Below are 57671 nucleotides of genomic sequence, written 5' to 3' on the forward strand. Positions count from 1 at the left end.
ATAACAAAGCATTTAAGAGTGATTCCCAACGCTTGGCATTTTTCATTCCATCGTTGGGTTTAGTGTTTACGGTGGTATGGTTTAGTTTTGTGGTAGCGTTGCTCACACCTTAATGCGGCGTTAGCAGTACAGGAGTAACATGGTTAAGCAAATATGGGAAATAACTCCCCAAGATATACAAGATTATGCAGTATGGCAGTTTGCCTCATGGAAAGATGATAGTCATGATGACACTGTCATTTGTCAAGCTAGCCAAGATGATGCTCTAGACCCCAACTCTAACATCATTGTCAGGGCGAAATTCGTCGATGCGAATGGTAATGAGTTTATTGGTTTCATTCATTACGGATTAGCTGAAGTCGAATATTCTCAACCCAATATGTTCGTAAATGGCAAAACCGTAGGCTTTTGGTTTGGCATTACGAAGCCCAATCATAATGACCTGATAAGACTAAACTTCCCTATAGTGATAACGTCAGAGTCAGTTTTTGGTTTAGAGCAGATTACAGTCACTATCGAAGGTTATAGTTATGTCAATGAAGCATCGGCTACTTGCGTAATGTCCTGCTAACAAATTGTTTAAGAGTGATTCGGCACGCGTGGCATTTTTACCATGCGTCAGGTTTAGTGGTTAAGGTGGTATGCGGAAGCTTCGGTATTGCGTGCCTCACACCTTAACAAGGCGTTATGTGTTTTTAGGACAAAAATGGAAATTTTCGAAATTCAACTAGAAAACTCAATCGGTCCAGTCAAGCTTGGTATGACAGAAACTGAAGTGAGCAATGTTATCGGAGCTCCTGATTACATCTATGGTCATCGCCATCATTTTTTAGATGGTCTCATGGTAGATTTTGATAATGAAGGAAGAGTTGAGTTCATTGAAGCTGCGGCGTCTGAGTTGTTTTCAACGACATTGTTTGGCATTGACGTACATAGGACATTAGCGACTAATGTGCTCGAACGAGTTCAGCTAGAAGGTAATTATGATCATTCTGATCCAGAGTTAGGCTATAGCTACGTGTTTAAAGAGCTTCAGTTATCTTTCTGGCGTCCAACTCTTCCTGACCTAGAAGAAGGTGAAGGGTTGTACTTTCAATCGGTTGCAATTGCTTCCGAGGGTTACTTTGAGTAAACACATAACAAAGCATTTAAGAGTGATTCGCAACGCTTGGCAGTTTCGCTTCGCTCAAGTATAGCCAAGCGCCGCTCACACCTTAATGCGGCGTTATGTGCTTGGAGGTCGAATGATAAAAATTGGGCATACAGGAAAAATTGTTCAAGGCGATGATTTAGGTCGTGAAGTCCTAGTTATCGATGATTCTGAGAGTACAGGTGGCTATATCATTTCTGTATCTGAATCCTTTAGCCAGAAGTCCAATAATTGCTACGATAATTGGGTGGAGGATTATCAGGCTTTGAACGGCTACTTTGAAGAGTCTGGTTGGGAAGTTGATTGGTCTTGAATAAAAACTACAAGCTCCAGTTAATTTAATTCTAGATTACACACTTAGGTTTGAGGTCGTTGAAAGTACGCACATAACAAAGCGTTTAAGACGGATTCCCAACGCTTGGCATTTTTGGTTTGATTCAGCTTTAGTGTTTACGGCACAATGGTTTAGGTCGGGTGGTAGCGTTGCTCACCACTTAACGCGGCGTTATGCGCCTTTCGGAGAAATTTCGTGTTTGAGAATGAATCAGCATTTGAATCTTATTTGCGTGATCTGATAAAGAAGAGAATATGCTCAAATCATAAAGATTTAGAGCTTTTCGATAACAAGAAAGCTGTTGATATTCTTATCTGTCGTAATGGCGAGAAGCCTTCGCTATACTTTATAGAGGTAAAGTACCATAAAAAGTCGCATGGGCGCTTAGGCTTTGGGAGTTCAAGTGGCGGTGGCTTTCAGCCCGAAATAGTTGCGAAAGCTCCAGATTACTTGGAGTCAAACTTAAGGTGGATAATCGCTGGGGAAGGGCATGAAGGCACTGGAATTATATTTGTTCCATCGAGTGTAATAAGAAATTACGTTTCTGGTGGAAATGTTGGTCAAAAGTTTAATAATATTCAACAGAAAATATTCAAAGAAGTCGACGGGTTCAGTGAGGATGCATTGGTAATTGAACTTGAAAGTTGGTTAACTAGCTAGCACATAACAAAGCGTTTAAGACGGATTCCCAACGCTCGGCATTTTCGGTTTGATTCAGCTTTAGTGTTTACGGCACAATGTTTTGGGTGTGGCGGTCTGCGTTGCTCACCACTTAACGCGGCGTTATATTCAATGAGGTAGTATGAAGATTTACGTTAACGAAAGTGTGTTCGATTGGGACGTAAAAAAGTGCACAATTGAACCTCAAGGGAGTGAGTGGGAAAAGAGCTACATATATGTAAATCACGCTCAGTCTTTGTTAGCTATTGCCGATAATGGTAACTTTTATATTGATATTATATCCAACTTAAAACGCTCAATAGATCATCGTCTAAAGTTGCTATCTAAGTGTTACAATATTAAACACATATCAAAGCTATTTGGTGTCAAAGGTTCATTTGATACATTGTCAAAGTTGTCACTTGTCCGCAGGTTGATGGTGAACAAACTTATTGAATTAAGGAACAATATAGAGCATCAGTTCAGTGAGGCTCCGTCACATGATCGATGTGAAGAATATATCGAGTTCACGTGGTATTTCTTACGCTCTACGGATAGTTGGGCTAAAGAGGTACACAGTGATATCTATTTTGAACACCCTAATATTTCTCATTACTTCATTGAACTTGATTTTAATATCGAGAATGGATGGAATATTGAGTTTTCGGCTTGGCTTCCGAAAGAAATGTATTCAGAGGGTGAAAAAAATAAGTTCTATGAACTCGAAGTTAAAAAATTAGAGTTCGGGCATCAGTTTAGCGGTAAATTGGAAAGCAACCCGGATCTAAATTCTGACGAGCACTGGAATGCCTTAAAACAGGATGACTTGTACATTAATAGTGTACTAGTCCTATCTCCTGAACTTAAAAGACGCATTATCAAAGAGTATTTTGCGAAAATATGAATATAACAAAGCGTTTAAGACAGATTCGCAACGCTCGGTGTTTTCGGTTTGCTTTAAATTTAGTGTTTACAGCACAATGGGTTAGGTAAGGTGGTCTGCGTTGCTCACCACTTAACGCGGCGTTATGTTCTATTGGAGTTTTTATGCTGAGAGTCAAACTAACAAGAGATAGTGTATGTATGGGAGATGACTGCGTTGCTCACCACTTAACGCGGCGTTATGTGTAAGCAAGAGTTCAGGGAAAGAATGAAAGTACTTATATCAGGAGCCAATGGGTATATTGGTAGCCACGTGGCTAAGATGTTTGTCGAAAGTGGCTTTGAAGTTTCGACTTACAGCAGGACTAACGGTGTCTTACCTCCTGCTTGGAAGCTTACCAATGTGTCATCAGATTTCTCTGGTTACTTTGATATCGTTATAAATTGTGCTCGTCCACATTGGTCAGAGTTTTCGCCGGAGGAAATAGCTGATATAGAGTCCAAGTTGCTAACGCAGCTGGATAGACTAGCGGCTGACGGTGCGACAAAAATCCACACATCAGGCGTTTGGCTATTTGGCAATGCTTCTCACAATGATCTCAAAGAATTTAGGCTTAAGCCTCTAGAGGCGGTGAAACCGGACACAGTTACAATAGGTTATGCTATCAAAAAAAAGTGGCATGTCGTTTACTGTCCTAGCTTGGTTTATGGTGGGGAAAACTGTCAGCTAAAGCGGATTGTAGATTCCTTATCTGACCAAACTCTCCAAGTAGCGATGCCATCTCAAGGTTACAACCAATATATCCATGTTAATGACATCGCTCGATTTTATTTAGCACTGGTTCAAGGCAAACGTCCGGCTGCACAACACTTTATTGCTGAGGCTAAGGGGTATAGCCCCGAAGCATTTTCTCAATTGCTACTCAACTTTCGAATTATAAAGCAGGTTCACGAGAGCAGTTGGAGTGACTTTGAGAAATGTCATGGCTCTTCGGCAGTCGAAATTGAAAAACTAAATCTTAGCCTTCCAGTTAGTCTCTTGTTTGAATCGACTGAGTCATTAAGAAAGTACTTAGAAAATTACACATAACAAATTGTTCAAGAGGGATTCGCAACGCGTGGCATTTTCACTATGCGTTGGTTTTAGTGTTTAAGGTGGTATGCTGCGGCTTGGGTATAGCGTTGCTCACCCCTTAACAAGGCGTTATGTGAATGGAGGAAATATTTAGCAGTGAAATATCGTTTTAGCAGTACGATCGTGGGGTCATTAATGGCAGCCTTATGCTTAATTGCTTTTGGCTGGTTAATGGGAAAACAGGCACACTCAACTTCGTTCGTAAAAATCGCATTCCAATGGCTGGTTGATATTGGGACAATATTGGCAGGCCTTGGCACCTTGTGCGCTGCTTACGTTGGTTATCTTGCGTTAAGTGCGTGGAAGGTACAATCAAAAGGGCAATCAAGCATCACTCGGCTGATAGAGTGCCAAGAAGTTTTAGCTGTCTTGTGTGTTGAGGTTTTACCTGCGAATGTTTCACTGCCTCAGGAAAAGAGAAATGAACTCTATAGTTTGTTTGAACGACTGTTGGTTAACTTGGCTGTTTTATCAAGAACATCACCTCATAGAAATGAACTGCAAGGTATTCGGCAAACCTTGCTGGTTCCAAGTTATCGGTTTCGTGACTATGGTGTAATGTGGTCTGATGATAAAGAAAAGCTTAAGACCGCCGAGGAACGATTAATTAGAGTCATTGAACGTTGGTAGAATTCACATAACAAACTGTTCAAGAGGGATTCGTAACGCGTGGCATTTTTAATCTGCGTTGATTTTAGTGATTAAGGTGATGTGCGGTGGCTTTTGTATTGCGTTACTGACCCCTTAACCGGGCGTTATGTTTCCGAGGAGGAATGATGAGAATACTGCTTAGAAATCTAGCTCTATGGACGGGTATGGTGCTGGTTTTTTGTGCTTTGTTTGCTTCTTTAGATTTGATTAATACTAATTTCTTTGGGGTGATAGTGCCACCATTATTGATGTTCATATGTGGCGCAGTATTGTGCGTTCTAAGTGTTAACTTGTCGAAAAGTAATGACTCTGGTTTTGACGTTTTGGGTCCTTGCAGTAACGTTGAGAAAGACAGGTTACAATGGGAAGTTTACTCAATAACTCATAAAGCGGGTCTAATTGGGTTTTCAGTTTATGGTGCTGCCCTTCTTTCCTTAGCTGTGATACAAGGAAATATGGTGGTTGGTGTGTTGGGTATCGTTGCTAGTTTTTCTTTGTTCTCAAATCATTTCCGAGTTGTTTTCACTAACAGCAAGCACTTTCGTAAACATTCCGGTTGGGTCTATCTTTGCTTCTTGTGTGCCCCAATTGTTGATGAATTAACAGGTGATACTAGCTTTGGTTTTATTTCTGCTTTGTTTAGTCCGTTGGCTATGATACATATCTCATTTGAATGGTCTGAAGCGTACAAAAAGCTCAAGAAAACAAAAACATAACAAAGCATTTAAGAGTGATTCGCAACGCTTGGCAGTTTCGCTTCGCTCAAGTATAGCCAAGCGTCGCTCACACCTTAATGCGGCGTTAGTTTTCTTTTGGAGTTTACAGTGATGAATATTCCTGATTATTGGTTGGATTTTGTATCCAAGAACGATTTGAGTAATAAATCATTTGAGATCCCAGATGACTTTGATTTATCAGAGTTAGGGGCAGACTTTAAGGTATTTACACGTTCGGAAATTGAAGATGAAACTAGCCATTGTTATCCGGGTATCAACGTTGTTAAGTCTGGATATATAGCCGTTGGTGGCAGCTTATGTGGCTCTGGCGATCCATACTTTATCAATGTGAATGATGGCGAAAACGGAAAGCTCTATCGAGTTTATCACGACGATAATTCCGTCGATATTGTTGTAAATAACTACAAAGATATCTTGAATTTCGTGGAATCGGAAAACTAACAAATTGTTCAAGAGTGATTCGGCACACATGGCATTTTTGCTATGCGTTAGGTTTCTTTCTACTACTTTGGTTTATGATTTCAATCATGTTTTTATAACTATGAAATATGTATAGTTGATGGGTGTTTGATTGAGTATACAACTAGTTGGTTTAAATTGGCTGTTTTTGAATTATCTAAAATTACCCCATTCTTCCAAGTAAAAGTTAGAGGGAAGAAAAAATACAATCGTAAAAAATTTGGTAAGCTATTGTATAAATATTGTAACCAAGATGGAATAAAAAGAATAATAAAAATCGTACAAAACTATGAGAGACCGAGATCAAATATTTACGTCTTGGCGGTATATACATTACCAACTTGGTACAAAGAAAAAGGTAAGAATCTATCCGATATTCCTGAAAATATATTTAATAGAACTAATGAAATTATCATCATTAATGATGATGGTGAATATATATTTAGCTATTCTAGTGATAAGAAACTTCAAGATCTAATCGATAATATAATGAAAATACACTTCTGCAAGTTAGATATTGATATCAAGAAAATATATAATCTAATTAATGGCGATGAGTTGAAAATTAGAACTATGGGCTTGGTTAATACTTTCGGTGCGGGTGGTACAGCTGTAGAATCCAAGTCATATTCTGGTAAAGATACGAGGTATTCACTGACACCTTCATTTGATGCAGGTTATAGCTTTAACTTTTGTATCGCATCTTCAGAGAGCTCTGAACTTGGCTCCAGTGTTGGTTGTTCCGCCAAGAAAAGAAAGGTTTGGAGTGGTTGGTGCAAAGGGATATCGCAGTTCAACAAGAAGTGTGAGGTTTTAACTGAAATTCTAAATGATGACCTTGATTTTAGTTTACCCATACTTGTCTGTCCTGTAGAGCCTCCATCTGACCCACTAAATATTCTTTCACTTTATATTGACTATGTTGTTAGAGATAAAGGTAATTTATATTTCAATATAAATGGTGTAAACGTAATAGACTGGTTTATTGAAAGAGTTAGTAGTAATAAGTTTAAGATAGGAAATAGCCATAGTAATTTCATTTTGAATATAGATCTTAGCGATAATGTCCCAGAATTTTCGCTCGACAATACATCTGATGAAGTAAAGGTTTTTTTCAGTGATAAACCAGATAACACGACTAGAAAGCGTAAGACAGATTTCATTGAATATTTGAGTGATACAGCCAACTATACTTTATTGTTTGATAATGCTTATGCATATAGAGACGGAAGCCATTGGTTTGATAATCGATTAAGGTGCCCATTTACTGAAGGTATAGATAGTGCAATATCGTGGAACTCTGTCGATATAAAAAGTGAAGCACAGGCTCCAAGGTCCCCTTACACAAAGAATATTTCAGATGCTACTTTAGATTATATGTATAGCTTAATAACTCAAGAGGATGTGTTAGCTATCATCGAAGACAATGGAGCAAATGAGATTGCTGACCATATAGTGATTTGTACTAATAAAATAATTCTCAGTCATGAAAAATACTCTTCAAATCGACAGCAAGGTTTACGCGTGGATGACTTACAAGTCGTTGTGGCACAAGCTATAAAGAATATGAAGTATTTCTTTCCGTTGTCTTATTCAGATAAAAAAGAACGACTATTTTCTAATTCTAAATATTTAGATCTTTCAATTAAGGATGCAGATCAACTTTACGAGAAAATATTATTTTCTCTGGAAAGCCCGAGTGCAATGAATGAAGTCTGGATTGTTCAGCCGGGCATCTCAAACTCAAGGTTAAGAGCAAGCCCAAACAATAAAATCAATATACTATTGAGCTATGTTAATAGTATTTCTAAAACGAATAATTCGATGTTTAAGCTATTCTGCAACACATAAACCTAACAATCTGTTTAAGAGTGATTCGTAACGCTTGGCATTTTTGCTATGCGTTGCGTTTAGTGTTTAAGGTGGTTTGCGGCGGCATCGGTATTGCGTTGCTCACACCTTAACAGGGCGTTATGTTTTAGGAGAGTTTATGAACTTTTTAGATCCAGATACTTGGAGTAAGTACTTTTATTTCACTAAGAAAATAGTGAAAAAAGCAGGTGGGTTTTTAGTTGAATCTCGACTTTTTCGTTGGTTTTTCGTGTTCATTTTGTCGATGTTAATTTTACTTTCTCCTTATTATCTATTTTTCCAGCATACTGACAAGATATTGGATAGGAATACAGAGTATCTCCAGAAAAGCCGTCTATTAGACTCAGAGCAATTATTTTTGAGAACAGTAGATATGATACAAGTTTGCATTGATGCTGAAGAGACTACAGAAGAGGACAAAGAACTGAAGTCTTATTATTGCTCTGAAGCTTTCAATAGTTTTAAAAATGATGCGCTGAGAGTTAAACTAAAAGAAGATTATATAGATAGTCTTTACGATAAAAAGGCTTATGAATTCATGTTGGTTGAAGTTAAGCACTTTGTTAGAAGTCTAGAATCAGAAAAACTTCGAACAAGTGGATTATATAAACGACCACTAGAGCTAGATTTTCTTTTTTATAATTGGTTCTTCTACCTATATTTTTTGCTATCTGTGTTCATTTCTTTTGCTTGTACATATATTTTGCAAAAAGTATCCGTCGATAATAAAACATAACAAAACGTTTAAGACAGATCCCCAACGCTTGGCACTTTCAGTGTTAATTATTGGGTTTTGTGTTTATGGTGGTATGGTTAAGGTTCAGTGGTAGCGTTGCTCACTACTTAACATGGCATTAGCCCTCAAGGAGAAAATAAAAAATTGTTTGAAAATCATTTAAAAAGAACAAAGTTCTTGCTGTTTTTGCAGGGTATATCTGTTGCAGTTACTCTGTTTCTACCATTTACCTTGCTTGCCCAAGTAAATCAATTGAGCTCTTCGAGTCTTTTTCTCACATTTGCAATTGTTTTAGTGATGCTAAGCTTGAACTTGTCTAGTTTTTACGGGTTGTTAAAAAAGAAGCTTTGGGTATTTAAGTTAATGATCGCTCTTTATTTAATTCAGATTATAGGCATAGAGACTCCTAACTTTTCCTTAGCCTTTTCTTTTGGAGTTGAAGTACCGATAAGTGTGAATGTTAATGAAGTAACAGTTTCTCTAAACTTACTGGCAATCTTGGTGGTTTGGCTGTCGTATACAAGTCTTAACCTTTTGAAAAAGGGCTAACAAATTGTTCAAGAGTGATTCGGCACGCGTGGCATTTTTACTATGCGTTGGTTTTAGTGGTTAAGGTGGTATGCGTAAGCTTCGGTATTGCGTGCCTCACACCTTAACAAGGCGTTAAAAATCATAAAGTTTAATATGAGTTTGTTTGTTTTTAAAATACTAAATTTAGTTGTTTTGCTATTAAGTGTAGCTTGGTTGGTTAGCGAACCTGACTGGGAGCCTTTGGTTGTTTCGTTAGGATTCTTTATCACTTTTGTTGGTCAAGAGTATAAGCTATACAAGCAGCTAAGCCAACTCAATGTGGAGTTACCTAAAGTTCTAGAGAATAATGTAAGCCCGAGCGATGTTGAACTTTTTCAAAAGTTTAGAGAAGTATTACCATCTGACGGTGAAACTATAGATTTTCTGAAAGATCATGATTTAGGTAATTCATTTCATAGTGACAAGTTAAAAGGAATCGACCTTTTTATTTTGAACTGGAATAACGCCGATCATGAGTTCAGTAACAAACAGTTGGAAGATATCCGTATTACTTTACTAAATCAAATGGAGGAGTTTAGGAATAAACTTTCGTTGGCTATTCAATCACAAGGACATGGTTGGTTTAGTATTGGTCTAAATGATTTCGAAGATAGACCGGAAATGTTTGCTTTAAAAAATAAATTGAACCAAATGGCCACAGGTATTTTCGAAACTCATCAGCAATTAGTTAGAACAGGAAAAGTAGTCCTCTGCTCTTGATTTTTAACAAACTGTTCAAGAGTGATTCGCAACGCATGGCATTTTCACTATGCGTTGGTTGGTATGCGGCGGCTTCGGCATTGCGTTGCTCACCTCTTAACAGAGCGTTATACAACCGAGGCAAGCAGTGTGGCTGATAAATATAGCCAAGTAATTCCGCACAACAATCCCGCGACATAAAGCCTCATTGGAAAGTATGAGTTTCTTATATTTTTTTTAATGATGTTTGGAATATTTTTACTTAGATAAACTATCAGGGTTGGTGCTCCGGATAGTAGAAACAACAAAACTGCTCGAATAATTAGGTGTTCTGAAGAAAAAAAGTGATAACCCGAATTTAGTATGTATTTAGTTAACCATGTCCCTAGCAACGAACCAAAAGCAATAGTAGTAAAGGCAAGGTAGCTCATTAAGGAGCAAATCTTTGAGACAATGACTTGCTTATCTAGCAGCATAAACCTCCATACGATCGCTAGACAAGTTACTTGTAGGTACAGGATTACAGACAATACTGTTTCGGTCTTATCTGAGAATGAAGCATCAATAAGTTGTTGGACTGGAAATATGAGTGTTGTGCTAAAAGCTATAACCATTAACACAATGAATTTAATCATAGGTTTCTTGAATTTTTCCATGGATGGGGGCTTAAAACTGTTGACCTATCACATATATGAGGCTGAGACTTAAAAAAATCAACCACTTGCATAACAAACAATTTAAGAGTGATTCCTAACGCTTAGTAATTTTGGTGTAAAATTGGATTTTAGTGATTATTGTGGTTTTATCGAGTTACGTGGTAGCGTTGCTCACACCCTAATTGGGCGTTATATGAATAAGGAGGATATATGTATATGTCTCAAGCAAGAAAGGAATTTGAGTTAGCACTTTCAGATTCAGAAGAGTTAATAGCCTGTTATGACTCGATGAATCACTGTGATAGTGGTATGAGTCCACCAGAGGTGCTAAAACGAGCAACTTTGATCATGACTTTGACTGCTTGGGAGACGTATGTTGAAGATATAGCTTCCGAATTAATTAATGCTAAATATGGAATGGTTATGGGTTCTCAGGTTGGCAGCATAATAACAGGGCGATTGCATGATCATCTTAAAGTTTTCAATAATCCAGACTCTAAGAAAACTAAGGATCTATTCCAAGAGTTTTTCGGTATAGACGTTACTGAAAGTTGGGTTTGGGGTAACTTTCACACAGCAAAAGATTCAAGAACTGCGTTAAACTCTTGGCTTAGAAAGCGTGGTGAAGCGGTCCATAGAGCACAAATTGATAAACAGTCTTCTCATATAGTGAAGCGCGATGAGCTAGACAAGTGCATACGTTTTTTTCGAGAGTTAGTTGAAGTAACTGATAGGAAACTATTGGCGATATAATTCATATAACAAACGACTACGGCGCCATGTTCTACCCTAAGAAGTAACACTTTATGGAGGTAAGTATGAATATCAAAGAGTCTGATTGGAAAATCTTTTGTGAAATAAAGAGTGAAGCAGTGAAAGTGTTTTGTGCTCGTCAACTAGATGAAGCCATCAAAACGATTACTGATGAGGCAGAACCTGTAGGGGAAAGGTTTAACTTTATGTGCCAGCACTCCAAAGAATCTCAAAAGCAAATGAAGTTGATTTTTGATGGCCATTCTCGAAGCAATGCATTTATCCAGCTCATGCAAATGTGTGCGGAAGGCTTGGTTGCACCAGAAAAATTCGAACGCCTTTCAGAGGAACTCAAGAAAGACATTACGAGTATTCTAGAAAGAAGAGCCTAAGGAAAGTGGGCTAATCAGGCCGCTTCTTTTTCATAGCTGCAACCATCTCAATATTACTCCTTTTTATTCGCAAATTCGGATATCCGTTGCAATTCTGCTTCGGCAACCTCACTTTTACGAGTTTTATTATACGAGTTGTATTGAAAATCTTAGAGTTACTCGTTTTTTTCTCCTTCAAAACGCCGTTGATTTTTAAGCATTAGCACTAGAATCTGGATTGAGATTTTTTCCAAAAAAGTGTCAACGTTACTTTGTCAATAAAATCTCTCGTTAGCCCTTTAAATCCGTGCACTCTAGGTGAACTGAAAGTGTCACCTAGAGTGCATGAGGGTGGGGGTTGCGGGAGTTTATGCTTGTGATGCGACCAGAGCCCCAACATCACAAATTCTTGGACCCAAATTCTTCAATATTTTTGGTTTGTATAGACGTTCTATTAATTATTCGGATTCCGAATCCGTGATTTTTGGTCAGGGAAGTCGAGTGTTATGTTTTGAAAAGTGACTGTGCGGATCAGTGATAGCCTATAGGTCTTTAAAGTTCTCAATACTGGACTATTAGGTTTACTTGCTGGTGGGTAGTTCAGGCATGTTATGTCATTAAATGAGAATTGAAGGATTAGACTGGAAGGTGGTGTTAAGAATGAACGAAAGGCTAGAAGTGTTTTCTTGATCGCCTTTCAGTGTTGTTTGATTAACCTGGAGTGTATTACGTGGTGGTAAAGCCCAATCCAATATACATGAATGTAAGTAGGCGGCTCTCAGCACTAGCGAGTTATGCCAAAGGAGTAATTCTTATCCTAGATTGCTCTATTCGTTTAGAAATGCGTATAAGGCCATACAAGTAACATTCTAGATGCAAGTCAGTTTTGTTTTTTGTTTGAGTAGTGTGTTGAACCTAGCGAAAAAGCGGTCTAGTCTTATTGTTAGAAAAACTACTGTATAAGTCCACCTTTCGTCCACCCTTAATCCACCCAAGCAAGACTGGGATAAAGTGGGGAAGAGGGAAGTTGATTGTTTTCAGTGTATTGCGCGAGATTTACGACGTTTTTGAGGGCTCAAAAACGGTGAAACCCCGATGTTGGTAGCATCGGGGTTTCGAATTTCTAGATTTCTCGACTGGTAAGATCGATTATCTTTTCTATGCAGAAGGCTGGATTAATCCAATCTTATTCCTTGGTAGGGAATTAGATACGGATGAAGTCCATGTGCTCAACTTTTGGCTTGAACGCGTGACGTTGAACGTCTTGTGGCTTAACCTTAACTTCTGCGCCATCAATCAGTAGAGTGATTGCTTCGTAGAATTCAGGCTTATCCATTTGGTTGATCACTTCAGCGTGAACAAGTTCGATAGCTACAGCTTCAGCTTCGCCACCGTAGATTACAGCTGGGAATTTACCAGCGTGACGTAGGCGGCGGCTCGCACCTTTACCTAGTTCAGTACGTACTACTGCTTCAAATTTCATAGTTTTACTCTCAAATTAGTAAAAATTAACTTCACACCTCAATGCGACCTTGAGTGTGTGGTAATGCTTAGACACAAACGAGTTCATGCTTAAGCGAGCGCGGATACTAACATCACATTCCAATATGAGCAAGTAAGAAGCCCATCTCAAAGTGAATTTCCTTAGATAATGGGTTCATTTGGAGATAAAACGTTCGCTAACGCTTGTTTCGCGTATTTTAACCCCTTTTACAGCACCACTCTCATCTATTTATATCACTGCTAAATCATCAAGTTAATGAACGGAAAATGAATGTTTGCCTAAGACTTGGTTAAGGCTTGGTTCGTTAATCTTAGTGTTAATTAAACAGCAGAATGAATAGGTGAAAATATGGAACCGGTAAGCATTGTCGTAATTACGCTAAACGAAGAGAAACGCATTAGCCGCTTAATGGAAGAGCTGAGCGTGCAAACCCACCAAGAGTTTGAAGTAATTGTTGTCGACTCGAACAGTGAAGATAACACAAGAGAAGTGGCACAAGCTTATGAAAACGCGTTGCCAAAATTAACTGTTCATCATATGGAAAATCGTGGTGTGAGCCTTGGCCGAAACACAGGTGCGTCATTGGCGCAATACAACAGGATCCTTTTCTTAGATGCTGATGTGAGCTTGCCTCGAAATTTCCTTGCGAAAGCGCTTTACGAGCTAGAAGAGAAGAAGCTTGAAGTGGCCGGAGTGTACATGAGTTCGAAAGGTCTGCCGCTTGTGCACAAGTTTGGTTACGGGCTATTTAACGCAGGCTTGTTTACTACCCAGTTCTTTTTCCCAACGGCGATTGGCGCGTGTATTTTCTCGACGAAACGAGCGCATGATGAGATCGGCGGTTTCGATGAAGAGATCGTACTGTGTGAAGACTGTGACTACGTAAAACGTGCGAGCAAAACATGGCGATTTAGATTCCTGAATATGACTTTTGGCTTTGACCCACGTCGTTTAGACCAAGATGGCGTTGTGAAGACAGGCTCTACTTATCTTAAAGCCAATGTAAGACGCTTCTTTAAAGGCGAAATGCGTAACAACGAGATGAACTACAAGTTTGGTCACTACAAAGAACAGTAAGCATTGAGGTTGTTATGTTTGATGGACTAGGGCTTTTTCTGGGAGCATTGGGTGATGCTCTCATTGGCCCAAACCTATTTGTACCCGGAGAGCCCTTTTTTATCGCAGCGGGCTTTCAACTGTATTCAGGTGCATGGATGGCGTTGGTTTTGGTGATGCTAGGTGGTTTGCTTGGTGACCAACTCAGTTATTTCATTGGTTATAAATACGGTGCTAAGGCGCAACGAAGGCTCATTAAGTTTCGTCCTAAAACCAAAAGATTAATTGCGCGCTGCCGCTATCTGGTTGTTCGCAAAGGCACGTACATCATTCTTTTTGCTCGTTTGTTAGGGCCTATTGCTTGGGTTGTGCCATTTATAGCTGGCTCGCATCGTGTACCGTGGCGCAACTTCAGTGCATTAGCCGTTATCGGCTTGGCCCTTGGTGGCGGGCAGTTTGTTGCTTGGGGTATGTTACTGGCACACGGCGTTGAAAACTTTCCGTGGCTTAATAGCCTTAAGATATTTATCTCTGAGCATAATAGTTTGATCGTCGGGGTATTCGCGGTATTGGTTTTCACCATTATTGGTTATCGAATGAAGTGGCGACGTTTGGTACTTAAGTCGAGTGCGCTGTTATTGGCATGGGTATTGTTTGCAAACTACGCTCACTTTTTTTGGAAAGCGGATGACTTTCAGAATCAACCAGAGACGGCTCAAATAAACAAAGTCGACTGGAATTCGGTTACCTATAAAGCATTCCCAGGCAAATCGTCATTCTATTCAGCGCAAGCGATCAACGTCATTTATGTTGGCGCAACCCCAAGAGACTTAATGAAGCAATTAGGCTGGATAGAGAATCAAACATTCTCTCGAAATGAGATTGAATGGGCTGGTTATCTCGCATTGCTTAGAGACAAAACGCCACCTGTGTCTGATTTATATTGGCGAGATAAGCCACAAGATATGGCATTTCAATTGCCGGGTAACCTGATGAAGCGCAGCCATATTCGCTGGTGGCGTGCAGGTGTTGATATTAAAACTAACCAGCCCCAGTGGTTAGGCGCAATTAGCTATGACGATGGCCTTAAAGTCACGCCTTACTCAGGCATTGTGACCGTACTTCATAACATTGACCCTAATGTTGATGAAGAGCGAGATAGGCTCGCTAATCAGATACGAATGTCACTACCTGACATCGAGCTAGACAAGTACCCATTGGCAACGGTGGAAGTGATTAATGAAGATCATGACTATTATACAGATGGTAGGATTTTAATGATTGGATCAACGACCCTGAGTGATGATTCGCAAGCTTTGGAGGTTGCTGTGAACGATATATAGGGTCGTATATAAGGTCGATTGAACTAAGCCCTAGCATTGCGCTAGGGCTTATTGCGTTTAACTTTTACTGAACGTGGTTAGCCTTTGCTTAGTTTAAACACCAGAGAAGCTTTTAAGCCGCCCATTGAGCTTTTGCTGAGCGTTAGGCTGCCTCGGTAGCTGTGTGCCATTTCATTCACGATGTTAAGCCCCAAGCCTGTTCCTGGTGTGGTTTCATCAAGTCGAACACCACGTTTGGTCACTTGCTGAAGCTTCTCTTCAGGAATGCCTTGGCCATCATCTTCAATCACCAATTCAATGTTGCCATCGTCGAGTTCATTTGCATGGACACGAATTATATTGTTCGCCCACTTGTAACTGTTCTCTAGTAAGTTGCCGACCATTTCATCAAGGTCGGTTTTTTCGACCGCCACTTCAATCTCTGAGTCTAGCTCGTTAATCATGGTAATTTCGTTGGCAGCGTACACCTTATCAAACGCCATTGAGATAGCTTCAACACGCTCACAAGGTGAAGACTTCACCGAAAGAATGTTCATTGCACCCGCCATGCGCGCACGGCCAAGATGATAGTCTATTTGGCTTTGAATCTGATGAATAGGCTGTTGTAGCAGCGCCTTGTCATCCTCAGGAAGTCGTTCTATCTCATTTTTCAGAACCGACAGCGGCGTTTTTAATGCGTGAGATAGGTTTCCAGCGTGGTTACGAGCTCGTTCCAGTAATTCTTGGTAATGAAAAAGAAGAGCATTGAGGTCTGATACTAATGGCGAAACTTCTTTCGGGTAGTTATCGCTTAGCCCTTGCTGCTCGCCGTTTCTTAGCATCACCAGTTCGCGCTGCATTTTACTGAGCGGTAGCAGCGACCAACTGACTTGTATGCCGATCAACATAAGCACGCCAACAAACAACAGCATTAGGATTAACCAGACTTGGCCAGTAAGCTCGGTCAGTGTGGATTCTAGCGGATCTTCATCAATACCAATAGTAATCGTGACAGGGTCGCTCAGTTCAGGCAGGTAGATATCCTGCTCGATGTAAATCAGCTTTTCTTTCTCAGGCCCTTTGACTGATGTGTGAATCGGCGAACGCTTAATGGTGAGGTCTTTATCCCATAGCGAGCGAGATCGAATGATCTGTTCTTGGGTAGCGGCACGCCAATAAATACCACTGTAGGGCTGGTTGAACCTAGGATCAGACAGACGCTCTGCCATGATCAAATTGCCATTGTCATTGGTTTCGATATTGGCGGTTAACTCATCCATGGTTAAGCCAAGCTGCTGCTTCATATCATCGACGAGGTAGTCGTTAACCAGTTTCGGAATCCCTACACCTGCCGCTAATATCATCGCACCTAGCCAAAAAGCCGCAGCGAGGAGCAAGCGGCTTTTTAGACTGATGTTTTTAAGTGTTCGTTTCTTTAGATTCATGCATTTCTAGCCTGCCTTTGCTCATCGTGACTTATCAGTATTGCGACGATCAGAACAGGCTGTCCATTTAATTGGCTATTACACTGAGTTTTGTTGACGGTTGCTTATAGTGTAATTAGATAGGGCGCTATTCAGCATTCAGTTGGTAGCCAAGGCCACGAACAGTTTTAATGATCTTTGGTGCAATTTTTTTGCGAATACGACCAATGAACACCTCAACTGTGTTTGAGTCACGGTCGAAGTCTTGTTTATAGATGTGTTCAACCAGTTCTGTACGCGAGATAACCTTGTTTTGGTTATGCATGAAGTACGCGACAACTTTATATTCTAGCGCGGTTAGGCTAACCGCTTGGCCTTGCCATAATACTTTAGAACTGCGTGTGTCTAGGCTTAGGTCTCCTATTTGAAGTATAGGGGCAGCACTGCCTGACGCTCGGCGTAGTTGAGCACGAATACGGGCAATCAGCTCGACCATCTCAAATGGCTTAGTTAGATAGTCATCAGCACCTGCGTTTAAGCCCTCAACACGTTGGGTTAGTGTGTCACGAGCACTTAAGATAATCACAGGTGTGTTGATGTTTTCGTCTCGAATGCCTTTTAATACGGTTAGGCCGTCAAGCTTAGGTAAACCTAAATCGAGGACAATCGCGTCCCACTCTTCTGACGTTGCGCGGTAGAGTGCGTCGATACCATCTTGAGAAAGCTCTGGAACCCAGTCGGCTCCCTCAAGTGTTTCAATAATTTGTTGGCCCAAACGAGGTTCGTCTTCAACGACTAAAATTTTCATAATTGTTCTTCTTAATTATTGTAATGACTGTTCGTCGTGCTTAACTATTCGTCGTACTTAATTAGTCGCCGTGTTTAATTGCGTCTTTAAAGTTGCGGCCTTTGATCATAAGCATTTCTAACGTCTCAGCGTTGTATTCGACTTTGATGATGTTGTTTTGGTAATTGATTTTTAGTTCATACACCCAAATGTCGTCATCTTCTTCTAGTTCTACTTTTATGATTCTGCCATGAAGATCGTTTTCAACCGCGGCATACATTTCTGAGAAAGGGCGAATGTAGCCTTCTCGTACGGCTTCATAGACTTCGTCTTGATCTTCTTCAAATTCGATGCTGGTTCCTGCTTTATGAACGTCCTGCACTAATTCATGACCATTATGATGTGAGTCTGCCCATGCGCCAGTAGAAACAAATAAGCCTAAGCTTATAGAAAACAAAGAAATCATAGCTTTACTAAACATAGCGAATCCTAGAGAAGGTTGATAGCGTTCAGTATAAAAAAGTAATTCTGAACAGAAAGTGAACCTGATTAATAATGAGAATTTGATACCGAAAAACTTAGCGATTAAATGGCGAAGGCTTTAATACATAACACTAACCGCCGAGTGTTAAGAACGTAATACTTACCTTTATTCTTAACCTTAACGCTGCTGTAATTCGTCTTCGAATATCTTGTCTCTCATTTTCCAAAAGCGTCCGACTTTACGTGCAATCACGAACTGAGGTGGGCGGAACCTATGTTGGTGAGCAACCACTTTCGATGGTGATGCTTCTTCAAAAGGGCGATGTCTGTCTGCTAGGTGAGGGCGAACAAACTGGTCTTTGAAGTTCTGTTTCTGTTTCTTGGTGGTTAATGACCAAAACTCATGCACTTGCGCTTGGTTTTCACCGCGATAGGTGACTTTAAGTTGTGATTTACCTTTGTCGTCCTTAAGTACGTTCAAGTCCATTTCTAAACACTCAAACACCAACGCATCTTTTAGGTTTAACGCTTCCTTAAGCTTTTTGTCTGGGTCGACTAAAGTTGCATCACACTCATGACAAATGCGTGCGGCAATGTCGTTGTCAGCGCCGCATTCACCGCAGTATTTCGCTCGGAAACGATAGTTACAGTGTTCGCGTTCGCCCGTGTCTTCATCGGTAAAGTAGCCTTGGCATTTACGACCAAAGTGCTCAAGCAAGAAGCCATTGCTGTCTAGTTTGCCCCAAAAGTTATTATTGAAGCCGCACGCCGGGCAAGGGATGGTGATGATTTCACTGTCTGAATCTGGTTTTGGATCGCCGACCTCAGGTTGGTAAAGGTCGTAACTATTACCCGCATAGTCGAGCACCAGACACTCTTTCTTACCTGGGGATAGGCGTAAGCCACGGCCGACGATTTGTTGATACAAACTGATGGATTCGGTAGGGCGTAAAATTGCGATTAAATCGACATGTGGCGCATCAAAGCCTGTGGTTAATACCGATACGTTGACCAAGAATTTGATTTTACGTTCTTTGAAATCATTGATGATTTGGTCACGTTCGAGTGTTGGCGTATCGCCAATCACAATCGATGCTTCACCTTCTGGTAATAAGCCGAGAATCTCTTGCGCGTGTCGAACTGTGGCGGCAAATACCATGATGCCTAGTTTGTCTTGGGCCAGTTCAATTATCTGGTCGACAATCTGCGGGGTCGCGCGTTTCGACTGCTCGATCACCATATCAAGCTCTGCTTCTTTGTAGCGACCAGTGCTCGCTGGCTTTAACTGTGAAAAGTCGTAGCTCAATACGGGCGCATCTATCATGCGCGCAGGAGTTAAGAAACCTTCGTCGAGTAGGTAACGAATCGGCAGTTCGAAAATACAATCTCTGAAAAACCTGGCTTCTTCAGATCGTACTTGGCCGCGGGTGTGATACTGGTAAAGCCAACCCATACCAAGACGATAAGGGGTCGCGGTTAGGCCAAGCACCTTGATACCCGAATTATTCTCGCGCAAGTGAGTGATGACTTTCTGGTAGCTACTGGTCTTTTCATCGGGAACACGGTGACATTCATCGATCACCAACAGTGAAAATTGGTTAGAGAATGAATCGAGATTTCGAACCACAGATTGAACGGATGCGAAGACCACTTGTTGGTCTGTCTCTTTACGGCCTAAACCCGCAGAGAAAATCGAGCCTTTCAGTCCGTAGCCTTCATACTTTTCATGGTTCTGTTCAACCAACTCTTTTACGTGAGCAAGTACCAACACTCGACCTTTCGCAAGCCTTGCCAACTCTGCAATTACAAGGCTTTTTCCTGCACCAGTCGGAAGCACGAGCACAGCCGGAGTTTGGTGTTTTCTGAAGTAATGAATCACTGATTTTACAGAATCAGCTTGGTACGGGCGGAGTGTATACATATCGCGTCTTGTAAGAAGGAAAACAAATAGTGTGAAATAGCTCAACTAATTGAGCAAAGGTGACTATAATACCCGACTTAGATTAGTTGAGGTATTCATGCGTTTAGATAAATTTCTGTGCGATGCATTAGGCGTCACTCGAAGAGAAGCAACACACTTATTAAAATCCAAGGCAGTGACAGTAAATGATGTCATTCAAAAAAGCGGTTCACTCAAGGTAACTGAAGAGTGTGTCGTGGAATGGCAAGGCAATGAATTGAATGTTCATGGCCCACGTTACATCATGCTTTATAAGCCAGAAGGCTTTGTTTGCTCGCATGAAGATGGCGCAAATCGTATCGCGTTTGAACTACTCGATGAAATCAAAATGGACAAGCTGCACTTTGCTGGCCGTTTAGATATTGATACAACAGGTCTTGTGTTGATTACCGACGATGGTAAGTGGTCTCACCGTATCACTTCGCCAAAGCACAAGTGCGAGAAGACGTACCGTGTGTGGTTGGTTGAACCTGTTGAAGACGATTACGTTGAGAAATTCAAAGAGGGCATCCAGCTTAAGAGCGAAGATGGCCTAACACTTCCTGCACACCTAGAAGTTCGTGCAGAGCGTGAAGTGCTGCTAACGATTCACGAAGGCAAATACCACCAAGTTAAACGTATGTTTGCAGCACTTGGTAACAAAGTAGAAGCACTGCATCGTGAACGTATTGGCGAAATTGAGATGGACGAATCTTTAGAGTTAGGTGAATACCGTTACCTAACACAAGAAGAAGTCGACTCGATCTGGAAGTAACCCTTTCTATCGAAGATGTAGCCGACCAAGGATAGCGTCGGCTGATTATTTTGACTGGTACTAGGACAGTTTCAGCCATTATTGCTGTACGCATGTTTGTGTATCACTGTGCGTATTCGTGTATCACTGTGTGGATGCTCGTGCTCACATAGAACCTAGTACTTAGTCGGAGAGTTATGCAAACATCTACCCAACAGACACCAAGCTCACAACCACAAACTCCTCAGTTAGGTTGGATGCTATTTTTGGTTCTGGGTGCGATTGGTGCACTGACACCACTCGCCATTGATATGTACCTGCCCGCTATGCCAACGATCGCCAAAGATCTTGGCGTGACAGCGGGTGAAGTGCAGATCACACTTACAGCGTATACCGCAGGTTTTGCACTCGGTCAGTTGTTACATGGTCCGTTAGCCGACAGTTATGGTCGCAAGCCTGTTCTATTGATTGGTGTATTCTTCTTTGCGATCGCGTCTGTTGTGAGTGCCACTACTCATGGTATTGAAGCACTAACACTAGTTCGTACCGCTCAAGGCTTCGCAGGTGCAGCGGCAGCGGTAATAATTCAAGCTGTTGTACGTGACATGTTTGACCGTGAAGATTTCGCAAGAACCATGTCGTTCGTTACCTTAGTAATGACGGTTGCACCGCTTATCGCGCCTATGATTGGTGGTTATTTAACGTTGTGGTTCGGTTGGCGTTCAATTTTTTGGGTATTGGCGATTTTTGCAGTGATTGTGATTCTCGCGGTGATAGTCAAAATTCCTGAGACACTGCCTGTCGACAATCGTCAACCATTGCGCTTTAAAACCACGATTCGTAATTACGCTCGTTTATGTAGAAACCCGACCGCTATGGGGCTGATTTTCTCTGGTGCGTTCTCGTTCTCTGGGATGTTCGCATTCTTAACAGCAGGCTCTTTTGTCTACATTGATGTCTATGGCGTACGTCCTGACCTGTTTGGTTACCTATTTGGTCTGAACATTGTTGCGATGATTCTGATGACGACAATCAATGGTCGAATCGTTAAGAAGGTCGGTTCTCATACAATGTTGAGGGCAGCGCTGGTCATCCAATTACTGGCTGGCGTAGGTTTACTTGTCGGTTGGGCATTGGATCTCGGGCTTTGGGGAATTGTGCCGTTTGTGATGCTATTTATTGGGACCATTTCTACTATTGGCAGTAATTCTATGGGGCTGCTGTTGAGTGGTTATCCGAACATGGCAGGAACGGCTTCATCGCTTGCAGGAACATTAAGATTTGGTACTGGTTCTGTCGTTGGTGCGATCGTTGCGATGCTACCAAGTGACAGTGCAGGGTCTATGGCTATGGTAATGGCTGCGTGTGCAGTACTGTCAGCATTACTATATTGGACATTAGGAAAGAAGGCATAATGTCAAAATACTATATTGAAATTCAGAAGTTAGTGAACGATGCGTTAGGCGAGCTATATGCTCTACATAAGTCTGGCAAAGCCATTGACGCACCTATCGCGAACAATCTTTACCTTGTTCGCTGGGTAACAAAAGCGATTAAATCTCAAGCGTATGATCGCGTGATTGTGCCTGACTTAGTTCGTTGGCAGAAGCAGGGTCGCTCAAAAGGCAACAACTCTGATTTAACTTTTACCTTTAAACGTATTTCTGCGTTCTACGGACGTTTTTTCCCTGAAGGCGAAGAGCCTAAAGCGCTAAAAGACAGTGATGTTGAAGCGTTCATGGACAAAATGTACGAGATGGGTTGGAGCGTATCGAGTGAAGACGAGCTAACGACTGGCGGCAAGATTCAGTTCTTCACCGATGGTGAGCACTCTTTTGCCTTGTGTGGCAAACAGTGTGACGACTCTTTCGATGGTGAGTTAATGGTTAAGCCAATGAACTGGTTTGTTCGTGGCAACCACGCTGAGTTTATTCAAGCAGCGATGGAAGCAGGCTTCATGCTTCACAAAGTGACGGACTATAAGTCTGCAGTGAAGTATCACGGTGAATACATCGTTTACCCTGCTAACCAAGGCAACCAACTGGCTGAGATCCCGATTAGCGTTATTGGCTAGTAGCGGATTCGGGATACGAGATGAGAGATACGAAGAGCGGAATTATCCGCTCTTTTTTTTGCCTCTCATAGCGCGTGTCGCAAATTTTCTGTTAAGTCTTTTCGCATCTTGACACTCGAATCTCGTATCTGCTTTTAGTCTTTTGGCATCCCGCCACTCGAATCCCGAATCTGCTTTTAGTCTTTTGGCATCCCGCTACTCGAATCCCGTATCTGCTTTTAATCTTTTCGCATCCCGCCACTCGAATCCCGAATCTGCTTTTAGTCTTTTGGCATCCCGCCACTCGAATCCCGAATCTGCTTTTAGTCTTTTCTCATCTCGACACTCGAATCCCGTATCTGCTTTTAGTCTTTTGGCATCCCGCTACTCGAATCCCGTATCTGCTTTTAATCTTTTCGCATCTCGCCACTCGAATCTCGTATCTGCTCTTTAGCCTGCTTCTCAATCGCCTTCACCATGCCTTTAAAGATAAACAGGTGAGCAGGCATCATTGCGAACCAATAGAGTAGACCTAGAAAGCCTTTTGGGTGCCACCAAGCTGATATGTTCAGTTCACGAGAATCGCCGTTGTCAGAAACGGTAATTTCCAGTCGTCCTAAGCCTGGACCTTTCATGCCAAACAGTAGCGATAAGAATTGGTTCTCTTCACAGCGAATCACTTTCCATGAATCGATTTTGTCGCCCACTTTTAGCTTGGGGCCTTCAGGCATTTGTCGCACAGGTACGCCGCCGCCGAAAAGAAGGTCCAACCATTCGCGTGTGCGCCATAAAGCGTTAGCGAAGAAGTAACCTTGCTTCGGGCTTCCTATCTGTTGAGCTACTTGCCAAAGAGACTCTAGTGAGGCAGTAGACATGATGCTTGCGCCTGTTTTCTTCGGGTAATAACCGTATCCCGCTTGCCAGCGTTTGAAGGCAGTTTTATCGAAGCCCCACACATTACTCTTTACGAAGTTTCCTTCAGAATGAATAGCTTGCTCAACCATATTCTCGAACGAGATAAGCCTCTGAGGGTACTTTTCTCTGATAGTGGTCGAACTGGCAATAAAGTCATGCTTTAAGCCAGCAAGCAGTGCTCTGCCTATGTTGGACGGTACAGATGTCACTAAGCCTAGCCAATATGAAGCAATCTTGGGGGTGAGCAGTGATGTAGCCCACAGCCGGAGTGGACGATCGGCCGTTTTGGCAATATGAGCAAATTGGTTTCGATAAGAGACAATATCCGGCCCACCAACTTCGAAGATTTGGCTTTCTATAGGCGTGTCTTGTGCTAGCTTCAGCAGATAGTGGTTCAGGTTCTGCAATGCGATAGGGTTTGCTTTAGAATCGACCCACTTTGGCGCAATCATAATCGGCAAGTTGTACACAAAGTCTCGCATGATCTCGAATGCCGCAGAGCCTGGGCCTATGATCACGCCTGCTTGAAGTTCGGTTATCGGTACCGGCCCTTTACGAAGTAGTTCACCGGTTTTCTTTCTCGCTTGAAGGTGCTCTGAGTTACCAGTTTGAGGCTGCAACGAGCTTAGATAGATAACGTGCTGGTTTTTAGGGCCAAGTGCAGAGACAAAGTTGCGAGCTAGGTTTAACTCGTAATCAATAAAGTCGTGGCCTTCTGCCATTCCATGGACAAGGAAGAAGATAAGATCAAAATCGGGGACTAAGGCTTGTGTCGCAGCTTGATCGGCCAAATCAAGATACTCAAGTGATAAGTTTTCGTGAGGCTCGGTCCGTGCCTTTAAATAGTCGATATGCCTTGCTGCTGCCGTGACTTGATAGCCTTGCTCAAGCAGGAGAGGGAGGAGTTGTGAGCCTACGTATCCAGAAGCGCCTAAAACCAGTACTTTCTTCATTACTACTCCATTTATATCTGTGGTTAAAAACCGAACATTGATATAATAGCGCGATATTTATCTTTATTCATCAATACGTTCCGTTTAGGTCTCTCTATGTTGCTCTCTTCAATTATTCATCACACACGCGGTGATTTTGTTCGCAGGTTGATTGCCATAGCTTTGCCAATCACCTTGCAGAGCATCATGTTCTCGAGTCGAGGCTTAGTGGATGTGTTGATGCTAGGTCAGCTTGGAGAAGCAGACATTGCGGCTGTGGGTGTGGCGAGTCGTGCGATGTTCGTGACGACCATTATGCTGGTGGGTGTCACCACCGGCGGCGCTCTTCTTACTGCTCAATATTGGGGAGCGGGCAACAGACAAGGCGTGAGAGAAAGCACTGCACTAACCTGGCTGGTTTCGACGTTGTTTGCGCTGTTGACCATCGTGTTCTTTGTCTCTTTCCCGGCACAAATCATGGGCGTGACGACTGACTCTCAAGAAGTCATCAGCTTGGGCGTTGAATACATCGTTATCACCTCATTTAGCATGTTAGCCGTATCGTGTGTCAGCAGTATGGCCGTTGGCCTAAGAGCGATACACAAACCTGGATTGAGTACCTTCTTCAGTGGTATTGGTATCCTGTCTAACGTGTTCTTAAACTGGGTGCTGATTTTCGGTAACTTAGGATTTCCGGCTCTTGGCATCAAAGGTGCGGCGATTGCGACCGTACTGAGTGGCGCAATTGAAGTGGCGACCTTGTTTGGTTACCTCTATTTCTCTAAACATTTATTAGCCTTCAAACTTTGTGATATCAAAGCTGCGGCAACGGTGGAGAAAGTCGTTCGCTTCTTGAAATTGTCTCTGCCGACAACGTTTAACTTCTTGGCTTGGGCGGGGGGCTTATTCGCTTATCACGCCATTATGGGGCAATCAGGCGTTCAAGGTTTAGCTGCGCTTTCGGTGATGACGCCAGTTGAGTCTATCTCGTTGAGTTTGTTGATTGGCATGTCGAATGCTGCCGCGGTTTTGGTGGGCAACCAACTCGGTGCGAAGAACAATGAAGCGGTTTACTACCAAGCGCTAGGCTTAACGATTTTGTGCTTCTTTACCAGTATTGTGGTGGCAATTTTCCTCTACTTTATACAAACGCCAATATTGAATGCCTTTAGCGCACTGACCGAAGAGACCCGAGCGCTTTCAGAGAAGTTTATTTTGATTCTGAGTGTGGGTATTGTCATCCGCTCTATTCCAATGACAGTGATAGTTGGTGTACTCAGAGCGGGTGGTGACGTGAAGTTTTGTCTCTATCAAGACTTGATTGCTCAGTGGGTGATAGGTATTCCTTTGGCAGCCATCGCCGCTATTTACTTTAAGCTTCCACCTGAGTGGGTTTACCTACTGTTCCTTACTGAAGAAGTGATTAAGTGGGGCGGGTCGCTCTATCGCATGAAAACAAGAAAATGGATTAAAAACTTGATAGGAAGTTGAAGTAGGACGCACCAATCACATCACTTTATCGTTGGTGTGTGATCTATCTTTCAAAATACTTCCTCCTAACAGGGAATTAGTGTAGATTCTCCTTCCAAATTCTAACTAATGTGAGCTGTTTAATGTTAAAGCTGTCAGACCTATGTAAAGGCTATGTCGATGGGGGGGAGTTTCACCCTGTTTTGCAAGGTGCTGAATTAACATTAAACCAAGGTGACCAGCTAGCATTAATGGGAGAAAGTGGTTCAGGTAAAAGTACTTTACTGAACCTTATTGCGGGGTTAGACCTAGCTGATTCAGGTGAAATTGCTTTCCCTCACTTCAATATGCACGACTCTACCGAGCGTGACCGCACCGCTTATCGCAGAAACAACATCGGCCATATCTTTCAGCAGTTCAACTTACTGCCGACATTGAACATTGCCGATAACATTCGTTTTTGCCGCCAATTAAAAGGCTTACCCGAAGACAAGGGGCTCTGGCGACAGATCCTTTCTGCTTTAGATCTGATGCCTTTGCTTGGTCGTTATCCTGAAGAGGCGTCTGGTGGTCAGCAACAACGTGCGGCAATTGCTCGTGCGCTGTATATGGAACCCAAAATCTTACTGGCCGATGAGCCAACAGGTAGCTTAGATGAGCGCAACGCTGAAGCGGTAATGCGTTTGCTGACCTCTTTGGCTCGCCAATTAGAATGTACATTACTGTTGGTAACACACAGTGAGAAAGTAGCGCTGCATATGGATGGCAGGATCCGCCTACAAGGAGGGCAACTGCATGTTATGGCCCGTAGTTAAGGCACTACTCGGTCATTATCGACGTTACCCACTTCAGATTATCTTGGTATGGCTTGGTTTAACCCTAGGCGTATCACTTTTGGTTGGTGTTACTGCCATTAACCAACACGCCAAGCAAAGCTATGCACATGGCGAAAAACTCTTTTCGAATCCTCTTCCTTACCGTATTCGACCAAAACACAACGCCAATAAAATTCCGCAAGGCTTTTATATCCATCTTCGACGTGAAGGCTTTCAGCAGTGTTCTCCTTTTGATCACCACCGTATCACTGATGAAAATGGTTCAAATTTCATGCTGATTGGCATAGATCCAGTCTCTATGCTTCAACTGCAGCCGGGCGTTGCGTTAAAAGATCTCAATACGTTAAATCTAATGAAACCGCCATATCCGATCCTTGTGAGCGACGATCTCGCCGAACACATGGAGTGGAAAAACGGTGACTATATCCACCTTATGGATGGCTCTGAGCTTGGTCCCGTGGTTGTCGATCAAAACAACCTGATTAATGGAACAAGGTTAATAGCAGATATCTCCTTGCTCCGCATGCTTAAACGTAGTGCAGGACTTTCAGTGATTGCATGCTCAGACATGTCCACTGAGAAATTTGAACGCCTAAAAAATATGTTGCCGAATGGGTTGACGATCACCCGTAGCTCTAAAGCGGAGCTAGAGTCGCTGACCAGCGCTTTTCACTTAAATCTTAAAGCGATGGGTATGCTGTCGTTTGTGGTTGGTTTATTCATTTTCTATCAAGCGATGTCGCTGTCGTTTATTCAGCGTCAACCGTTAGTCGGTATCTTAAGACAAACAGGTGTGTCGGGCTGGCAATTGGCTAAAGCGCTTTGCTTAGAGCTGCTGCTATTGGTAGGACTGAGCTGGATCTGCGGAAATGTTTTTGGTGTCATGTTAGCCAACCAATTGTTACCTGCGGTATCTTCAAGCTTAGGTGATTTATACGATGCCAACGTTGGTTTAACTATCGATTGGAACTGGCGCTGGAGCGGCTACAGCTTATTGATGGCGTTACTTGGAGCGTTCTTAGCGTGTGCTTGGCCATTGGTTCGTTTGCTTAGATCACAACCGATTCGTTTGACCTCTCGATTGTCTTTGATGCGTTTTGCGGGTACTGAGTTTACTTGGCAAGCTTTGATTGGCTGTGGCTTCTTGGTTGCAGCTGTCGCTGTGTATCAAGCCCCTCAGACTCAAGAAACGGGTTTTGCGATTATCGCACTGATGCTAATTAGTGTGGCTTTGTTTACACCGTTCTTGATGTGGAAGTTATTTAACAGCTTATCTTATTCATTACGTTGGGTTCGTGCTCGTTGGTTCTTTGCTGATGCAGCTTCAAGTATGAGCTACCGTGGCGTGGCGACGATGGCCTTTATGTTGGCCTTAACAGCCAATATTGGTGTAGAAACCATGGTGGGTAGCTTTAGAGATACTACTGATAAATGGTTAACACAGCGCCTGGCTGCGGATCTTTATATCTACCCAACCAATAATGCCGCTGCTCGTATGAGTAACTGGCTGTCAGATCAACCTGAAGTAGATTCGGTTTGGTGGCGTTGGGAGAAAGATGTTGCTTCCCCAGTCGGCAGTATTCAGGTTGTCAGTACGGGTCCTTCTGAAGGCGAACTAGAAGCGCTGACAATCAAATTAGGTATTCCGAATTACTGGTACCACTTACACCACTCTAAAGGTGTGTTGATCAGCGAATCGATGTCTCTCAAGTTGGGGATTCGCCCTGGCGACTACATTGACCTCTATGATAGCCTCGGCTCTGGTTGGCAGGTTGTTGGAGTTTATTACGATTATGGTAACCCTTACCATCAAGTCATGATGTCACATCGAAACTGGCTGTATGGGTTTGCAGGGCGGGGTAATGTAGGCCTTGGCGTAATACTCAAAGATGATGTTAATTCGGTAGGCCTTCGCAGCCGATTAGAAAGCGTATTCAGGCTTGGCTCTGAGCGTGTATTCGATAACAACAATATTCACAGTCAAGCGATGCGTGTGTTCGATAGAACGTTCGCGATTGCAGATACATTAGGCAACATCACCTTGGTTATTGCAGTCTTCGGTATCTTCTTTGCTACCGTAGCGGGTGAAGTGTCTCGACAAAGACATATATCCTTGCAGCGCTGTTTGGGTGTCTCGGCGAAAGAGTTGATTCTGACAGGTAGCTTGCAGCTGTTTGTATTTGGGCTTATTTCTTCCTTGATTGCGATTCCGCTTGGCTTGGCGCTAGCGAGCTTAATTGTTGATATCGTGATAAAGCAGTCTTTTGGGTGGTCACTCGAGTTACAAGTGATTCCTTGGGATTATTTGCAGACATTTGCGTGGGCCATGGCAGCATTGATGCTCGCTGGTGCTTTACCAGTGATGAGAATGATTCGGAACACTCCGATGAAGTCACTGAGGGATGCGCTTTAGTATGTTTTTACGGAATAGCTCAACTAAGTTAAGACATCGAATCCTGTCTTCTCTTCTATTAATCAGTTTCTTCAGTATCTTTTTAAGTGTTTGGGGCTATTACTCCTATTTCATCGATCCTGGTGAAAAGGGCGAGAATGAAGTTAACTCGGTATTGGTTAGTGAACATTTCAATGTGTTTGAGCCAGTGTTACCAGACCGCAATGTTTCGCTACCACAAGATTTTAAGTTCCACCCAGAGTTTCAACATGAGTGGTGGCATTATTTTGCGTCTTTAAAAGGCGATGATGGCAAAGACTATTCGGTACAGTGGAGCTTTTTCCGTATTGCAACGGACGAACGTGAAACTCCTGGGTGGCAAAGCCCTCAAGTCTATATCTCAAATGTAGTGGTCTCTTCTAAGTCCAAAGTATGGAAAGAACAGCGCATGGCTCGTGGCGGCATTGGCCAAGCGGGAATGACTAACCGTCCATTCAGACTTTGGATTGATAACTGGAACTGGCGTGCACTCGGCAACACACCATTTCCAGGCCGTCTTCAAGTGCAAACTGACACTTTTGGACTTGAGCTCGACACTATTGCAAAAGGGCCATATGTACTCAACGGCGATAATGGCTATCAGAAAAAACACGACTTATTACCTGTCGCGTCTTATAACTTCAGCGCTCCATTTTTATCTTTGAGTGGTGTGTTGAACTTAGACGGCGTTACCAAGGAAGTGGAAGGAACTGCGTGGGTACATAAAGAGTGGGGTAGTGGCTTACTTGGAGTGGGTCAACAAGGTTGGGATTGGTTTGTGTTTAATCTCGATGACGGCACTGCGTTGAGTATTAACCGTTATCGTCATAACCAACAGTTGCCTTACGTATTTGGTACATTAGCAACGCGCTCTGGCAAAGTTTACCAATTGACGGAATCCGATATTTCAATTCAACCATTGCAAAATACAACGTTGATGAATAGAAGACGGATGCCTCTGCAGTGGATCATTAATGTCCCTAAGCATGATATCAACCTCACGACGCGTATTATACGCAGGGATATGTGGCTTCCTTTTGTCATACCATATTGGGAAGGGCCGATTATGGCGAGCGGGAGCCGTGAAGCGACAGGCTTTATGCAATTAACTGGCTACTAAAAAACACCTAAGGCTATCATTTGATAGCCTTTTTTTATGTCTGCGACTTTTATCCAACCCCAATGAATTGTGCATACAGGTTCGATGATCTCATCTATACTTAATTCATGGCGCAGAACAACATTATGGAATATACGACGTATTGTTTAGTATTTGTAGGAAAAACCGAAGTTAAACATCCGAAGAAGTGATTATCTATCAATTAGACTTGGATATAAACTCGTGGTTATTCTTTGTTATTCGTTTATTTAAATAATAAATATAAGGGCGAAATCATGACCGACGTCATCCGTGACTTCTTTAAAATGGAATCTGCTGGCGGCATCATCCTAGTAATCGCTGCGGCGATCGCAATGTTTGTAGCAAACTCACCACTGAACGAAATGTACCAAGGTGTACTTCACAGTTACGTTCTTGGTATGTCTGTGTCTCACTGGATTAACGATGGCTTAATGGCTGTCTTCTTCCTTCTAATCGGCTTAGAAGTTAAGCGCGAACTTTTGGAAGGCGCATTAAAGTCTAAAGAGACAGCAATTTTCCCAGCTATCGCAGCTGTGGGTGGTATGTTAGCTCCTGCACTTATTTACGTGCTATTTAACTCAAGTAACCCTGAAGCGCTTCAAGGTTGGGCTATCCCGGCTGCAACAGATATCGCATTCGCACTGGGTATCATGGCTCTTCTTGGTAACCGTGTACCGGTAAGCCTGAAGGTATTCTTACTAGCATTGGCAATTATCGATGACCTAGGTGTTGTTGTTATCATTGCACTGTTCTACTCAGGTGACCTATCAACGCTTGCACTGACGGTTGGCTTCATCGCGACTGGTGTGTTGTTCATGCTAAATAACAAGCATGTAACTAAGCTGAGTGTGTACTTAATTGTTGGTGCGATCCTGTGGTTCGCTGTATTGAAATCTGGTGTTCACGCAACATTAGCTGGTGTAGTAATTGGTTTTGCTATCCCACTAAAAGGCAATAAGGGAGAACATTCTCCGCTGAAACACCTAGAGCATGCTTTGCACCCATATGTAGCTTTTGCAATTTTGCCAATCTTCGCATTTGCAAACGCAGGCATCTCACTAGAAGGCATCTCAATTTCAAATCTTACAGGCATGCTACCGCTTGGTATTGCTATGGGTCTATTGGTTGGTAAGCCACTGGGTATATTCCTATTCAGCTGGGGTGCTGTGAAAACGGGCGTAGCTAAGCTTCCTGAAGGTGTGAACTTCATGAACATCTTCGCGGTATCTGTGTTGTGTGGTATTGGCTTTACGATGTCTATCTTTATCTCTTCATTGGCATTTGGTCCAACGAATGCAGACTTTGATACGCTAGCTCGATTAGGCATCCTGATGGGATCTACGACAGCAGCTATCTTAGGTTACTTCCTGCTAAGTATTTCTCTACCGAAAACTAAGCACCAAGAAGTAAAACTATAACCAGTAATTGGTTCGGTTAACGATCGAGCAGATTCCTGTGTAGCAAGAAGAGCCACTGAGTCATTTCCGAGATTCAGTGGTTACAAAGAACAAAAAGCCGTGATAGGCAACCCTATCACGGCTTTATTGATCTTGTCGCTAAGCAGTCTTTGTAAGATAACCCACGTTACACTTTCAGTGACAATGTCACGCTATTTTTCTAGCGTGGTAAAAATGGTCCATTCTTCTACGATCTGCTCACTTAACCCAACTACTGTCGCTGTTACCTTACGGTTCAGTGCGTGTGAAGTAGGGTCATCACCATCGTTTTCTAGTCGTTCTTCACCATAGCCGACAATTCTCACACGCTCTGGTTCGATACCATTCGACAGTAACTCGTCTTGAACATTGTTTGCTCGTTTTTTTGAAAGGTCTAAGTTGTACTCGTTGGAACCCACTTTACTCGCATAGCCTTGTATTTCAATCGATGCACTTTTGTAGGTTGCAAGAAACTCTGCCATCGTGCTGATCTGGTCTGAGAAGATTGGATTCACTTCAAATGAGTCATGAGCAAAGAGTATTTTTAGCTGTCTGACTTCTTCCGCACGAATCGTTTCTCCACAACCATCATTGTCGACTTGTGATGTTTCAGGCGTGCCAGGGCAGATATCACGAGCGTTTACCACACCATCTTTATCATCGTCTTGCAGGTCTGCAATCTGCTCAGCTTCAGGTGTCTCGATATAGGCCTCTTCCTGCTGGCTCGAACAGGCAAATAAAGTCATCGTTAACACGGGAAGTAATAAGTAAGGTATTTTCATCATTAATACTCCACGGGTGTAGTCCACTCTTCTGGAATGTCGACCAGTAGAGCATTCAATAAAGAACCTGTAGCGTTCATCACACGGTACTTAGCGTACTGCTCTGAATAGTGGGCATCTAGGTAATCTTTACGGGCTTCAAATAGTTCGTTCTCAGTGTTGAGTAAGTCAAGCAGAGTACGTTTGCCTATTCGGTATTGCTTTTCATATGCGATAACAGTTTCCGAAGCTGAATCAACATGGTCGGATAGAAAGTTCTTTTGTTGTAACGTTAGATCCAATGCACTCCATGAGAGGCGAAGACCTTCTTCCACTTGTCGATAAGCGCGATCTCTCAGATCTTTTGCTTTGTTCAATTGGTATGCCGCAGCTTCTGAATTAGCACTGTCTGTTCCGCCGTTGTACAAGTTATATCGCATGCGTAGCATCGCGAGGGTCTCTTGACTTGAGCCTTCATCGCCACCTGCATCATCACGCCATGACTGAGATGCTTCAATAGAGAAGGTAGGGTAGTTCACGCCCTTTGACTGTTTGTATTGGAAGTGGGCTGAATCGACATCTGCATTTGCAACTTTGATCACTGGGTGTTGGTCTAATGCATCAACAATGGCGTCCGTTAACGACAAAGGAATTTGAGAAATATCGGCTCTTGGGTAAATCAAGCCTAAAGGTTCTTGACCAACCACTCGTCTAAATTGGGTGTGTGTATCGATTAAATTATTCTGTGCGGCCAACAAGTTACCATGAGCTTTTGCAATCCTAGCTTCTACCTGAGATACATCCGCTGTTGAACCTATGCCTGAATTCGCTCGTTTCTTTATATCTTTATAGATTTTCTTGTGTATTGAAAGGTTACTTTCTGACAGTGCCAGCACTTCAGTGGCTTTTACTGCGTCTAGATAAATTTGTGTTACCTCAAGCGCTTTGTCTTCGGCATCCGCGATCAATTGCAAACGTACCGACTCGGCTTCTGCGGCAGTACGATCAATGTCGTACAGTGTCGCGGAACCATCCCACAGCAATTGAGTGAGGGAAATCGTCGCTTCCTTTCTTGTTAGATCGGTATCGGGGCCGTTATTTGGTGCAGGGTTTATACCTTCGTATCCAATACCAGCATCAAGATCGATGCTGGGCTTGTATGCGCCTCCAGAGGCATCATTACGTTTTTTCACGCTCACATATTCATTAAAGATGCTTTTTATCTCTGGATTCGTTGCCAAAGTAATAGCTACAGACTGTTCCAGAGTTTGAGCGGTGAGCTGTGTTGCAGTGACTAAGCAGCACATGATGGATAATTTAAACAATTTCAAAGTAGCTCTCCTTCTACTTTCAATGTCTCATCCGTTTCCCAACCTACGTTTACCGCTGAATTGAGAGAAGGGTATTAAACGAAGCTTAGGACATTTGCAAAAAAATGCGAAGTTTGTTGGTTTTTTTTTGAATGTAAGTCGCTATTGCTATTGACTAATTTTCAAAGTGCTTTATCTGAACTACTTTAGTGAGTTGATTATCAATAGTGCCACTACTAAATTTATTGTAGGAAATAGCCACAGCGCAGAGTGGGATTGAATCCGCGTTTGGTGTGTTCTGGGTATGAAGTGGGAATATGGATATGGGAAACATCAACCTAAATATACTAGGCCTTGTTAGCGGGAGTGTAGTGCTCGACGCTCAAGGTCAAGTTAGACGTTTGTCTCCGGGCGAACAACCATCCGCTAGCGACGTAATTATCAGTTTTGCTACTAGTGAAGAGAGTGTGCCAAGTGTTTCTGCACGTTTTGTAGATAACCAGGGCCAACAAAATGTGCTAGACACTGATGATGCGATCGCTCAAGTTCAGCGTGCTATTGAAGAAGGATTTGATCCAACAGAACTAGGAGATGAGTTTGATACTGCTGCTGGTGAAGAAGGCTCGAGTTTGACCAACAGCGGTAGGATTGAACGTACTGGAGCTGAAACTCAAGCCGCCACGAATTTTGAAACTGAAGGGTTTGAGTCTCAAGGATTGTCAGAAACTCAAAGTATTGCTCTTTTTGATATCATCGCTTTTGCGCTTATTTCAGGTGACACTAACGCTATTGAGTTTGAGCAGGATGAACCAATTGAGACAGGCGGCGCCTTAATCAGCGATGATCCGGACGTTACCTTTATTGGCAAAGAGGTTGTTGGAGATAATGATCTCGGTACCTTTGTTGTAAACGAAGATGGTACTTGGACTTTCGTGGCCAACAGTCCTTATGATGAGCTTGCCGATGGCGAACAAATTCAAGACACGACAACAGTACAAACCTCCGATGGAGGCGAACAAGTCATCACTGTAACGATAATCGGTACTGATGATGCGGCTGTAGCCACTGATGACTCAGGCAGTGTGACCGAGGACATCGATGTAGATGACATCACCAATCAATTGGTGACGTCTGGTCAGATCGTGATTACAGATGTAGACAGCGACACTCCCACCTTTTCAGCTGATGGTGAGTTTAACCTCGTAGGTTCAACAAACGACTCACAGCTAGGCATATTGAGCATCGACCCCGACGGTGCGTGGACTTACGTAGTTAACAACGATGATGTTCAGTACTTGGATGACGATGAGTTCGTAACCGAGGTTTATACCGTGACAGCAAGTGACGGTACCACGAGCGAAGTGACCATTACTATTAACGGTGCAGATGATCCGTCTGAGATAACCGTTGGTGAAGGTGATTCTGACATGGGTGAGGTGACGGAAGATGTCGATGTTGATCCTGAGAGTAATGACTTGATGGCGACGGGAACACTGACAATAACCGATGTAGATGCTAACGATGTCGCTGCTTTTCAACCCAATGGTACGTTTAATCCAGAAGGCTCAACCAATGAGACCGCATTGGGTATGTTGACCATAACCGATGATGGAGCATGGACGTATGTCGTAGACAACGATGATGTGCAATATCTTGATGACGATGAGTTCGTTACCGAGGTTTACACGGTTACTGCGATAGACGGAACCACCAGTGAAGTGACCATCACCATTAACGGTGCCGATGATCCGTCTGAGATCACCGTTGGTGAAGGTGACTCTGATATGGGTGAGGTGACGGAAGATGTCGATGTTGATCCTGATACCAACGAACTTTCAGCGTCAGGTACTTTAACGATTACTGATGTCGACACGAGTGACATGCCAGCCTTTAAACCTAATGGTGTGTTTACCCCGATTGGGTCTACTTATGCTCTTGCTCTGGGTATGTTAACGATTACTCCGGAGGGGGCATGGAGTTATGTCGTTGATAACGATGCGGTTCAATACTTGAACGATGATGACGTAGTTATAGAGCGATATGTCGTAACCGCTATCGATGGTGTTGAACATGTTATCGAGATAACAATCAATGGTGTCAATGATGCACCTGAAGCGACGAGCTTTACGGTCGTCAATGATGAGGACGCAGTCATACCAATCCTTTTCGATTCTGAAGATGGTGGTATGCCTGATTACATCTCAGATATAGAAGATGACCATGATGACATTCCACTTAATATTAGGATAGAAAGCTTGCCAACCAACGGCAGCCTTTTGTATACCGACGAAAATGGCGTCGCGAGAGAAATCGTTCAGTCTGATGTTGATAACGGTGTGTTGTTTGTTCCGAACAATATCAGTTTTGTTGCTGGACCTGGAGAGATGTTTGAAATGGGCTTCAGTGGTGATCCTGAGGATATGCCAGATCTTGTTGATGGTTTCTATAATTGGGGGGAAGAAGTTTCACCAACAGAGAGACTTATTACGCTAGATAACGGTAATACGATTACAGTAACGATCGAAGATAACAATGATAAACCGTTGAAACAGTATCAAGGCGAACAATCTCATGTTGGTTTTGGTATTGGTGATACTGATGGTAGAGGTATGAACAGCCAGGAGACCTTGGTCCTCGACTTTACTAATAATCCATTAGAGGTTGTTGATTTTGGTTTAGATGGTTTGGGTGGTTCATTTAACACTGATAGTAATGTTTATGTTGAAGTGCTCTATACCTTTGCTGATGGCACGACTCAGACGGAGCAATATCAAAAAGATCCAGGGGATACGGGGAATAGCCAAATTCTGTATGATTTTAGTTATTCTTCACCAGACAACCCGATTGTTGGGATGGAGCTGTCATCGACAGGGGGCAGTTGGGAGTTACGCTATGTCCAAGGTAACGAGGCAGTAACCGAAGACCCGCAGTTTGATTACGTCGCAGTCGATTCTAATGGTGCAGAAAGCACGGTAGAGACAGTCACTATAGATATCGAAGATCCGCAGCAATATAACGTTGTTAGTGCGGCGAGTAATGAACCCTTGTATGCACAGTCAGGTAACGATCTGCTGATTGGAGATAGCGGAGATAATATCTTCACTTGGCTAGACTCCGCGCTCGACAACGGTACTGATATTATTAAAGATTTCGAGCTTTATACTGCTGGTTCTGGGGACCTGATTGATCTCAATGATTTGGTCGAAGATCCTCAAGACGAGACACAAATGGCAGAGTTACTTGATGCGATAGAGGTCTCTGTCGACGGAGAAGATATCGCGTTGTCCATTCCAATCAATGGAGGGGATGATGTTCAAACTATCGTTGTTGAGGGGATTGCGACTGAACTGGGTGGTTCGGTTGATCTAGGTAATGACCTAGCAGTGCTGGGAGAGCTGATAAAAAATGACGCAGCTTAATTAGATAAAGTGAAAGGTTCTAGCACTCAATGTAAGCAAAGCCCTCGATTTTTCGGGGGCTTTTTTGTATCGAATACCAGCCAAAGAAAAGGTATCGGAATAACACACAAAAAAAAGCCCAAACCAACGTGGTTTGGGCGGATACAAGTATAGGAGTTAATAAGGAAAATGCAGTAATTAAGAAAGCAGTGAGAAGAACAAGTTTGACGGCCTGTTAAACTTCTAAATACGCTGTTTTCTACCTAATTTATGACCCTCCATTTCCATTTCAGTTCCAAGAAAATTCATTATTTTTTTCTTTTTTTGTAAACACACAGCGATTCAATCGGTTAGTGCTGAGTTTTACTAACTGGTACGACCAATTTGTGAAAATGTGATGTTGCTTGCTTGTTAAATAAATGTACTAAGCGTATATTTCAAACAGTTGTTTAATACGAGTGATTGAAATGGCACCAAGAAGTACAACCAAAGACAAAATCTTAGATGTGGCTGAAGGCTTATTTGCTGAGCACGGTTTTAATGACACCTCTTTACGCACGATTACGAGTAAAGCGAATGTCAACTTAGCTTCAGTGAACTATCACTTTGGCGATAAGAAGACTCTGGTTCGTGCGGTACTCAATCGTTACTTAGAAGCATTTATGCCAGCACTGCAAGATGCATTAGTGAACTTAAACTTGAACGAAACGTATTCTATGAGTGACGTGTTTGAGTCTCTGAGACAGCCACTAAGAGCACTTAATGATGTTAGGCCAAATGGTACAAGCCGGTTCATGTTACTTATCGGCAGAGGCTATACGGATGTGCAAGGACACTTGCGTTGGTTCATTACTACCCGTTATAGCGAAGTACTTTCTTTGTTTACAACGTCAGTAATGAAAGCGAATCCGAACCTCACTCAAGAACAGTTATTTTGGCGATTACACTTCACCCTAGGGACTTGTGTATTCACCATGGCATCAAGTCAGGCTCTGGTAGAAATTGCAGAGAATGACTATGACAGAAAGATAGATGCTAAGGCAGTGGTCGATATTCTTATTCCATATTTAGCCGCTGGCATGTCAGCAGAAGAATAAAACAATAAAAAGCGAAACATTCACAACCAATATAGTGAACAAAAGGATCTGAACTATGAGCTCTCTAAGACAAAAATGGGTAAGTGACCCAGCTTTTAAACTCTTTAAAAAAGTACTACCACCACTATCTAGCACCGAGAAAGAAGCGATGGAAGCAGGTAGCGTGTGGTGGGACGGAGAGCTGTTTTCTGGCAAACCAGATTTCACTAAGCTGCACCAATACCCTAAACCTCAGCTGACAGCAGAAGAGCAATCGTTCATGGATAATGAGCTTGAAACTTTGCTGGCTATGCTTGATGACCACCAAATTGTAAAAGAAGACCGAGACCTTCCTGAAGAAGTGTGGAACTTCTTACGTAAAGAGCGTTTCTTTTCTCTTATTATTGCGAAAGAGTACGGCGGTCGTGAATTCTCAGCACACGCTAACTCAACTATCGTAACTAAGATTGCCACGCGTAGTATCAGTACTGCGGTTTCAGTAATGGTTCCAAACTCTCTTGGTCCTGGTGAGCTGCTTTCTCACTACGGAACTCAAGATCAAAAAGACTACTGGCTGCCTCGTCTTGCTGACGGTACCGATATTCCGTGTTTCGCACTAACAGGCCCAGAAGCGGGTTCTGATGCGGGTGGTATCCCTGATGTCGGAACTGTGTGTATGGGAATGCACGAAGGTAAAGAGACGCTAGGTATTAAGCTGAACTGGAACAAGCGTTATATCACGCTAGCGCCAGTGGCGACGGTACTTGGTTTGGCTTTCAAACTACACGATCCTGAGAAACTACTTGGCGACAAAGAAGACATCGGTATCACTTGTGCGCTAATCCCTGCTGACCACGAAGGTGTTGTGATTGGTGAGCGTCATGATCCACTTGGCCTTGCATTCATGAATGGTCCGACACGCGGTCATGATGTATTCATCCCTATGGAATGGCTAATTGGCGGTGCAGATTACGCAGGTAAAGGCTGGCGTATGCTGGTGGAGTGTCTGTCTGCAGGTCGTGGTATTTCACTACCAGCCCTAGGTACAGCGATGGGCCACCTAACGGCGAAAACAACTGGCGCGTACGCTTATGTTCGTAAGCAGTTCGGCATGTCGATTGGTAAATTTGAAGGTGTTGCAGAGAGTTTAGGCCGTATTGGTGGCTTAACATATCTACTAGAAGCAACTCGTACACTGACAACTACTTCACTTGATATGAAAGAGAAGCCGGGTATCGTAACGGCTATCGCGAAATATCACATGACAGAGATGGCACGTACTATCCTGAATGATTCAATGGATATTCACTCTGGACGTGCAATTCAAGATGGCCCGATGAACTACTTGGCTGCGCCTTACCTAGGTATTCCAGTAGCTATCACAGTAGAAGGTGCGAACATCTTAACTCGTAACCTGATGATCTTCGGTCAAGGTGCGACACGTTGTCACCCATACGTACTGAGCGAAATGGAAGCGGCAGCAAACCCAGATGAGAAGCAAGGTGCGAAGGACTTCGATAATTTGTTGTTCAAGCATATTGGTCACGCGACTAAGAACACGTTTGGCGCGTTTGGTGCGGCATTAACAGGCTCTAAGTTCATTAAAGCGGATATGAGTGGTCCAACAAAGCCGTACTACCAAGACCTGACCCGCTTGAGCCGTGCGCTTGCAGTAAGTGCGGATTTCGCAATGCTGACGCTAGGTGGCGAGCTGAAACGTAAAGAGCTTATCTCTGCACGTTTAGGTGATGGTCTAAGTTACCTTTACATGGCTTCTGCTGCACTTAAAAAGTATGAAGACGAAGGTCGTCAACAAGCTGACCTAGACTACGTACACTACGCAGTTCAACACTGTTTCCATAACGCGGCGAAATCGCTACAAGAAGCGTACAGAAACTTCCCGAACAAGATGGTTGGTAAAGTACTTAAAGGTCTAGTGTTCCCTGTAGGTAACCACTTTGAAAAACCAAGTGACAACCTAACGGTACAACTGGCGGAAAGCTTGATGACTCCGGGTGCACACCGTGAACGTCTGACTCACCTTTGCTACATCGGTAAAGAAGAAGAGGATAGCGTTGGCCTAATGGAGAATGCGTTCAATGCGATGTACAGCATTAAGCCTCTTGAGCGTAAGATCTTCAAAGCAGTGAAAGAGGGCAAAGTAGCTCGTAAAGGCTTACTGCAAGATAAACTTGCCCAAGCTCTGGCGGCAGACGTTCTTACTCAAGACGAAGTTGACCAAATCATTGCAGCAGACAAACTACGCTACGCAGCGATTCAAGTTGATCACTTCAGTCATGACTTCAGCGAAACTTTGACGCGAAAAGAGTTAAAACCTAAGCTAAATAGCGTTGCTTAGATAAAGAAATGACAAAAGGCACCTAATAAGGTGCCTTTTTTTGTTTTTGTCGTAGAAGTCGCAATAGACGCGTTAACAAATGGTGACTTAGTCAGCAAATATTCGCTGAGTGCTCCAACCACTTGCATTTTCACCACATTTTTACAGAAATTAGATGCCATTTGCGTACGAAACTTTTATCCTTAACCTGATTTTTTAAGGAAGTTGAATATGATCATCAAACCTCGAATTCGCGGATTCATCTGTACTACAACACATCCAGTCGGTTGTGAAGCTAATGTAAAAGAACAAATTGCTTACACAAAAGCTCAAGGCCCAATCGCAAACGCACCTAAACGTGTACTAGTTGTTGGCTCTTCAAGTGGCTACGGCTTGTCTTCACGTATTGCGGCTGCATTTGGTGGCGGCGCTTCAACTATCGGTGTTTTCTTCGAGAAAGCCGGTACTGAGAAAAAGCCGGGCACAGCTGGTTTTTACAACTCAGCAGCGTTCGACAAGCTAGCTAAAGAAGAAGGCCTGTATTCAAAAAGCCTGAACGGCGATGCTTTCTCTAACGAAGCGAAACAGAAAACGATTGACCTGATCAAAGAAGATCTAGGTCAAATCGATATGGTTGTGTACTCACTGGCGTCTCCAGTGCGTAAAATGCCAGAGACTGGCGAAGTTATTCGTTCAGCTCTGAAACCTATCGGTGAAACGTACACATCAACAGCTGTTGATACAAACAAAGACATGATCATCGAAGCAAGTGTTGAGCCTGCATCTGAAGAAGAGATCAAAGACACTGTTACTGTAATGGGCGGTGAAGATTGGGAACTTTGGATCAACGCTCTATCTGAAGCCGGTGTTCTAGCTGATGGTTGTAAGACAGTTGCTTACAGCTACATCGGTACAGAGCTAACGTGGCCAATCTACTGGGACGGCGCGTTAGGTAAAGCTAAGATGGATCTAGACCGTGCAGCGTCAGCGCTTAACGAGAAACTAGGTCAAACTGGCGGTACTGCAAACGTTGCTGTTCTTAAGTCTGTTGTGACTCAAGCAAGCTCTGCAATACCTGTTATGCCTCTTTACATCGCTATGGTGTTCAAGAAGATGCGTGAAGAAGGTATTCATGAAGGTTGTATGGAACAGATCTTCCGTATGTTCAGCCAACGTCTATACAAAGAAGACGGCAGCGCAGCAGAAGTAGATGAAGTGAACCGTCTACGTCTAGATGACCTAGAACTTCGCGAAGACATTCAAGATCACTGTCGTAACCTATGGCCTCAAATCACAACTGAGAACCTAAAAGAACTGACTGATTACGTAGAGTACAAAGAAGAGTTCTTGAAGCTATTCGGTTTCGGTGTTGAAGGTGTTGATTACGAAGCAGAGGTTAACCCAGCTGTTGAATTTGATGTAGCTGACATCTAATTCAAACAATCGAATCAAAACGAAATAGGCGCTCATTGAGCGCCTATTTTTTTGTCTGTTATTTGAGTGAAGAAATTAAGAGCAGATGCAGGATACGAGTGGCGGTATTCGAAGAGTTTGAAGAGCGGATACGGGATACGAGAAGCGAGTATCGGGATGCGAAGAGATTTAAGAGCAAGCGGAAGAGAAGAACTAACAAAAAATGCACTAATCCAAAGATGAATTAGTGCATTCGAAATATCTAAGCTTGGCTGCTTTTAATGCAGTAGGCGCTAGCTAATTATGATGATGAAAGTACCTGCTAGGGTCATCAATATATTGGCTATCGCGTAAGTACCCGCATAACCTAGTGCTGGAATGGTTGAGCGAGCGTGGTCGTTTACGATGTCCATTGCTGGAGCACAGGTTCGCGCACCAATGATTGCACCAAACAGCAGCGCTCGGTTCATCTTCAAAACATAAGCACCAACCAAGTAAGCGAAGAATACAGGCAGCACACTCACTACGAGAGCAATACCAATGACCTGAGGGCCGACTTGGGTTAAGTGCTCGAATATCTTACCACCGGCGCTTAATCCGATACCGACCATAAAGAACATCAAGCCGAGGTCTTTGACCATATTCAACGCACCCTGAGGTACATAACCGAAAGTAGGGTGGTTTGCTCGTAAGAAGCCCAGCATGATACCCGATAGAAGCAGGCCAACTGCGTTACCTAGTCCAAATGAAACCTGACCGAATGTCATGGTGATCAAACCAAACAAAATACCCAGAATGAAGAAGCTACAGAAGGCCATCAAATCTGCCATTTGACTGTGAATTGAGATGAAACCAATTTTCTCTGCTAGGCCGTGGACACGGCTCTTTTCGCCACTCACTTGCAGTACATCACCTTTAGAAAGCACAATGTTTAAGTCCATCGGCATTTCAATCTGAGCACGTACTACGCGGTTAAGAAAACAGCCGTACTCAGACAGGTTTAAGTCTGAAAGGCGTTTACCTGCGATACTGTCACTTTTAACGACAATCTCTTCTTCCACTATGCGTAGATCGAGTAAGTTACGGTCGAAAACCTCTTTCCCGTTACGGAAGCTTGGGTCTAGACGAGCGTGGCTATCTGGGAAACCAACCAATGCGATCTCATCGCCTTCTTGCAGAATAGCATCACCATCTGGGTGGGCAAGAATACCATTACGACGAATACGCTCGATGTAACAACCTGTTTGGCGATAGATACCCAATTCACGCAGGTTCTTACCGTCAGTCCAAGAGATAAGCTCTGGTCCCACACGATAAGCACGAATGATAGGAAGGTAAACCTTACGTTGACCAGAAGCACCTAAACCGCGTTCTTGAGCAATCTGTTCAGCTGAGTCGTGCAGGTTTACTTTTTGCAGCTTTGGAATCAGGCGAGCGAACATGATCATGCTGATTAAGCCAACCAAGTAAGCCATCGCGTAACCCACCGATAGGTTTTCGATAATCAGGCTCAAATCCATGTTTCTTGGTACTTCTGCTAAGCCTGAGTTGAGCGCGTCTTGTGCGCCTACCAAAATTGGTGTTGCTGTAAGCGCACCCGCCATCATGCCGGCAGACAAGCCAAAGCCTAAACCAAGGTAATGACTACTGAAATAGGTTAGGGCAATCGCTGTAGAAAGTACCACAAGGCTCAGAATGAGGTAGTGCTTACCGTCTCTGAAGAAGATACCGAAGAAGTTTGGACCCGCTTCAATGCCAACACAGTAAATAAACAGCATGAAGCCAATGGTGAGTGCATCTGCATTAAAAGAGAAGCCAAGATGTCCCATAACGAGGGAAGTAATCAGAACACCGATTGAATTGCCGAGTTGGAGACTACCGAAACGAATTTTACCAATGGCTAATCCAATCGATAAAACAACAAAGATGAGGAGAATGGGGTTTTGTTCTAACAGAAAAACAACGTCGATATTCACAGTGGTCGCTCAATAATTGGCGTGAAACACAGGGTAAGTTTGAGAGGTGAATTGTATCTAAATATAAATAAATTATAAGCGATATTTTGCTAATTTACTTGATTTTGACCTTATTCTTATTCCGTATGAAAACTAGTCATAAAAAAAGCCCGCTACAATGAGCGGGCTTTCTATAAATCGTACAGTCCAACGCATAAATTGGTCAGTTGTTTAAGGCTATAGCCTTGGATCTCTTGAGAGAAATCTTAGCTTAGTCGAAAAGACCTAGGTTTTCTTTTGCGTATGCTTCAAATTCTGTGCAGCCGCCGATGTGGTCTTGGTCGATGAAGATTTGTGGCACTGTGTCTACAGGCTTACCAACAGTCTTTTCTAGGTCAGCTTTGCTGATGCCTTCAGCGTGGATGTCAACGTAACGGTAGTTGAAGTCATCGCGTTTAGCTTTAAGAGTTTCAGCATGCTCTTTTGCACGAACACAGAATGGGCAAGCAGGGCGACCAAAAATAACTACAAACATTTAATTTCTCCTAAATACGGGATGAGGCTCGTTAACTCGATTATGTTAACTATTCTTTAGTGAATGCCACTCAAAATTTCTTAAAACCAACTATGCCTCAATGCCATGGGGAAATAAAGATGGAATTACCTCTTAATACAATAGGTTTTGTCTATCAGAGCAAATAATGGTCACAAAAAGGATCCATGTTGATTTCTGATAGGTATCTAGATTGATTACCCTTAATTTAAGAGTGTGAATTACCCCTAAGAATACGACTTTAATCCATCTTTAATGCGACAAGTTGCACCTCGTCAAAAAAAGCTCATACAGAACGAGGCATCTTAATACTGATGCACGATACAAAGATTAAATTCCAACAACCAAGAGTTCGCAGTTTTGTTCAGTCATAGGCGCAGGAGGCACCATGTTTCAATTTATGACATCTACAAAGATCATCTTTGGTGATGGAGCACTTTCCGCTTCATTGTCTCTCTTTAATCAATACGGCTATAGCGTGCTATTGGTTACAGGCAATACATTAGAGCGCACTTCAGTTGTTACTGACTATCTCGATGCGCAGAGTATGCGTTATCAACACATTGCCGTTTCAGGAGAACCTAATATTAAAATGGTCGAAGAGGCCGCTATTTCTGCCCGTCGATTTAAGCCAGATATGGTAGTCGCGATGGGTGGAGGCAGTGCCATCGATATGGGAAAAGCGTTAGCTGCGGTTTTACCTAATCAAGGCAATTTATACGACTATGTTGAAGTCGTCGGGCGTAATGTACCTCTTAAAACTAAACCTCTGCCATTTATTGCTATTCCAACCACTGCGAGCACCGGCGCGGAGGTCACTAAAAACGCGGTGCTGAAATCAGGGCAAGACCAAGTGAAAGTAAGCCTTAGAAGCCCAGACATGCTGGCTGACGTTGCGATTGTCGACCCAACCCTAACTCATGGAACTAATCTGTATCTATCTGGACGAGGTGCGATGGATGCATTTACTCATCTAATGGAAGCCTACGTGTGTGGTGAACCCAACCCGTTAACCGATATGATCTGTGAAGAAGGGCTGCGCAAGTTGAGTAGTTCTGTGGTTCGGGCGTGTGTTTATGACGAGCCTCAAGCACGTTCTGATCTTGCTTTTGCTTCTATGCTTGGTGGTATGGCGATAACAAACGCCAAGCTTGGTGCTGCCCATGGTTTAGCTTCTGCATTAGGAGGCAAGATTTCAGCGCCTCACAGTGTAATTACCGCGCGCTTAGCTCCGTTCGTGATGCTGGAAAATATTGCGGTTGCGAGAGAAGAGAAAAGATTAGACATTTTAGCGCGTTATCAGCGAATCGCTCAGATAGTGATAGGTAACTCCGAAGCAAAAGAAGAAGAGGCGATTTCTTGGTTATCTGAAGTGCTGGATACGCTTAAGTTACCCAATTTGCAGGAATTTGGCGTCTGTGAAGCTCAGTTTGATGAGGTTTCTGCCGATGCGCTCAAGTCAGTGGCTATCAAAGGAAACCCTTTGCCGTTAAACCAAGAGAGGCTAGTGCATATTCTGAAACAGGTTTGCGAGGAGTGCAGTTGTGGAGAAGGGGATCATGAGGCGGCTTCAATGAACCAATTTGAAGAATCTGCAGTAGAGTCTAGCTTTACCATTATCAACTCTTATGCGTCCGAGAACAGCGTGGTAGAGAAAGGCAACAGTTGGACTATTTAACGGCCTTCGATCTGTCTACTATATAAATCAATATAAACTATTTTAAACAGACAAATAAAAACGGAGCTTTTAGGCTCCGTTTTTTAATAGCTATCTTTTTGTTCTTACCTTAGAGGCTCTTTTCTCGAACCCTAGAAGGTTAGAACTGAGAGTATTTCTCGTAACGTGAATCACGAAGAGACTCTTTAACGCGCTTCAGGTTCTCTCTGAAACCAGAACCACGACGAAGCGTAAAGCCTGTCGCTAACACATCAATAACCGTCATTTGAACAACTCGGCTTGCCATTGGCATATAAACGTCTGTGTCTTCCGGTACATCCAATGAGATAGAAAGCGAACTTGCTTTATCTAGTGGAGAGTCTTTTGCTGTGATAGCGATAACCGTTGCGCCGTTTTCACGCGCTAGGTTTGCAATCTCTACTTGGCTCTTAGTGCGACCAGTGTGAGAGATAAGAACAATAACGTCATTATCACTGCAGTTAATGCAGCTCATTCGTTGCATCACAATGTCTTCGAAACACGTGATTGGGATATTAAAACGAATAAACTTGTTTTGAGCGTCTTTGGCGACAGCTGAAGAGGCACCTAGTCCGAAGAATGAAATGCGTTTTGCTTGAGTCAGCAAGTCAACCGCACGGTTTACTTGCATCGCATCTAGACTGTTTTTAGCAACGTCTAGACAAGCCATAGTTGATTCGAAAATCTTATGCGTATAAGCATCCGGACCATCATCTTCTTCAACATTACGGTTCACGTAAGGTGTACCGTTCGCCAAGCTTTGAGCTAGGTGAAGTTTGAAGTCAGGAAAGCCCTTTGTGTCTAAACGACGACAGAAGCGGTTAACTGTAGGCTCACTCACGTCAGCCATTTTAGCTAAGGTAGCAATGCTAGAATGAATTGCAGTTTGAGGGGAAGCCATGATTACTTCGGCTACCTTACGCTCAGACTTGCTGAAATTTTCCAGGTTTTTTTGTATTTTTTCTAATGTATTCATAGTGTTCACAAGGGTATAGAGAACAACTTGCTAGTTAATATCTTTTACCAGGGGGTATGGCTGAAACAAATATCAATAAGTACAAAACCAAACTTAGATTGGGTATCGTAAATACTGCTGCATCAAATAGATATCAAGCTAACTAGCACCATAGAGTCAGTATAAACCCAACATACTATTTACTAATACAAAAACACGGCATGAATGCTTAAGAATATGACAAACCTCAACAAAATTTTAGAAAACTACAGAACTGGAAGAGGGTTTGAGCAAAAAGAATGCAAATTGAGTATGAACTGACAGCTTAGTTACATCAAAAAGAAAGAAATTTTCAATTTGATGCAACTAAAATTGAATGACTATGCGTTGATTTGCGTAACCAGTTTGGTGATTTTGCCCATCAAGTTAGGTGCTAGTTTAGAGATCTCACGCTGTTCTTCAAGCACTGAAGAGAGAATATCATTGCCCGTTAGTGGGTTTGCTAACACCACGCGGAAAACGATGATTGGCTGATGTGCCCACGCTTCAGGGTTTAAGCGAGTACGAGATACGAACGACTTACCCGTTTCACGCTGTTTTTTCTGAATAAACTTAGTGAGTTCGTTAAGAAGTTCATTTAGCTCTACGCGTTGTTCAGGAACAGCCTTAAGCAATGCTGCCTTTACAGCTTCAGGAACGTAGCGATAGGTCAGTAGGCAAAGCTCAGGTTCAGAAACCAGTTCGAAGTCGCTCTGATCTTTAATTAGGTCGGCGAAGTAGCGCGCTTTGTTGATGCTCTGATCGATCAGTAGTTCATAGCCTGGACGGCTAATGATGTGCATTGCGGCGTAAACCAGCATTGCCATACCTGAACGAGAGCCTTCAAGCGTATGACTGCCTAAATCTTTTGAGCCTTTACGAAGTATGTATTGAGCGTGATGTTCAATCGCTGTCATCGCATCTGGCTTCTTAAACAGAACCATGCCCGCACCCATAGGGATATAAAGCTGTTTATGCGCATCAATCGTGACTGAGTCCGCCAGTTCAATACCATCAAGCAGATGACGATGATTGTTAGACATCAAGGTCGCACCGCCCCAAGCTGCATCAACGTGGAAATGACAATCTGTTTCGGCACACACCTCTGCAATGTCCCTTAACGGGTCGATATTACCGGTTTCGGTTGTACCAGCCACACCGATCACGGCGAAAGGCTTAATCTTGTTCTGCTTAAGCTGCTCGATTTTGAGTCTTAGATCGTCAGTGCAAATGCGGTTGTCGTTATCCGTTTTAACAGACACTAGACCTTCTTGACCAATGCCAAGGACATCTGCGGCTTTTTTCAAAGAGTAGTGACCACGTTCAGAGACTAAGATGGCTAGACCTTCGTAGTCGTAGTGCTTCATGGCTTTAAACAAGCCTTCTTTTTCCACACCTTTGAACGAACCTTGGGCTTTTAGGGCATTGTTGCGTGCAACCCACAGCGCGGTAATGTTCGCGATGGTACCACCAGAACAAAACGCACCTAAAGAGTGGTTTGCACTGTGCATCCAACGAGAATAAAACTGGTCGCTATCTTGATAAATCAGGCGATGTAACATGCCCAGAACTTGACGCTCTAGGGGAGTGAAAGCTTTGGAAGTCTCGATTTTTACTAGATTCTGATTCAACGCAATCATGATTTTAGAAAGCGGCATCAGAAAGTACGGCAGGGCAGACGTCATGTGACCAATAAAACTTGGCGAAGACGTATGAACCGAATGAGACACGAGAGAATCGAGGAGATGCTCAGTATGTTCAGAAACAAACTCAGGTTGCTCTGGGATATGAGCATTTGAAAAATCTTTCTCAATTTCACGCAGTGGCTTTTCTTCAGCCACAATGTGTTCACGTAAGAATTGATTCAGGTTTCGTGAAAGTTTGTCTTCAATTTGAGTGAGTGTTGAATCTGGGCCTTCCGGTACCGTGAAGATACGTAAAAGACTGTCGAAGCTAACATCTGCTGTTTTTTGTTCCGTAACCATAGCAAGCGAGTTATTTTTTTTTATATTGACGCGAGCGGGACAATCTAAACGAAAACGGGAACAATGTCCCGTCTTAATTATGAAATCCAACTTCTCATAAAAGCGCATTAAACCAAGGGTTATTTACACTTAATCGCTTCAAGTTTACTAATCGACTGATTGTAACGCTGCAGCGCTGTGTCGATTTGCTTAGGGTGACTAAGCAGCTCTGCAAACGCAGAACGTAGCTCGTAGTTTTGAGCATGAGGCGTTGATTGGCGGTCGTCGAACGTTGTTTTCGCGATTTTGCCAAGCTCATCATCACGTGTTGATAACGTTTTAATGTCGTGTTGCTCAAGTTGCAGCCAAGCTTCCACCGGTTGTTCAGTTGCTACTTTACTTGAATCGTTCACAAGGTAGTAGTTTACCGCTGCACGGTTAAGCTCAAAGTGGTGTTTACGGCCTTCTAGGAACCACTCACTGACTTCTGTTAGCTCTGGATATTGTTCAGAGGTTAATGCAGCAAGGTCGGCATACCAATTCAAAGATGCATCAATGTACGCATCATATTTTTTTGCTTGGCATTGGTTTGTCTCAGACATTGAATCTGCTGCAAAAGAGAAGGTAGAAGTTGAAGCTAGCAGTAATGCGACGCAAAGGCGTTTCATAGTGGTTCCTTTTGTAAGTTTATTCTTTTTATAACTTTGTCGTTACAGATTACCGTGATCATTATTTGTTGAGCAATGACACTTAGTGTCTTTTTATTTCGGTAACTGTATCGGTGTCTTGGGCATTGGTATTCGAGTTGCATTCTAATCTAAAACAAACGCTATTCCTGCGATCTAGTTAGCAAGAGATACAAAGAACAACATCAATATCGGAACAAGCAAGCTTAGGATAAAGCCACTGACGATAGCGATAGGCACACATCGAACGCCGCCTGTTGTTTGAATAACCGGTAAGGTGAAGTCCATCGCAGTAGCACCAGCATAACCAATAGAGGTACATGGATAGCTGCGGATCAGCACTGGAATCAGTACCAAAGCAACCAACTCTCTTAATAGCTCAAGCATGAACGATGCGCCGCCATAGACAGGGCCAAAGGCGTCACCCATCAAGATACCTGCCAGCGAGTACCAGCCAAATCCAGAAGACATAGCTAGGGCTTTGAAAAGAGGGATATCAAGGATGTAAGCAGCGATCACACCGCCTAACATTGAGGTCGTGATGATCGTGATTGCGATAACCATGCCGTGTTTGTTGAGCAGGATCTGACGAAGTGTCAGCCCGCTATTACGCAGTTGAATACCGATAAAGAAGAGAAGAACAAACAGAATCCATTCGCTTGCGGTATCAACCCAATCGAGGCCAATAGGCAGTACTAAGCCAGCGATAAGGCCTGAACCTACCACTAGGATCAGCTTGGCAGACTCCATTGCCATAGAAGAGAGGGGAAGCTTTTTGTTACTGCTGTCAGTCTTGAGTGGCAGTAACTTATCAATAGCGGGCAGCGCCATCAGGTTACAAACGCTTAAGCAGACGAAGAAAGTGGCGGTGTAAAGAAGGATTGTCTGTAGATTACTGCCTAAGTTATCGAGAGCGGCTAAGCTGAGTCCCATTAACGCCAGAATCACGTAGATCAACCGCGATGTTGAGCGGTTGATGAAGTCTAGCGTCTGAGCGTTCGAAATTGAAAAAAGATACCCCACGACGAGTGGCGCAAATATAAAGATCATCCCTGTAAACATGCTTTCCCCATTGCATTTACTTCATATTACATTTACTTGTCACTTAACAGTAACTTAGAAGCCGCTAGTATTGATCACGTCGCTTAGCTTTGCATTAAAATCATGTTTGCTCAAGTTGCTTAATTTATAAAGCACCTCTGCACCTGTCACGTTAAGCTCAACTTCGTGATCATCGATGTTCTCATCCTTGTTTCTGAACATCAGTAGGTGGTTAGCGATTCGAGCAATATCTAAGTAAGACACTTCACGTTGTTCGTGGTTGTTGATGGTATTGCTGCATACATCAATAAAGTCGCTGTCAAAGCCCCAACGGTTAAGCACCAATTTACTGGTAGCAGAACATTGGCCTTGGAATATTTGTAGAGCAATGTCGTGGTCTAGGTAATTGCCATTTTCGAGGTAGAGGTGGTATTCGCTAACCAAACAGAACAAGCCAATATCAGCCAGCAATCCAACAAGCAGTGATTTTTCATGTTCAAGGTAGCGGTATTCAATAGGAGAGAGCTCTTTGAAGCCGTTGGTCACCAATACCATGGTGGCGCCCAGTTCTTTGGATACAGAAGCGCTATTAACCAATAACTCATTACATTCTCTGCTTAGGTTCACTGAATGTTTGAGTTGCTCTATGGCTTGAGCTGTCACGATGTCACGAACTCTTAATATGCCAAGGCGGGACACGGCTGTCATGATATCAACACAAGTAATATTACGTCGGTTAAAGACGACAGAGTTAGCCACACGAATGACGATAGCAGTGAGGCCTGGATCTTCGAGTAGGCACTCGGCAACTTCGGCAATCCCGGTTGACTCAAGGGTACAGAGCTTTTGAATTTTCAGTACAACGTTAGGGATAGGAGGAAGTGTTATTTTTCCCGCTGAGATAGAATGGCCAACAAGTTGGGCAAACTCTGATTCTAGACCCTTTAAGAGAAGAGTCTTATTTTGTGGTAGCCAGAAAAACGATAAATGATTCATATAAAAAGTAAAAACATGTATGTCCTGCCATTTTACAAGCCACGATGCTGCGAGGCAATACTCATCCGTCCACATAACCTTTAATAATTTGAACCGGTGTATCACTAGGTGTCCAAATTCAAGCATGGTTTGATAGTTTACTGTGACGTCAATCATGAAAAACCAGAATACTCAATTGATTGATGTGAACTATGTCCAGACTTATTTTTCTTTTCGAAGTATGATTTATTTAAAGGTGAAAAACGAAACCATAATATTCACCTATAGAATAACAAAATAGATTTAAAATTTTTCGCATAACAAGCTGCTTGTCTGGTGATCAACCTAATCGGGGTAATTTGATTAAGGATCAACGGATATGACCGAGACAGCATTTATTAATTACGTGAATCAATTTGGTGAGCATCAAAAACGTTCTATGTTCGGAGGTATTGGCCTCTTTCAAAATGACGCTATGTTCGCTTTATTGAGTGAAGGTTGTTTATTCATTAGAGGTGGAAAATCATTAGATAAAAAACTGACCGATCTTGATTGTGAAAAGTATCGTCATGTAAAAAAACAGACAACAGCTACCGTAAATTACTACGATATTACGGATCTGTTTACATGTGAACATCCTGAATTGGATAGTATTATTCGTACTTCAATCGATAACTCAATTCAGCAACGTAGCTTCAAGAAATCATCAGCTAGCCGCAGATTAAGAGACCTACCAAACATGCAACTTACGTTAGAACGCATGGTTAAAAAGGCGGGTGTGGATGATGTTTCAATGTTTATGCAGTTGGGCGCGCCTGAAGTGTTTAATAAGGTTCGCGAAGCGTACGGAAACGATGTTGACCTAAAACTACTTTGGAAATTTGCGGGTGCAATTGATGGTATTCACTGGAAACTATTACAAGAGCCACGCAAGCAGCAATTACTAAAGAGCTGCCACTAAAGAAGTTTGCCTTATATGCTTAAGATTACTGCTAATAAATAAAAACCGAGGAATGTCCTCGGTTTTTTTGTTTTTGTCTTAGCAAGTTTGAGAGGCTAAGAGCTTATCTGTTCGGGCTTTAACGTTAAGTACTAGTACTTGAAACGAGCAGTGAACATAAGTTGGTCACCGTAGAAGTCGTTAATACGAGCTTCAGCACCTAGAGAGAAAAGCTCTGTAGAGTGGAAACGCGCGTAAACAGAACCTGTCCAATCATCGTTGTCATCGATAGAAACGTAACCACCTTTACCACCAACTTCTAGTTGTGGACCAAGCCATTGGCGAACACCAACGTTGATTTCCATACCGATATCAGTAGAGCTTGAGTTCTCTGGCTGAACGATACGAGCTAGCATTTCACCTGTTAGGTCTGCCCAGTTGTTTAATGGAGCGTGGAAACCAAGACCTACAGCTGAGTCGTAATCGCCTTCAAATTCTGAATCGATACGTGCTACAGCATGAGCGTTCGGGTGAATTGACTTACTGAACGCACCACCAAATGTTACTGGGCTAGCACCGATGCGTGCTTCAAAGTAATCATAGTTAAAGTTGCTCATTACCTGTGGTTGTTCATCAACAGCTAGTGCTTGACCAGAAGCCAATAGCATAGCGGTAGTAAGTAGAATTTTGCGCATAACGACCGTAAACCTATATTAGTGTTAATTCCTTTGGTTTGAGACAAATCGGCAAACCATAAACATTGAGACAGTTTAATCTAACTCACGGAAAAGTAATCCTTTAAAATGTAAAACCTTACTCATTTAGTTAAAAAACAAGCAAATTAAGGATCAGTCTGTAACGGAGATCTCATGTTTTAGAGCGAATGAGAAAAATAGACGAACGAATTATCCAAAATTTGTATGTATTCGGACGGTTCTTATATCGGATGCCGCTTTTCTCAGTATCTATTCACCAATTAGTGCTATTCACCAAAACTGGTGCGTTTATCCGCCATGGAAGTCAGTATACGCTCGGTATCTAAGATGGAAGTCCAGTTAAGCAATTGTTTGTCGTTGGCAATGACATAGTCAGTCAATTGTTGAGTAATCGTGTCTCTCAGTTGGTCGCCTTGCCAAGGTTTTGAAATATAGAAATCAAGTGCAGCGTTGTTAATGGCCGTGACGGTATCTTCAAGCCCAGCTTGCCCTGTGAGTAGCAGTTTACGCGTTGGCTTGGTCGCGTCGTGTTGGTTGAGTTCGATCAGAAAATCGATGCCGGTTTTTTCTGGCATGATGTGGTCGCACAAGATTAACGCGAGCTTAATACCATCTTGTCCCATTTCTTTGATTACTTGCATGGCTTCATCGACCGATTCAGCACCTTCAACCAGAAAGTTCTCTTCAAATATCGCCAAGTCCTGAAGGACACTATTGAGAACTTCAGGTTCATCATCGACACATAAAATTAGGTACTTATTCATGAGGTGCTCCTTCTTGTTTGAATGGAAGCCACACTTGCATGTTTGTATGACTGCCTACCTCTGACTCCACCAAAATAAATCCTTGATGAGCCGAAACGATTTGTTGAGAAATGGATAGCCCAATCCCTAAACCAAAGTTACCTTCTTTTTTGGTCGTGAAATTTGGGTTGAAAATGGTGTTGATGTCTTCTTTGGCAATGCCGTGGCCAGTATCGGAGATTTGCACCACAAGAAACGTGTCGTCACCTTTTGTATGTTGAGAGGTAGTAATGGACACTTTGCCTCGTTCAGAAAGGGCATCGAGCGCATTGGAAAGAAGATTGGTCCACACTTGTTGCAGAGAGAGTGACTGGCACAATAAAGGCGGTAAGTTGGTGTCGTAATGCTTCTCGAGTTGGTGATGTTTGAGTCTGTTTTCAAAGATCACTAAAGTATCTTCAAGCCCTTCGTGGATATCTGTGTAGTGGCGAACTTCTTCATCTTCTCGGGCATAGCTTTTTAGGCTTTTGACCATATCGGCAATACGCTTGCTGCACACTTGAATTGAGCGGATAGAGTTCCCCACATAATGGTAATGCTCTAAGTCATTGAGCAGCTCTTTGCCTGCGACAGGGGAGTCTTTTAAGGTATCTAAAACCGCAGCGTCTTGGCTTAGGTTGAGCCTCACCGCTTTTTTGGCCAGAGCACGATCATCGATGGTCGATGTAAGGTGTTTTACCAGCTGTCTTTCTTGTGCCGTGGATAGCGGCTTCGCTAGTTTTGAATGCGCTAATACGTCAGTCCCTTTGTTTGATTCAGGGAGTGACGAGTTCTCAAGTATCTGGTCTAGGTGTTCAGATAGAGTTTCAATACTACGCAATATAGCTGCAATCGGATTATTCAGTTCGTGAGCAACGCCAGCTACCAGCTGACCTAACATCGCCATCTTTTCTTTTTCGATCAATTGCTGGTGGGCTGATTCCAGTGACTCGAGTGTTTGCTGAAGTTTGATCTTATTGGTGATGCTACGTTGCAAACGTCGATTGAAATGACGGAGCAGTAGATTGGTGAATAGCGGCAGCAAGGTATTGTTGGAATGCATTACCTGCGCAAAACTGTCCTTATCCAGCTTAATCACTCGCGTTTGGGTAAGAGTGATACCAGTAGAGAATGAAGGCTCGCCTGTTACGAATGACATCCCACCAACAATGTTTCCTTTAGAGTGACGCACTACCTCTCTTTGTTGCCCCAATTCATCCTTTTTGTAGAGTGCCACTTCACCTTCAATGATTAACCATAGGAAGCGATTGTCTTCACCTTCAACCGTTAATAAGTGTTCTGGCGAGTAATCTCGAATGGCCTTGGATTTGTCATCTTTAGAGAATACCTCCTGCAATGCACTGACGACACGCTCGGCAAGAGCATTATCAGAAAGCTGATGGTAATCATGAATGAAACCAGACTGGAACGAATGAATCTTTTGCTCGATGTGTGCTCTGAGTAAGCGCTGTTGATCCAATGCATCACTGTAAGAGAGTAGGTTTTCTGAGTCGTATTGAATGACAAAAGACGTTAGCTCTTTTTGCGCTGACTTGAATAGAACCTGATCTTGAACTGGTTTGGTTAGGCAGTGATTGAGTCGACCTTCATTCACTGCGGTGAGAATGGATTGAATGTCTGACGAAGCGCTGACTAATATCGTTCTTGCGGTATTACTATGGGGCAGCTGTTCAAGTTCAATTAGAAATTGCACACCATTAAATTGAGAATGATGATGAGTGATCACCAAGGCAACAGTTTGGTGGTGATCATGGATATCTTCTAATGCGTGATGTGCGTCTTCTATGTTCTCGGCAGTATAAATATCGAATACAGAAGCCAACGGAGCCAGCTCCGAACGTATTCTTTCAATGCTAACCGGATTATTGTCCAAACAGATAACAGCGTATTGATTCACAGCTTAACCTTAATAGTAGCGACGCTTCTAGCCTAGCAAGAACCGCTGAATAAGGATGAGAGCTAACCGTTAATTTGTTGAGGCAATCGAAGTATCGAGCAATAGACTGATTTAACTCAATGTTTCTTGTTTGCTACTGATGGGTTAGACTAAAAAAAATAGACTCGTGTAGAAAGAGAACTCATGGAACAGTTAAGAAAAATTGGTGCAATTGGCGGAGCAATCTCATTGGCGCTTTGTTGGCCGTTAGCGGTAGGGCAGATTGGACAAAATGCGATTACTGATGGCGTTGCAAAGCTTAACAATTCAAGCATTCAAGCTGAGATCGTGGAATACGATAGAGGTTACCTCTCTTCCAACGTAACCACTCGTGTAACTGTGACGGATGAAAACCTGAAAGAGCAACTTGCGATTGATGGGCTGCCGAGTGAGTTTGTTATTAATAGTGCGGTTAGCCATGGCTTGGTGAGCCTAAATGCTCTGTCGACGTTTGAAAATACCGATATTCTGCCTCTAACTCTGACGACTAGCACTGAGCTGAACGGCAACACGGATTTCAACTTCGAGTTAAGCCAGTTCAATCATCAAGGCTCTGATGAGAATGGTACTTCGGTATCTATCACTAAATCGAATCTTTCTGGACATGCTACTGTTTTAGGGCAGGTTGATTACGAGCTTTCTATTCCTTCTGTTCAAATTGATTTCGAAACCGGTGAAGAGGTAACGCTGTCTAACTTGAAAGGTGTAGGTTCAGGCCAACAAGCGAAAGGCTACTGGTTAGGAACCCAGAATTTTACTATCGATAGCTTCTTGGTTTCAGATTCTGCAATGCAGCCTTTCATGACCATTGAAAACTCTAAGTACGATTTTGAATCGCACCTAGATGAAGCGACTAAGCGTCTGCGCAGCAATCTCAAATTGGATATCGCAAATATCGAGACTAATGAAGGTCAGTTGAACAACTTAAACGTTGATTTTGAAATATCGAAATTAGATAGCGAATCGTT

50 protein-coding genes (1 of these 50 running past the window's edge) are annotated in these 57671 nt (G+C 42.9%); 32 read left to right on the forward strand and 18 right to left on the reverse strand.

What is annotated here, in order from left to right:
- The first annotated feature begins 139 nt into the window (after positions 1–139).
- From CWO13_RS17605 to CWO13_RS17705, 15 genes are all read left to right on the forward strand, one after another.
- On the forward strand, positions 140–571 hold the full coding sequence (locus tag CWO13_RS17605; protein ID WP_102431689.1) for a hypothetical protein: 432 nt from the start codon (positions 140–142) through the stop codon (positions 569–571).
- A gap of 135 nt (positions 572–706) precedes the next feature.
- Positions 707–1132: a hypothetical protein gene (locus tag CWO13_RS17615; protein WP_102431687.1), complete on the forward strand. Its 426-nt coding sequence runs from the start codon at positions 707–709 to the stop codon at positions 1130–1132.
- Between the two features lie 112 nt (positions 1133–1244).
- Positions 1245–1463, forward strand: coding sequence for a hypothetical protein (locus CWO13_RS23345; protein WP_146164381.1), 219 nt, complete (start codon positions 1245–1247; stop codon positions 1461–1463).
- Positions 1464–1679: 216 nt separating this feature from the next.
- Positions 1680–2144 (forward strand): hypothetical protein, encoded by a 465-nt coding sequence (locus CWO13_RS17620; RefSeq protein WP_146164382.1) that lies wholly within the window; start codon positions 1680–1682, stop codon positions 2142–2144.
- A 142-nt stretch (positions 2145–2286) separates the two neighbouring features.
- Positions 2287–3048, forward strand: coding sequence for a hypothetical protein (locus CWO13_RS17625; protein WP_102562687.1), 762 nt, complete (start codon positions 2287–2289; stop codon positions 3046–3048).
- 246 nt (positions 3049–3294) lie between these two features.
- Positions 3295–4116 carry an NAD-dependent epimerase/dehydratase family protein gene (locus CWO13_RS17635; RefSeq protein ID WP_108083353.1) on the forward strand — a complete coding sequence of 274 codons (822 nt, stop codon included), beginning with the start codon at positions 3295–3297 and terminating at the stop codon, positions 4114–4116.
- 141 nt (positions 4117–4257) lie between these two features.
- The gene (locus CWO13_RS17645) at positions 4258–4791 is read left to right on the forward strand and encodes a hypothetical protein (protein ID WP_146164383.1); all 534 of its coding nucleotides are present in this window, start codon (positions 4258–4260) and stop codon (positions 4789–4791) included.
- A 146-nt stretch (positions 4792–4937) separates the two neighbouring features.
- Entirely contained in the window at positions 4938–5528 is a 591-nt protein-coding gene (locus CWO13_RS17655) for a hypothetical protein (protein ID WP_108083296.1), read from the forward strand.
- Between the two features lie 111 nt (positions 5529–5639).
- Positions 5640–5990 carry a hypothetical protein gene (locus tag CWO13_RS17660; RefSeq protein WP_108083297.1) on the forward strand — a complete coding sequence of 117 codons (351 nt, stop codon included), beginning with the start codon at positions 5640–5642 and terminating at the stop codon, positions 5988–5990.
- A 156-nt stretch (positions 5991–6146) separates the two neighbouring features.
- On the forward strand, positions 6147–7859 hold the full coding sequence (locus tag CWO13_RS17665; RefSeq protein WP_146164384.1) for a hypothetical protein: 1713 nt from the start codon (positions 6147–6149) through the stop codon (positions 7857–7859).
- 139 nt (positions 7860–7998) lie between these two features.
- On the forward strand, positions 7999–8616 hold the full coding sequence (locus tag CWO13_RS23350; RefSeq protein WP_132982344.1) for a hypothetical protein: 618 nt from the start codon (positions 7999–8001) through the stop codon (positions 8614–8616).
- A 144-nt stretch (positions 8617–8760) separates the two neighbouring features.
- Positions 8761–9165: a hypothetical protein gene (locus tag CWO13_RS17675; protein ID WP_102431438.1), complete on the forward strand. Its 405-nt coding sequence runs from the start codon at positions 8761–8763 to the stop codon at positions 9163–9165.
- A gap of 135 nt (positions 9166–9300) precedes the next feature.
- On the forward strand, positions 9301–9906 hold the full coding sequence (locus CWO13_RS17685; RefSeq protein ID WP_108083300.1) for a hypothetical protein: 606 nt from the start codon (positions 9301–9303) through the stop codon (positions 9904–9906).
- A gap of 845 nt (positions 9907–10751) precedes the next feature.
- Entirely contained in the window at positions 10752–11294 is a 543-nt protein-coding gene (locus CWO13_RS17700) for a HEPN domain-containing protein (RefSeq protein ID WP_108083302.1), read from the forward strand.
- Between the two features lie 65 nt (positions 11295–11359).
- The gene (locus tag CWO13_RS17705; protein WP_108083303.1) at positions 11360–11686 is read left to right on the forward strand and encodes a hypothetical protein; all 327 of its coding nucleotides are present in this window, start codon (positions 11360–11362) and stop codon (positions 11684–11686) included.
- Positions 11687–12869: 1183 nt separating this feature from the next.
- On the opposite strand, the gene rplY is transcribed toward CWO13_RS17705, so the two are convergent.
- The gene (gene rplY / locus CWO13_RS17710) at positions 12870–13148 is read right to left on the reverse strand and encodes a 50S ribosomal protein L25 (RefSeq protein WP_048658383.1); all 279 of its coding nucleotides are present in this window, start codon (positions 13146–13148) and stop codon (positions 12870–12872) included.
- A gap of 369 nt (positions 13149–13517) precedes the next feature.
- Between rplY and CWO13_RS17715 the strand changes: the two genes are divergently transcribed.
- The gene (locus CWO13_RS17715; protein WP_017079049.1) at positions 13518–14246 is read left to right on the forward strand and encodes a glycosyltransferase family 2 protein; all 729 of its coding nucleotides are present in this window, start codon (positions 13518–13520) and stop codon (positions 14244–14246) included.
- Positions 14247–14260: 14 nt separating this feature from the next.
- Positions 14261–15568 (forward strand): LssY C-terminal domain-containing protein, encoded by a 1308-nt coding sequence (locus CWO13_RS17720; RefSeq protein ID WP_108083304.1) that lies wholly within the window; start codon positions 14261–14263, stop codon positions 15566–15568.
- A 77-nt stretch (positions 15569–15645) separates the two neighbouring features.
- Here CWO13_RS17720 and CWO13_RS17725 read toward each other — a convergent pair whose 3' ends face one another.
- The 4 genes from CWO13_RS17725 to CWO13_RS17740 all read right to left on the reverse strand — a co-directional run bounded on the left by CWO13_RS17725 (position 15646) and on the right by CWO13_RS17740 (position 20162).
- Positions 15646–16992, reverse strand: a complete 1347-nt coding sequence (locus CWO13_RS17725) for an ATP-binding protein (protein ID WP_055318564.1) — start codon at positions 16990–16992, stop codon at positions 15646–15648.
- A gap of 127 nt (positions 16993–17119) precedes the next feature.
- Complete coding sequence (locus tag CWO13_RS17730) at positions 17120–17779, reverse strand: response regulator transcription factor (RefSeq protein WP_017060377.1); 660 nt, start codon at positions 17777–17779, stop codon at positions 17120–17122.
- A 61-nt stretch (positions 17780–17840) separates the two neighbouring features.
- Positions 17841–18239 (reverse strand): PepSY domain-containing protein, encoded by a 399-nt coding sequence (locus CWO13_RS17735; protein WP_048658387.1) that lies wholly within the window; start codon positions 18237–18239, stop codon positions 17841–17843.
- A 180-nt stretch (positions 18240–18419) separates the two neighbouring features.
- The gene (locus tag CWO13_RS17740) at positions 18420–20162 is read right to left on the reverse strand and encodes a DEAD/DEAH box helicase (RefSeq protein WP_108083305.1); all 1743 of its coding nucleotides are present in this window, start codon (positions 20160–20162) and stop codon (positions 18420–18422) included.
- 97 nt (positions 20163–20259) lie between these two features.
- On the opposite strand from CWO13_RS17740, the gene rsuA reads away from it, so the two are divergent.
- The 3 genes from rsuA (at position 20260) to CWO13_RS17755 (ending at position 23008) form a co-directional block, all read left to right on the forward strand.
- Complete coding sequence (rsuA, locus tag CWO13_RS17745; RefSeq protein ID WP_017060380.1) at positions 20260–20955, forward strand: 16S rRNA pseudouridine(516) synthase RsuA; 696 nt, start codon at positions 20260–20262, stop codon at positions 20953–20955.
- A 176-nt stretch (positions 20956–21131) separates the two neighbouring features.
- On the forward strand, positions 21132–22349 hold the full coding sequence (locus CWO13_RS17750) for a Bcr/CflA family multidrug efflux MFS transporter (protein WP_108083306.1): 1218 nt from the start codon (positions 21132–21134) through the stop codon (positions 22347–22349).
- On the forward strand, positions 22349–23008 hold the full coding sequence (locus tag CWO13_RS17755; protein ID WP_010441495.1) for a DUF2913 family protein: 660 nt from the start codon (positions 22349–22351) through the stop codon (positions 23006–23008). Before CWO13_RS17750 ends, CWO13_RS17755 begins: the two co-directional genes overlap by 1 nt.
- Positions 23009–23394: 386 nt before the next feature.
- Here CWO13_RS17755 and CWO13_RS17760 read toward each other — a convergent pair whose 3' ends face one another.
- Complete coding sequence (locus CWO13_RS17760; RefSeq protein ID WP_108083307.1) at positions 23395–24855, reverse strand: DUF2867 domain-containing protein; 1461 nt, start codon at positions 24853–24855, stop codon at positions 23395–23397.
- A gap of 96 nt (positions 24856–24951) precedes the next feature.
- On the opposite strand from CWO13_RS17760, the gene CWO13_RS17765 reads away from it, so the two are divergent.
- From CWO13_RS17765 to nhaA, 5 genes are all read left to right on the forward strand, one after another.
- The gene (locus CWO13_RS17765) at positions 24952–26325 is read left to right on the forward strand and encodes an MATE family efflux transporter (RefSeq protein ID WP_102432760.1); all 1374 of its coding nucleotides are present in this window, start codon (positions 24952–24954) and stop codon (positions 26323–26325) included.
- A 122-nt stretch (positions 26326–26447) separates the two neighbouring features.
- Positions 26448–27119, forward strand: coding sequence for an ABC transporter ATP-binding protein (locus tag CWO13_RS17770; RefSeq protein WP_017060385.1), 672 nt, complete (start codon positions 26448–26450; stop codon positions 27117–27119).
- Positions 27100–29553: an ABC transporter permease gene (locus tag CWO13_RS17775; protein WP_108083308.1), complete on the forward strand. Its 2454-nt coding sequence runs from the start codon at positions 27100–27102 to the stop codon at positions 29551–29553. The genes CWO13_RS17770 and CWO13_RS17775 overlap by 20 nt, the downstream gene beginning before the upstream one ends.
- A complete protein-coding gene (locus tag CWO13_RS17780) occupies positions 29543–30691 on the forward strand; it encodes a lipocalin-like domain-containing protein (RefSeq protein ID WP_108083309.1) in 1149 nt (382 codons plus the stop codon). Before CWO13_RS17775 ends, CWO13_RS17780 begins: the two co-directional genes overlap by 11 nt.
- 275 nt (positions 30692–30966) lie before the next feature.
- Complete coding sequence (gene nhaA / locus CWO13_RS17785; protein ID WP_048664785.1) at positions 30967–32130, forward strand: Na+/H+ antiporter NhaA; 1164 nt, start codon at positions 30967–30969, stop codon at positions 32128–32130.
- A 191-nt stretch (positions 32131–32321) separates the two neighbouring features.
- On the opposite strand, the gene CWO13_RS17790 is transcribed toward nhaA, so the two are convergent.
- Complete coding sequence (locus tag CWO13_RS17790) at positions 32322–32933, reverse strand: OmpA family protein (protein ID WP_108083310.1); 612 nt, start codon at positions 32931–32933, stop codon at positions 32322–32324.
- Positions 32933–34240 (reverse strand): TolC family outer membrane protein, encoded by a 1308-nt coding sequence (locus tag CWO13_RS17795; RefSeq protein ID WP_102432757.1) that lies wholly within the window; start codon positions 34238–34240, stop codon positions 32933–32935. Before CWO13_RS17795 ends, CWO13_RS17790 begins: the two co-directional genes overlap by 1 nt.
- A gap of 302 nt (positions 34241–34542) precedes the next feature.
- Between CWO13_RS17795 and CWO13_RS17800 the strand changes: the two genes are divergently transcribed.
- From CWO13_RS17800 to fabV, 4 genes are all read left to right on the forward strand, one after another.
- On the forward strand, positions 34543–37638 hold the full coding sequence (locus CWO13_RS17800; protein ID WP_108083355.1) for a VCBS domain-containing protein: 3096 nt from the start codon (positions 34543–34545) through the stop codon (positions 37636–37638).
- A gap of 446 nt (positions 37639–38084) precedes the next feature.
- On the forward strand, positions 38085–38714 hold the full coding sequence (locus tag CWO13_RS17805) for a TetR/AcrR family transcriptional regulator (protein WP_017065403.1): 630 nt from the start codon (positions 38085–38087) through the stop codon (positions 38712–38714).
- 55 nt (positions 38715–38769) lie between these two features.
- The gene (locus CWO13_RS17810) at positions 38770–41052 is read left to right on the forward strand and encodes an acyl-CoA dehydrogenase (RefSeq protein WP_048658398.1); all 2283 of its coding nucleotides are present in this window, start codon (positions 38770–38772) and stop codon (positions 41050–41052) included.
- A gap of 210 nt (positions 41053–41262) precedes the next feature.
- The gene (gene fabV / locus CWO13_RS17815) at positions 41263–42465 is read left to right on the forward strand and encodes an enoyl-ACP reductase FabV (RefSeq protein WP_029405477.1); all 1203 of its coding nucleotides are present in this window, start codon (positions 41263–41265) and stop codon (positions 42463–42465) included.
- A 272-nt stretch (positions 42466–42737) separates the two neighbouring features.
- Here the strand turns inward: fabV and CWO13_RS17820 are convergent, their stop codons facing one another.
- Both CWO13_RS17820 and CWO13_RS17825 read right to left on the reverse strand, forming a co-directional pair.
- Positions 42738–44420 carry an aspartate:alanine antiporter gene (locus tag CWO13_RS17820; RefSeq protein ID WP_017630384.1) on the reverse strand — a complete coding sequence of 561 codons (1683 nt, stop codon included), beginning with the start codon at positions 44418–44420 and terminating at the stop codon, positions 42738–42740.
- Positions 44421–44670: 250 nt separating this feature from the next.
- Positions 44671–44934 carry a GrxA family glutaredoxin gene (locus CWO13_RS17825; protein WP_009847069.1) on the reverse strand — a complete coding sequence of 88 codons (264 nt, stop codon included), beginning with the start codon at positions 44932–44934 and terminating at the stop codon, positions 44671–44673.
- A 406-nt stretch (positions 44935–45340) separates the two neighbouring features.
- On the opposite strand from CWO13_RS17825, the gene CWO13_RS17830 reads away from it, so the two are divergent.
- Positions 45341–46630: an iron-containing alcohol dehydrogenase gene (locus tag CWO13_RS17830; RefSeq protein WP_108020848.1), complete on the forward strand. Its 1290-nt coding sequence runs from the start codon at positions 45341–45343 to the stop codon at positions 46628–46630.
- A 139-nt stretch (positions 46631–46769) separates the two neighbouring features.
- Here CWO13_RS17830 and CWO13_RS17835 read toward each other — a convergent pair whose 3' ends face one another.
- The 5 genes from CWO13_RS17835 to CWO13_RS17855 form a co-directional block, all read right to left on the reverse strand.
- The gene (locus CWO13_RS17835) at positions 46770–47624 is read right to left on the reverse strand and encodes a MurR/RpiR family transcriptional regulator (RefSeq protein WP_004734686.1); all 855 of its coding nucleotides are present in this window, start codon (positions 47622–47624) and stop codon (positions 46770–46772) included.
- Between the two features lie 359 nt (positions 47625–47983).
- The gene (gene panP, locus CWO13_RS17840; RefSeq protein WP_108083311.1) at positions 47984–49627 is read right to left on the reverse strand and encodes a pyridoxal-dependent aspartate 1-decarboxylase PanP; all 1644 of its coding nucleotides are present in this window, start codon (positions 49625–49627) and stop codon (positions 47984–47986) included.
- 119 nt (positions 49628–49746) lie between these two features.
- Positions 49747–50274: a hypothetical protein gene (locus tag CWO13_RS17845; RefSeq protein ID WP_048658401.1), complete on the reverse strand. Its 528-nt coding sequence runs from the start codon at positions 50272–50274 to the stop codon at positions 49747–49749.
- A 174-nt stretch (positions 50275–50448) separates the two neighbouring features.
- A complete protein-coding gene (locus tag CWO13_RS17850) occupies positions 50449–51354 on the reverse strand; it encodes a lysine exporter LysO family protein (protein ID WP_048658402.1) in 906 nt (301 codons plus the stop codon).
- A gap of 54 nt (positions 51355–51408) precedes the next feature.
- Positions 51409–52329, reverse strand: a complete 921-nt coding sequence (locus tag CWO13_RS17855) for an HDOD domain-containing protein (protein ID WP_048664794.1) — start codon at positions 52327–52329, stop codon at positions 51409–51411.
- Positions 52330–52687: 358 nt separating this feature from the next.
- On the opposite strand from CWO13_RS17855, the gene CWO13_RS17860 reads away from it, so the two are divergent.
- A complete protein-coding gene (locus CWO13_RS17860; RefSeq protein WP_017060401.1) occupies positions 52688–53269 on the forward strand; it encodes a TfoX/Sxy family DNA transformation protein in 582 nt (193 codons plus the stop codon).
- A 131-nt stretch (positions 53270–53400) separates the two neighbouring features.
- On the opposite strand, the gene CWO13_RS17865 is transcribed toward CWO13_RS17860, so the two are convergent.
- The 3 genes from CWO13_RS17865 to CWO13_RS17875 all read right to left on the reverse strand — a co-directional run bounded on the left by CWO13_RS17865 (position 53401) and on the right by CWO13_RS17875 (position 56664).
- Positions 53401–53943 carry a hypothetical protein gene (locus tag CWO13_RS17865; RefSeq protein WP_019822601.1) on the reverse strand — a complete coding sequence of 181 codons (543 nt, stop codon included), beginning with the start codon at positions 53941–53943 and terminating at the stop codon, positions 53401–53403.
- A gap of 287 nt (positions 53944–54230) precedes the next feature.
- Positions 54231–54728, reverse strand: a complete 498-nt coding sequence (locus CWO13_RS17870; protein WP_048664795.1) for a response regulator — start codon at positions 54726–54728, stop codon at positions 54231–54233.
- On the reverse strand, positions 54721–56664 hold the full coding sequence (locus CWO13_RS17875) for an ATP-binding protein (protein WP_102432752.1): 1944 nt from the start codon (positions 56662–56664) through the stop codon (positions 54721–54723). The genes CWO13_RS17870 and CWO13_RS17875 overlap by 8 nt, the downstream gene beginning before the upstream one ends.
- A 183-nt stretch (positions 56665–56847) precedes the next feature.
- On the opposite strand from CWO13_RS17875, the gene CWO13_RS17880 reads away from it, so the two are divergent.
- Positions 56848–57671 carry the 5' portion of a DUF945 family protein gene (locus CWO13_RS17880; RefSeq protein ID WP_048658405.1) on the forward strand. Its footprint extends 439 nt past the window's final position, so 824 of the gene's 1263 nt are visible here — the first part of the coding sequence; it begins with the start codon at positions 56848–56850; the stop codon falls past the right edge of the window.

It is taken from the genome of Vibrio sp. ZF 223 (assembly GCF_003050585.1).
Classification (GTDB): domain Bacteria; phylum Pseudomonadota; class Gammaproteobacteria; order Enterobacterales; family Vibrionaceae; genus Vibrio; species Vibrio crassostreae.

Coding starts and splice junctions, on each gene's coding strand:
- CWO13_RS17625 (WP_102562687.1), top strand. CDS start 2,287: ATGAAGATTTACGTTAACGAAAGTGTGTTCGATTGGGACGTAAAAAAG.
- CWO13_RS17700 (WP_108083302.1), top strand. CDS start 10,752: ATGTATATGTCTCAAGCAAGAAAGGAATTTGAGTTAGCACTTTCAGAT.
- CWO13_RS17740 (WP_108083305.1), bottom strand. CDS start 20,162: ATGTATACACTCCGCCCGTACCAAGCTGATTCTGTAAAATCAGTGATT.
- CWO13_RS17790 (WP_108083310.1), bottom strand. CDS start 32,933: ATGATGAAAATACCTTACTTATTACTTCCCGTGTTAACGATGACTTTA.
- CWO13_RS17725 (WP_055318564.1), bottom strand. CDS start 16,992: ATGAATCTAAAGAAACGAACACTTAAAAACATCAGTCTAAAAAGCCGC.
- CWO13_RS17850 (WP_048658402.1), bottom strand. CDS start 51,354: ATGTTTACAGGGATGATCTTTATATTTGCGCCACTCGTCGTGGGGTAT.
- CWO13_RS17860 (WP_017060401.1), top strand. CDS start 52,688: ATGACCGAGACAGCATTTATTAATTACGTGAATCAATTTGGTGAGCAT.
- CWO13_RS17830 (WP_108020848.1), top strand. CDS start 45,341: ATGTTTCAATTTATGACATCTACAAAGATCATCTTTGGTGATGGAGCA.
- CWO13_RS17835 (WP_004734686.1), bottom strand. CDS start 47,624: ATGAATACATTAGAAAAAATACAAAAAAACCTGGAAAATTTCAGCAAG.
- CWO13_RS17780 (WP_108083309.1), top strand. CDS start 29,543: ATGCGCTTTAGTATGTTTTTACGGAATAGCTCAACTAAGTTAAGACAT.
- CWO13_RS17755 (WP_010441495.1), top strand. CDS start 22,349: ATGTCAAAATACTATATTGAAATTCAGAAGTTAGTGAACGATGCGTTA.
- CWO13_RS17770 (WP_017060385.1), top strand. CDS start 26,448: ATGTTAAAGCTGTCAGACCTATGTAAAGGCTATGTCGATGGGGGGGAG.
- CWO13_RS23350 (WP_132982344.1), top strand. CDS start 7,999: ATGAACTTTTTAGATCCAGATACTTGGAGTAAGTACTTTTATTTCACT.
- CWO13_RS17750 (WP_108083306.1), top strand. CDS start 21,132: ATGCAAACATCTACCCAACAGACACCAAGCTCACAACCACAAACTCCT.
- CWO13_RS17825 (WP_009847069.1), bottom strand. CDS start 44,934: ATGTTTGTAGTTATTTTTGGTCGCCCTGCTTGCCCATTCTGTGTTCGT.
- CWO13_RS17765 (WP_102432760.1), top strand. CDS start 24,952: ATGTTGCTCTCTTCAATTATTCATCACACACGCGGTGATTTTGTTCGC.
- CWO13_RS17655 (WP_108083296.1), top strand. CDS start 4,938: ATGAGAATACTGCTTAGAAATCTAGCTCTATGGACGGGTATGGTGCTG.
- CWO13_RS17660 (WP_108083297.1), top strand. CDS start 5,640: ATGAATATTCCTGATTATTGGTTGGATTTTGTATCCAAGAACGATTTG.
- CWO13_RS17685 (WP_108083300.1), top strand. CDS start 9,301: ATGAGTTTGTTTGTTTTTAAAATACTAAATTTAGTTGTTTTGCTATTA.
- CWO13_RS17720 (WP_108083304.1), top strand. CDS start 14,261: ATGTTTGATGGACTAGGGCTTTTTCTGGGAGCATTGGGTGATGCTCTC.
- CWO13_RS17810 (WP_048658398.1), top strand. CDS start 38,770: ATGAGCTCTCTAAGACAAAAATGGGTAAGTGACCCAGCTTTTAAACTC.
- CWO13_RS17800 (WP_108083355.1), top strand. CDS start 34,543: ATGGGAAACATCAACCTAAATATACTAGGCCTTGTTAGCGGGAGTGTA.
- CWO13_RS17635 (WP_108083353.1), top strand. CDS start 3,295: ATGAAAGTACTTATATCAGGAGCCAATGGGTATATTGGTAGCCACGTG.
- CWO13_RS23345 (WP_146164381.1), top strand. CDS start 1,245: ATGATAAAAATTGGGCATACAGGAAAAATTGTTCAAGGCGATGATTTA.
- CWO13_RS17605 (WP_102431689.1), top strand. CDS start 140: ATGGTTAAGCAAATATGGGAAATAACTCCCCAAGATATACAAGATTAT.
- CWO13_RS17615 (WP_102431687.1), top strand. CDS start 707: ATGGAAATTTTCGAAATTCAACTAGAAAACTCAATCGGTCCAGTCAAG.
- CWO13_RS17870 (WP_048664795.1), bottom strand. CDS start 54,728: ATGAATAAGTACCTAATTTTATGTGTCGATGATGAACCTGAAGTTCTC.
- CWO13_RS17715 (WP_017079049.1), top strand. CDS start 13,518: ATGGAACCGGTAAGCATTGTCGTAATTACGCTAAACGAAGAGAAACGC.
- CWO13_RS17845 (WP_048658401.1), bottom strand. CDS start 50,274: ATGAAACGCCTTTGCGTCGCATTACTGCTAGCTTCAACTTCTACCTTC.
- CWO13_RS17855 (WP_048664794.1), bottom strand. CDS start 52,329: ATGAATCATTTATCGTTTTTCTGGCTACCACAAAATAAGACTCTTCTC.
- fabV (WP_029405477.1), top strand. CDS start 41,263: ATGATCATCAAACCTCGAATTCGCGGATTCATCTGTACTACAACACAT.
- rplY (WP_048658383.1), bottom strand. CDS start 13,148: ATGAAATTTGAAGCAGTAGTACGTACTGAACTAGGTAAAGGTGCGAGC.
- nhaA (WP_048664785.1), top strand. CDS start 30,967: ATGACCGACGTCATCCGTGACTTCTTTAAAATGGAATCTGCTGGCGGC.
- CWO13_RS17805 (WP_017065403.1), top strand. CDS start 38,085: ATGGCACCAAGAAGTACAACCAAAGACAAAATCTTAGATGTGGCTGAA.
- panP (WP_108083311.1), bottom strand. CDS start 49,627: ATGGTTACGGAACAAAAAACAGCAGATGTTAGCTTCGACAGTCTTTTA.
- CWO13_RS17705 (WP_108083303.1), top strand. CDS start 11,360: ATGAATATCAAAGAGTCTGATTGGAAAATCTTTTGTGAAATAAAGAGT.
- CWO13_RS17735 (WP_048658387.1), bottom strand. CDS start 18,239: ATGTTTAGTAAAGCTATGATTTCTTTGTTTTCTATAAGCTTAGGCTTA.
- CWO13_RS17775 (WP_108083308.1), top strand. CDS start 27,100: ATGTTATGGCCCGTAGTTAAGGCACTACTCGGTCATTATCGACGTTAC.
- CWO13_RS17760 (WP_108083307.1), bottom strand. CDS start 24,855: ATGAAGAAAGTACTGGTTTTAGGCGCTTCTGGATACGTAGGCTCACAA.
- rsuA (WP_017060380.1), top strand. CDS start 20,260: ATGCGTTTAGATAAATTTCTGTGCGATGCATTAGGCGTCACTCGAAGA.
- CWO13_RS17865 (WP_019822601.1), bottom strand. CDS start 53,943: ATGCGCAAAATTCTACTTACTACCGCTATGCTATTGGCTTCTGGTCAA.
- CWO13_RS17730 (WP_017060377.1), bottom strand. CDS start 17,779: ATGAAAATTTTAGTCGTTGAAGACGAACCTCGTTTGGGCCAACAAATT.